42 protein-coding genes, 1 tRNA gene and 2 pseudogenes (2 of these 45 running past the window's edge) are annotated in these 57,671 nt (G+C 65.7%); 17 read left to right on the top strand and 28 right to left on the bottom strand.

From position 1 onward, the window contains the following. Positions 1-127, top strand: partial view of a DUF2274 domain-containing protein gene (locus tag L0966_RS10785; protein ID WP_234051889.1) — the 3' portion only. It extends 113 nt beyond the left edge of the window; 127 of the gene's 240 nt are visible here — the last part of the coding sequence; its start codon lies beyond the left edge, outside the window; it ends in the stop codon at positions 125-127. On the opposite strand, the gene L0966_RS10780 is transcribed toward L0966_RS10785, so the two are convergent. From L0966_RS10780 to L0966_RS10750, 7 genes are all read right to left on the bottom strand, one after another. Beyond that, complete coding sequence (locus L0966_RS10780) at positions 60-1,019, bottom strand: LysR family transcriptional regulator (protein WP_234051888.1); 960 nt, start codon at positions 1,017-1,019, stop codon at positions 60-62. The two genes, L0966_RS10785 and L0966_RS10780, sit on opposite strands and share 68 nt — an antisense overlap. A gap of 310 nt (positions 1,020-1,329) precedes the next feature. After that, positions 1,330-1,962: a response regulator transcription factor gene (locus L0966_RS10775; RefSeq protein WP_234051887.1), complete on the bottom strand. Its 633-nt coding sequence runs from the start codon at positions 1,960-1,962 to the stop codon at positions 1,330-1,332. Further along, positions 1,962-3,026, bottom strand: a complete 1,065-nt coding sequence (locus tag L0966_RS10770; RefSeq protein ID WP_234051886.1) for a sensor histidine kinase — start codon at positions 3,024-3,026, stop codon at positions 1,962-1,964. Before L0966_RS10770 ends, L0966_RS10775 begins: the two co-directional genes overlap by 1 nt. A gap of 90 nt (positions 3,027-3,116) precedes the next feature. Next, on the bottom strand, positions 3,117-3,815 hold the full coding sequence (locus tag L0966_RS10765) for an MgtC/SapB family protein (RefSeq protein WP_234051885.1): 699 nt from the start codon (positions 3,813-3,815) through the stop codon (positions 3,117-3,119). A gap of 87 nt (positions 3,816-3,902) precedes the next feature. Further along, positions 3,903-6,062 (bottom strand): carbohydrate porin, encoded by a 2,160-nt coding sequence (locus tag L0966_RS10760; RefSeq protein ID WP_370640705.1) that lies wholly within the window; start codon positions 6,060-6,062, stop codon positions 3,903-3,905. A gap of 561 nt (positions 6,063-6,623) precedes the next feature. After that, positions 6,624-9,338: a magnesium-translocating P-type ATPase gene (gene mgtA / locus L0966_RS10755; RefSeq protein ID WP_234051884.1), complete on the bottom strand. Its 2,715-nt coding sequence runs from the start codon at positions 9,336-9,338 to the stop codon at positions 6,624-6,626. Positions 9,339-9,641: 303 nt separating this feature from the next. Continuing rightward, positions 9,642-9,938: a hypothetical protein gene (locus L0966_RS10750; RefSeq protein WP_234051883.1), complete on the bottom strand. Its 297-nt coding sequence runs from the start codon at positions 9,936-9,938 to the stop codon at positions 9,642-9,644. A gap of 380 nt (positions 9,939-10,318) precedes the next feature. Between L0966_RS10750 and L0966_RS10745 the strand changes: the two genes are divergently transcribed. Together L0966_RS10745 and L0966_RS22505 are read left to right on the top strand one after the other, a co-directional pair. Beyond that, on the top strand, positions 10,319-10,783 hold the full coding sequence (locus L0966_RS10745) for a hypothetical protein (protein ID WP_234051882.1): 465 nt from the start codon (positions 10,319-10,321) through the stop codon (positions 10,781-10,783). 136 nt (positions 10,784-10,919) lie between these two features. Continuing rightward, on the top strand, positions 10,920-11,174 hold the full coding sequence (locus L0966_RS22505; protein ID WP_370640704.1) for a PilZ domain-containing protein: 255 nt from the start codon (positions 10,920-10,922) through the stop codon (positions 11,172-11,174). Between the two features lie 166 nt (positions 11,175-11,340). Here the strand turns inward: L0966_RS22505 and L0966_RS10740 are convergent. The 3 genes from L0966_RS10740 to L0966_RS10730 all read right to left on the bottom strand — a co-directional run bounded on the left by L0966_RS10740 (position 11,341) and on the right by L0966_RS10730 (position 14,102). Beyond that, positions 11,341-11,417, bottom strand: a tRNA-Arg gene (locus L0966_RS10740). Positions 11,418-11,849: 432 nt separating this feature from the next. Then, entirely contained in the window at positions 11,850-13,487 is a 1,638-nt protein-coding gene (locus L0966_RS10735) for a GMC family oxidoreductase (protein ID WP_234051881.1), read from the bottom strand. A 135-nt stretch (positions 13,488-13,622) separates the two neighbouring features. After that, positions 13,623-14,102 carry a superoxide dismutase family protein gene (locus L0966_RS10730; RefSeq protein WP_234051880.1) on the bottom strand — a complete coding sequence of 160 codons (480 nt, stop codon included), beginning with the start codon at positions 14,100-14,102 and terminating at the stop codon, positions 13,623-13,625. Between the two features lie 301 nt (positions 14,103-14,403). Between L0966_RS10730 and L0966_RS10725 the strand changes: the two genes are divergently transcribed. Together L0966_RS10725 and L0966_RS10720 are read left to right on the top strand one after the other, a co-directional pair. Next, positions 14,404-15,774: a malonyl-CoA decarboxylase gene (locus L0966_RS10725; RefSeq protein ID WP_234051879.1), complete on the top strand. Its 1,371-nt coding sequence runs from the start codon at positions 14,404-14,406 to the stop codon at positions 15,772-15,774. 22 nt (positions 15,775-15,796) lie between these two features. Beyond that, a complete protein-coding gene (locus L0966_RS10720; RefSeq protein WP_304945437.1) occupies positions 15,797-17,329 on the top strand; it encodes a malonyl-CoA synthase in 1,533 nt (510 codons plus the stop codon). 78 nt (positions 17,330-17,407) lie between these two features. On the opposite strand, the gene L0966_RS10715 is transcribed toward L0966_RS10720, so the two are convergent. The 5 genes from L0966_RS10715 to L0966_RS10695 all read right to left on the bottom strand — a co-directional run bounded on the left by L0966_RS10715 (position 17,408) and on the right by L0966_RS10695 (position 29,548). After that, complete coding sequence (locus tag L0966_RS10715) at positions 17,408-18,292, bottom strand: transglutaminase family protein (RefSeq protein ID WP_234051878.1); 885 nt, start codon at positions 18,290-18,292, stop codon at positions 17,408-17,410. A 6-nt stretch (positions 18,293-18,298) separates the two neighbouring features. Further along, positions 18,299-20,803 (bottom strand): circularly permuted type 2 ATP-grasp protein, encoded by a 2,505-nt coding sequence (locus L0966_RS10710; RefSeq protein WP_370640702.1) that lies wholly within the window; start codon positions 20,801-20,803, stop codon positions 18,299-18,301. Between the two features lie 757 nt (positions 20,804-21,560). After that, a complete protein-coding gene (locus tag L0966_RS10705; RefSeq protein WP_234051877.1) occupies positions 21,561-24,935 on the bottom strand; it encodes a DUF2126 domain-containing protein in 3,375 nt (1,124 codons plus the stop codon). 154 nt (positions 24,936-25,089) lie between these two features. Then, entirely contained in the window at positions 25,090-28,281 is a 3,192-nt protein-coding gene (locus L0966_RS10700) for an efflux RND transporter permease subunit (RefSeq protein WP_234051876.1), read from the bottom strand. Between the two features lie 31 nt (positions 28,282-28,312). Continuing rightward, positions 28,313-29,548, bottom strand: a complete 1,236-nt coding sequence (locus L0966_RS10695; protein WP_234051875.1) for an efflux RND transporter periplasmic adaptor subunit — start codon at positions 29,546-29,548, stop codon at positions 28,313-28,315. Between the two features lie 412 nt (positions 29,549-29,960). Here L0966_RS10695 and secA point away from each other — a divergent pair, with 412 nt between their 5' ends. After that, on the top strand, positions 29,961-32,738 hold the full coding sequence (secA, locus tag L0966_RS10690) for a preprotein translocase subunit SecA (RefSeq protein WP_234051874.1): 2,778 nt from the start codon (positions 29,961-29,963) through the stop codon (positions 32,736-32,738). A gap of 369 nt (positions 32,739-33,107) precedes the next feature. On the opposite strand, the gene L0966_RS10685 is transcribed toward secA, so the two are convergent. From L0966_RS10685 to L0966_RS10675, 3 genes are all read right to left on the bottom strand, one after another. After that, complete coding sequence (locus L0966_RS10685; RefSeq protein WP_234051873.1) at positions 33,108-33,578, bottom strand: hypothetical protein; 471 nt, start codon at positions 33,576-33,578, stop codon at positions 33,108-33,110. A gap of 443 nt (positions 33,579-34,021) precedes the next feature. Continuing rightward, complete coding sequence (locus L0966_RS10680) at positions 34,022-35,320, bottom strand: hypothetical protein (RefSeq protein ID WP_370640701.1); 1,299 nt, start codon at positions 35,318-35,320, stop codon at positions 34,022-34,024. Between the two features lie 238 nt (positions 35,321-35,558). After that, positions 35,559-36,509, bottom strand: coding sequence for an acetyl-CoA carboxylase carboxyltransferase subunit alpha (locus tag L0966_RS10675; RefSeq protein WP_234051872.1), 951 nt, complete (start codon positions 36,507-36,509; stop codon positions 35,559-35,561). Between the two features lie 213 nt (positions 36,510-36,722). Between L0966_RS10675 and L0966_RS10670 the strand changes: the two genes are divergently transcribed. Both L0966_RS10670 and L0966_RS10665 read left to right on the top strand, forming a co-directional pair. Next, positions 36,723-37,013: a YggT family protein gene (locus tag L0966_RS10670; protein ID WP_234051871.1), complete on the top strand. Its 291-nt coding sequence runs from the start codon at positions 36,723-36,725 to the stop codon at positions 37,011-37,013. A gap of 4 nt (positions 37,014-37,017) precedes the next feature. After that, positions 37,018-37,308, top strand: a pseudogene (locus L0966_RS10665) (DUF167 family protein); the annotation flags it as partial. A 422-nt stretch (positions 37,309-37,730) separates the two neighbouring features. Here L0966_RS10665 and L0966_RS10660 read toward each other — a convergent pair. Beyond that, complete coding sequence (locus L0966_RS10660; protein WP_234051870.1) at positions 37,731-38,171, bottom strand: hypothetical protein; 441 nt, start codon at positions 38,169-38,171, stop codon at positions 37,731-37,733. Positions 38,172-38,537: 366 nt separating this feature from the next. Here L0966_RS10660 and L0966_RS10655 point away from each other — a divergent pair, with 366 nt between their 5' ends. The 5 genes from L0966_RS10655 to L0966_RS10635 all read left to right on the top strand — a co-directional run bounded on the left by L0966_RS10655 (position 38,538) and on the right by L0966_RS10635 (position 43,331). Beyond that, entirely contained in the window at positions 38,538-39,095 is a 558-nt protein-coding gene (locus tag L0966_RS10655) for a manganese efflux pump MntP family protein (RefSeq protein ID WP_234051869.1), read from the top strand. A 610-nt stretch (positions 39,096-39,705) separates the two neighbouring features. Continuing rightward, complete coding sequence (locus L0966_RS10650) at positions 39,706-40,011, top strand: hypothetical protein (protein ID WP_234051868.1); 306 nt, start codon at positions 39,706-39,708, stop codon at positions 40,009-40,011. Positions 40,012-40,090: 79 nt separating this feature from the next. Then, positions 40,091-40,576 (top strand): hypothetical protein, encoded by a 486-nt coding sequence (locus L0966_RS22370; protein WP_304945436.1) that lies wholly within the window; start codon positions 40,091-40,093, stop codon positions 40,574-40,576. A 48-nt stretch (positions 40,577-40,624) separates the two neighbouring features. Further along, positions 40,625-41,260 carry a hypothetical protein gene (locus L0966_RS10640; protein ID WP_234051867.1) on the top strand — a complete coding sequence of 212 codons (636 nt, stop codon included), beginning with the start codon at positions 40,625-40,627 and terminating at the stop codon, positions 41,258-41,260. Between the two features lie 7 nt (positions 41,261-41,267). Beyond that, a complete protein-coding gene (locus L0966_RS10635; RefSeq protein WP_234051866.1) occupies positions 41,268-43,331 on the top strand; it encodes a heavy metal translocating P-type ATPase in 2,064 nt (687 codons plus the stop codon). Between the two features lie 90 nt (positions 43,332-43,421). Here L0966_RS10635 and L0966_RS10630 read toward each other — a convergent pair whose 3' ends face one another. From L0966_RS10630 to cysS, 4 genes are all read right to left on the bottom strand, one after another. Beyond that, positions 43,422-43,823 carry a DoxX family protein gene (locus tag L0966_RS10630; RefSeq protein ID WP_234051865.1) on the bottom strand — a complete coding sequence of 134 codons (402 nt, stop codon included), beginning with the start codon at positions 43,821-43,823 and terminating at the stop codon, positions 43,422-43,424. 360 nt (positions 43,824-44,183) lie between these two features. Then, positions 44,184-45,779, bottom strand: a complete 1,596-nt coding sequence (cimA, locus tag L0966_RS10625) for a citramalate synthase (RefSeq protein WP_234051864.1) — start codon at positions 45,777-45,779, stop codon at positions 44,184-44,186. After that, positions 45,776-46,270, bottom strand: a complete 495-nt coding sequence (locus L0966_RS10620) for a GNAT family N-acetyltransferase (protein ID WP_234051863.1) — start codon at positions 46,268-46,270, stop codon at positions 45,776-45,778. The genes cimA and L0966_RS10620 overlap by 4 nt, the downstream gene beginning before the upstream one ends. Further along, entirely contained in the window at positions 46,267-47,655 is a 1,389-nt protein-coding gene (cysS, locus tag L0966_RS10615) for a cysteine--tRNA ligase (protein WP_234051862.1), read from the bottom strand. The genes L0966_RS10620 and cysS overlap by 4 nt, the downstream gene beginning before the upstream one ends. A 454-nt stretch (positions 47,656-48,109) precedes the next feature. Between cysS and L0966_RS10610 the strand changes: the two genes are divergently transcribed. After that, the gene (locus L0966_RS10610; RefSeq protein ID WP_234051861.1) at positions 48,110-48,415 is read left to right on the top strand and encodes a hypothetical protein; all 306 of its coding nucleotides are present in this window, start codon (positions 48,110-48,112) and stop codon (positions 48,413-48,415) included. Positions 48,416-48,433: 18 nt separating this feature from the next. On the opposite strand, the gene L0966_RS10605 is transcribed toward L0966_RS10610, so the two are convergent. Continuing rightward, entirely contained in the window at positions 48,434-48,940 is a 507-nt protein-coding gene (locus L0966_RS10605; protein ID WP_234051860.1) for a CreA family protein, read from the bottom strand. A 264-nt stretch (positions 48,941-49,204) separates the two neighbouring features. On the opposite strand from L0966_RS10605, the gene L0966_RS10600 reads away from it, so the two are divergent. Together L0966_RS10600 and L0966_RS10595 are read left to right on the top strand one after the other, a co-directional pair. Continuing rightward, on the top strand, positions 49,205-50,293 hold the full coding sequence (locus tag L0966_RS10600; protein ID WP_234051930.1) for a TRAP transporter substrate-binding protein: 1,089 nt from the start codon (positions 49,205-49,207) through the stop codon (positions 50,291-50,293). Between the two features lie 202 nt (positions 50,294-50,495). Further along, complete coding sequence (locus L0966_RS10595; RefSeq protein WP_234051859.1) at positions 50,496-51,632, top strand: DUF2865 domain-containing protein; 1,137 nt, start codon at positions 50,496-50,498, stop codon at positions 51,630-51,632. A 334-nt stretch (positions 51,633-51,966) separates the two neighbouring features. Here L0966_RS10595 and L0966_RS10590 read toward each other — a convergent pair whose 3' ends face one another. From L0966_RS10590 to L0966_RS10570, 4 genes and pseudogenes are all read right to left on the bottom strand, one after another. Continuing rightward, positions 51,967-53,373 carry a glutamate--tRNA ligase gene (locus L0966_RS10590; RefSeq protein WP_234051858.1) on the bottom strand — a complete coding sequence of 469 codons (1,407 nt, stop codon included), beginning with the start codon at positions 53,371-53,373 and terminating at the stop codon, positions 51,967-51,969. A gap of 127 nt (positions 53,374-53,500) precedes the next feature. Next, on the bottom strand, positions 53,501-53,845 hold the full coding sequence (locus L0966_RS10585) for a hypothetical protein (RefSeq protein ID WP_234051935.1): 345 nt from the start codon (positions 53,843-53,845) through the stop codon (positions 53,501-53,503). Positions 53,846-55,192: 1,347 nt separating this feature from the next. Beyond that, positions 55,193-55,408, bottom strand: a pseudogene (locus L0966_RS22500) (SH3 domain-containing protein); the annotation flags it as partial. Between the two features lie 230 nt (positions 55,409-55,638). Continuing rightward, complete coding sequence (locus tag L0966_RS10570; protein WP_234051857.1) at positions 55,639-57,063, bottom strand: short-chain fatty acyl-CoA regulator family protein; 1,425 nt, start codon at positions 57,061-57,063, stop codon at positions 55,639-55,641. A gap of 223 nt (positions 57,064-57,286) precedes the next feature. On the opposite strand from L0966_RS10570, the gene L0966_RS10565 reads away from it, so the two are divergent. Further along, positions 57,287-57,671, top strand: the 5' portion of a protein-coding gene (locus L0966_RS10565) for an acyl-CoA carboxylase subunit beta (protein WP_234051856.1). 1,148 nt of this gene lie beyond the right edge of the window; 385 of the gene's 1,533 nt are visible here — the first part of the coding sequence; it begins with the start codon at positions 57,287-57,289; the stop codon falls past the right edge of the window.

Genomic DNA, 57,671 nt, shown 5'->3' with positions numbered 1-57,671 from the left:
CGAAGCGAGGCAACCGCCGGCCGATCCCGTTCGCCTCATCGCTCCGATGCTGGAGCGGTTCATAGCCACGGATCGGGGATTTGCGAAAGCGAGGAAGTCAAAAGAACTGCCGAAACCGTCTGCATGATTGTGGCGGCAGCCGAGCGCGACATTGAACGCGCAAGACTGAGGAGGCGGCGCCAGGCCGGGTTATCATTCCGCGGCGACCACACCGCGCAGAACGGCAGAACCTCGCCGGCAAGCTGCCGATAGGCAGTTCCCGGAAACTGAGCCGCCGTCCCGGCCTCGCTCATGACCGTGACGCCTTGGCCGATCGCCACAAGCGACAGGAGATTGTCCCTCCCGACGTATTGGGTATCGATTTCGGGGTGACGCCCAAGATCGGCGAGGCGTTGAACCAAATAGTCGTGAATTTCCGATCCAGGGGCAACGTCACTTACAATGAATCTCTCGTCCACAAGATCACGCCAGCCAAGCTCCGATTTCTCAGAGAGAGGATGATCGCTGGGAAGTACGGCGAATACTCGCTCGGACCAAAGTTGCTCTGTTTCACAGTCCGACCACCGTGTGGTTCCCGTAATAAAAGCCACATCGAGTTGAAGTCGCCGGATCGAGGCAACGTGATCCGCAGGATCGCCGTCAAAAAATTCGACCCGTACACTTGCATGCTCCTTGCCGTAGGCTCCCAGCAGATCGGACAGGAATCCAGACGCGAGCGACGAAAAGATGCCGACCTTAATATGCCCCCGCTCGGAGCGACCTATGGCGGCCACATCCTTCGCGCCGCAGTCGATCTGTTGAAGTGCTTTGCGTGCTCGACGCACAAACTGCTGTCCTGCCAAAGTCAGGCAGACGCCGCCGTTGTGCCTCTGAAATAGGGAAGCGCCGAGTTCGTCTTCGAGATCGCGAACGCGACGGCTGATCGCCGATTCCTGTATTCCCAAGGCCGAGGCCGCCTTTCGGAAGCTGCCATATTCGGCCGCCGCAAGAAAATACCGGATCTGGCGGAATTCAAGCATCGGTCAATTGCGACCGAGATCTATTCGAAATGATTCCTGGCCTCGCGGCGGTCCATCGTCCGCTCGTTGCGAGCATCGCTCTGTAAGCACCATCTACCACGACCATCGCGCCCCGACCGCAGCTAAGGCAAGACCTCCCGATTCTCACCCTAGAATAGACGGATACAGACGCTCATGGGCCGATGATCTTATATAGCTTCGATATACCAACATATCTTCGAAATATACCGTGTTCTGAAAGGGTGGGTTGGCATGCCCGCGCAGATCGCGCACCAGTTCGCGGTGCAGGGGCTCTCCTCTCAGTCGGGATTCAAACGCTCAAACTGTCCGACATTCTAACAAGGTCAATAATCGTCTTGGCCTGCATCTTCTGCATGAGATGGCTACGGCGAACCTTCACCGTGATCTCGCTAACATTCAGGTCGGCGGCGATTTGTTTATTGAGGAGGCCCTTTACAACGAGCTTGAAAACGTCTCGTTCGCCGGGCGTCAATGTCTCCCAACGCGCTTTCAAATCCAGCGAACGCGCTTCGCTCTCGCGCCTTCGCCGGTCTTTTTCGATCGCTTGTTGGATAGCATCCAGCAGGTCTTGGTCGCGAAACGGCTTGGTCAAGAACTCGAAGGCGCCATTCTTGATGGCGTTCACGCCCATCGTGATGTCCCCATGCCCCGTGATGAATATCGTCGGCAGATGAATGCCGTATTCAGGCATTTGCCGATGAAAATCGGTCCCGCTTTGTCCGGGCATTCTCACATCGAGCAGCAGGCAGCCGGGCGCGTCCGGCATGGAGCTTTCCAGAAATTCGGCAACCGAGCTATACGAGCGCACCTGTAGCCCAACGGATGCGAGCAAATCTTCGAGCGCGGCGCGAACGGACCGATCGTCATCGATGACATAGACGATGGGCTGCGGCCGCGAATCCGCCGTCGGTTCGTTTTTCATCAGGCTGCCTCCATGTGGCGCGGCAGGCGCACCTCAAATACGGTCCCCCCTCCAGGGACTGGAGCCGCGGAAATCTGTCCGCCATTCGCTTCAACGATCGTCTGACTGATGGTAAGGCCAAGACCCATGCCTCCCTCTTTCGTCGTCCAGAAGGCGTCAAAGAGGTGCTCACGAGCTCCCGGCGCCAGACCGGTGCCGGAATCGGCCACCGCGAGAACGATCGCATCCCGTCCATCCTGCGAGGCGGCAATTCGCAGACGACGCTCGGGCAATGCGCGGTCCGACATCGCCTCGGTCGCATTGAGGACGAGATTGCTGATGACCTGCTGGATCTGGACCCGATCGGCAAAAACACGAGGTAGGCCGTCATGCAGGTCCAGTTGCAAGGCGACGCCGCCACGCTCGATCTCGCCGCGCGACAAGGTCGCGATTTCCATGACAGCTTCCCTGAGGTCGAATGGTTGTCGGCACGGCGCCTCGCCCTTCGAAAGGGCGCGAATGCGCGCGATGACCTGGCTTGCCCGGTTGGCATCGCTGACGATGCGGTCGAGCGCGAGGCGGGCCTTGTCGAGATTTGGCGGCTCCTGGGCAAGCCATCGGGTGCACGCGCCGCCGCTGGCGACGACGGCAGCCAGGGGCTGGTTGACTTCGTGCGCGATCGACGCCGACAGTTGACCGAGCGTCGTGACCCGCGCAATTCGCAAAAGCCGATCGCGCGCCTCCAGCGCCTCGGCCTTCGCAGCCACCATCCTTAAACTGAGATAGGTTGTAACGCCGATGGCAACGATACTAATCCCGGTATTGACGATGCCGACCTCATACGCACCGGAGTGGGTCAAGAAAAAACTGATCAGGGTCAGCGCGACACAAATGCAAGCGAGGGCCACTACAGCCGTACCAGACAAGATGCGTGTCGCAACGAGAATGACCGCTGTGTAGAATACGGCCGCTGCGATGGCGTAGTCCGTGACCGTATCGGCGATGAAAATGCCGGCCATCGCAACGCCCATCGCGATCAACGTTAGCGCCGATCCGGGACGTATATCATTAGCGATCTTGAGCATTGTTCACCTTCTCGATCAACTTACCTACTTTCAATATTCTTCCCTGAAGAATCTACTCCGCCGTGTACCTAGATAACTATTGCTTCTCGGTCACTCGCCTGGCTCGAACCGCCACCGAGCAGATGTTACCAGCGGCTCCAGACTGAGACGACCGATAATCTGTTCCAAAAGGCGATCCTGCCGAGTGTCGGCTCGCACTGTCGCGCTCACCTGGACTCGGTTTGTGTCCTCGATATTCGTGCTTTCGAGGTCGCGGATGTGCAGCGCACCGGCGAGATCGCGAAGGAGAAGCGCCCGAACATGCGCCTCAGCCTCTCCATGGCAGATGATGCTGATCGCATATGCGCTGTCCAACGGGCTTGCGGCGAATGACTGGCGCTCAACGAGGCGAACGAGCGGGCGCAGAACTCCGTTGACGGCGATGACGAACGTCGTCGCAATCAATGCATGAAAGAAAAATCCGGCCCCACACAGCGCGCCGATCGCGGCGGAGCACCACAGCGTCGCGGCGGTGTTGAGCCCGCGCACATTCAACCCTTCCTTGAAGATGATGCCGGCGCCCATAAAGCCGATGCCGGAAACAATCTGGGCCGCAACGCGCGTCGGGCTCGCGTCGCCGGGGAACAGCCCGGCAAAGAGGACGAAGATGGCCGCGCCGAGCGCGACGAGGGTATTGGTTCGTAGCCCGGCCAGGCGCTGGCGCCATTGCCGCTCGAAGCCGATCAAGCCGCCAAGAAGGAATGCGCCCCCGAGCGTGAGTGCGGTGTGGCCAAGGCTTTGCCAATCCATCTGAATGTGTTCCCATCTCGTTGTGTCGGTCGCGTCCTCCCGACGCGCAAGCCCGCGCTATTGCTGGAATTGCCACTCCACTCGCTGTCAGAATTCGGCGTGGGCGCGAAGCGACAGAATCGAGGCTGGTCCGCGGTCGGCGTTGTAGGCGGGGTTTGCAACAAACTGATAGTCGAAGGTGACGGTGCTCCAGCCGTTGACCCGCAAGGCGTAATACGCCTCGACGATCGACTCGTGGCCGTAGCGCAGTCGCCCATCACCGATCAGCAACCCCGTGCCTCCGGCGGCGAGGAAGTTACGATGTGCACTTGAGAGGCCGTTGACCGCAGCACCGACCCCGATCGTGTCCGTGGGTCGTCCCCATGCAGAACCCTTTAGGGAGAAACCACCGGAAATGCTGCGGTCGATGTCCGTGAAGGAGAGGATTTCGGTGCGGCCGTCGTTCCAGCTTGCACGGGCGAAAAGCCCGAGGTCAGCTGTTAAAGCCTGTTCGATATTTCCATAAAAGCCATACTTATTCTGATTGCGACGCAGGGCCGTCATCGCATCGTTGATATCTGTTTGAGGGCTCGCTTGCGCGAGGTTGATAGCGTCGCGATACGCGCCGGTGTAACCACGGTTGATGAAAGCGCCGATCCGAACCTTACCCGGCTGCCCGAACAGGCTGTGCCGTTCCTCGAACTCGACGGCGCCACCGCCGCCCCCATTGAAGACCAAAACATCACTGTTCGGCTCCCTGGGCACTTGGAAGGCCCCGGCTCGCACAGCCCAATCCTTACGGTTCAGCTCGATGACCGCACCGCGCGTCATACCGGGAAGGTCGGCGGGGAAGTCATAGGCCCCCGACGACCAGATGGCCCAATTCATGAAATCCGCGCGCGGATCCTTGGCATAGGCATTCGCGTCGAAGAAATCGCCAACCGCGAAACGACCAACCGTGACAGTGACGCGATCGATGTCGCGTCGCCCCGCCAGTTGCAGGGGGCCGTCTGCGACATCCTCCTGCTCGCCACCAAGACCGAATGTCTGCTGAAGATAGTAGCGCTGTGGCCGAAATTTCGGAAATTCCGCGCCGCCTTTTTGCGCTTCTCCATTTGGAAAGCCTGCGAGTCCGAGCGTCCCGTTCAGCCCGAAGCCTTGGGCTAGCTCGGGATTGAAATAGAACGCACCACCGTCCCAAAGCCGCACGCCAAGAAATGCGTCCGCGGTCCACGTCTCACGAATTTGCCCACCACCGGGCAGGCTGGCGCTGGAAGCGTAGGGGGAACGAATCGCGGGATAGCCTTGGGCGATGAATGTGGTCTGGCCATGAATATTCCAGTCCGGCGACATTTCGACAGTTGCCGGTGGTCTTGGGAGTGTCGAGGTCACATCGCCCAGTCGGTAGTTCAGGCCAAGCGTGAACCTCTGGGTTCGGGGGTGGACGGACACATCGCGCAGTCCGGCACCATCGAGTCGATAGGTCGAGGAAGCCAGATCGAGGTAGTCGTACTGGACGCGTGCCGTCCATGGTCCGCCCAAGGCCATTTCGACACCTGCGCCTGCCGTCCACCCAGCGTGCCAGCGCCCCAGTTTTGACAAAACGCTGCCGTCATCGCCATTGATGTCGACGTTCGTTCGTGCCCAAGCGAGGCCTCCCGTTGCATAGGGGAGGAATGGGCCAAAAGCATAGCCGATCCTGCCACGCACCGTCCCCACGACATCCAGGGATGTGTTGAAGGGAGCCGGTATCCGTCGCGTCTCATCGGGCGGGCTCACAAAAGTGACATCGGCTTCCGCGCCGAGCACCCAACGATCGCTGGCCTGAAAGTTGTAGCCTCCCTGAAAGCCGCCGATCATTCCTGTCACCGTAGGCGGCAGGCCAACGGACTGATTCAAGACCGGGTTCGTTCCCGGGCCAAGGCTGCCAGCCCCGAAACCGGTGTGTCCGCCAAAGTAGACGCCCGACCAGTCGGGCCCGCCCGATTCCATCTTATTGTCACGCGAGGCCCCCGGTGCCTTCGTTGGCATCGCCAGGATGGGTTGCGGTCCACTAGTGTTGAGCCGTGCCGCATCCGGATGGCCGGGAGTCGTTTGAAGTTCTTGCGCGTGCGCTTTGGTTACCTGAAGAACCGCTACAAGACCGAGCGCCAGCAAGTAGAAAGCGATCACCATCAGTCGGCAAAAAAGAACCCGACGACGCCTGAAAATCTTCAGTCCGGTGGTGATAGTGAAATTGGGAAGTCCGTGGGTCGTAAAATAAGTCATGGGCTACTCCTGGCGTCGGGTTGCGAGAGCGCCCGGCGCCAATAGCCGCGAGCTGCCCTCCTAGTTTTCTCGTGAATTCAAACGGCGTGAGTTGTTGGTCGCGCCGCGGCTAGATGGGTCGTCCATTTGAAGCTCCTTGCTGATCGAAGTCCGGTTCAGGTCCGGGCCTCGTGCTTTGTTTCCATGCAAGCGGTCGTTTTGCGCTTGTGTGGCTCACCAGCGGCAACGCCGCATTCGCGATATCGCCGCTCTGTTCAACCGTGCGCTGCAACGCAGCAGGAATCTGAGCTTGGAACCGTCCAGCAGACGGCGACGAGCAAGGTGAACGGCCGCATGCGTCACGAACATCGCCAAGACCGCCAAAGCCCAACACAAACGTCTGTCCAACCGATTCCGAAGCGACGACCTGGCATCGCCCGGCTCGCGATTGTGGGGCGGACGCGGCGCTTGTCGCCTCGGCGGTGGCGGCCCTTGTCGGGGGCAGTCTCCAGCCTGCGGCGGCGCAAATCTCAGGATCAACGGTGATGTGGACATGATCAGGACCTCTCATGCGCTTGGCCGTCAGAACCATTGTCCGAACCGGCGGATGTAGACGGTCTTCATCAGTTGAGCGACGAGGCAGTAGCAGAGCAGCGTTCCGGCCAGCCACGGGAAGTAAGCGATAGGCAGGGGCTGCAATCCGATGGCTGCTCCCAGCGGAGAGAACGGCAAATAGATCCCCAGTACGCAGATGACGCTCGACATCAGCAAGACCGGCAAAGCCGCTGTGCTGTTGACGAAGGGAATCTTCTGGGTACGCAGCATGTGGACCACGAGCGTTTGAGAAAGCAGGCCCTCGATGAACCAGCCCGACTGAAAGAGCGATTGATGCTCCGGGCTATTGGCGGCAAAGACGAACCACATCAGAGCGAACGTCGTGATGTCGAAGATCGAGGACGTCGGCCCGATCCAGATCATGAAACGGCCGACATTCTTGGCATCCCACTTCCGCGGTTTGCTGAGAAACTCTTTGTCCATGTGATCCCAAGGCAGCGCCAATTGGGAAATGTCGTACATCAGGTTTTGAACGAGTAAATGGATCGACAGCATCGGCAGGAACGGAATGAATGCGCTCGCCACCAGCACCGAAAACACGTTTCCGAAGTTGGAGCTGGCGGTCATGTTGAGGTATTTCATGATGTTGCCGAAGGTTTCGCGCCCCTTCAGCACACCCTCCTCAAGAACCATCAGGCTCTTCTCGAGCAGGATGATATCGGCCGACTCCTTCGCAATATCGGCGCCGCTATCGACGGAAATGCCGACATCGGCATCGCGCAGCGCCGGGGCGTCATTGATGCCGTCACCGAGAAATCCGACGGTATGACCGTTCGCCTGAAGCGCCTGCAATACACGCGACTTCTGGAGCGGAGTGAGCTTCGCGAAGATCGTCCGCTCCTCGACCAAAACGCGAAGCGCGGTGTCGTCCAATTTTTCTATGTCGCGCCCGAGTACGGCTTGGCCCGGTTCAAGCCCTACTTCACGGCAGATCTTGGCACTCACGACCGCATTGTCGCCCGTAAGAACCTTGACCTTGACGCCATGCTCCGCGAGCGCAGCGATTGCTGGTCCCGCCGTCTCCTTTGGCGGGTCGAAAAAAGTAAGGAACCCCTGAATCGTGAGATCGGCTTCGTCCGCGATGGCATAATGCGTCTTGGCCTCGGACGCCACAAACCCTCGGGTGGCGACGACCAGCACACGGAATCCGTCCTCGTTGTACGCCCGAGCTATCGCAGCCAGATTCTTGCGCTCAACGTCACCAAGGCGGATCAGATCTTTGCCACTTCTGACGTGCGTAGAGATCGACAGCATCTCCTCAACCGCGCCCTTGCAGATGAGCAAGTGATCTCCGTCCTCGCCCTCGACGACCACTGAGAGTCGGCGGCGCACGAAGTCGAACGGAAGTTCATCGACTTTTCGGTAGCTCGCGACCGTGTTCGTGATGGCTGGCTCCGCCCCGGCGAATCGCACGACGGCCTGATCCATCAGGTTCTTCACGCCGCTCTGGTGGTAGCTGTTCAACCAGCCCAACCGGAGAACGTCAGCGTTGGGTTGCCCGGTAACGTCGACGTGGTGCTCCAGAATGATCTTGTCCTGAGTCAGCGTGCCGGTCTTGTCCGTGCAGAGAACATCCATCGCGCCGAAGTTCTGAATGGCGTTGAGTCGCTTCACGACGACTTTGCGCCGCGCCATCGCAACGGCGCCCTTCGCGAGGTTCGAGGAAACGATCATCGGCAACATTTCGGGGGTAAGTCCGACGGCGACGGCAAGGCCGAACAACAGCGCTTCCACCCAGTCGCCTTTGGTCAGGCCGTTGATGACAAAGACGACAGGAACCATGACGAGCATGAAGCGGATGAGCAGCCAGCTCACACTGTTGATGCCGCGATCGAACGCCGTTTGAGCGCGCGATCCGACGATCGCCTTGGCTAACGATCCGAAATAGGTGCGAGCACCCGTGGCAACGACAAGCGCGGTCGCCGTGCCGCTCACGACGTTGGTGCCCATGAAGCAGACGTTGGGCATGTCGAGCGCGTTCATTTCGCTGGACGCTACGCTCGCCGCGGACTTCTCGGCGACAGACCCGAGCGTGTCATACTTCTCAACGGGGATGGCCTCACCGGTGAGCACTGCCTGGCTCACAAACAGATCGCGGGATTCGATCAGCCTCACGTCTGCCGGGATCATATCCCCTGCTGAAAGACGCACGATGTCGCCGGCGACGATCTCTCGCATCGGGATTTCGAATGCTTCGGGATTTGACGTTGCCGATCCTCGACGAAGAACCGTCGCCGTCGTGCGGACCATCGCCTTCAGAGCTTCGGCCGCAGCGCTCGATCGGTACTCCTGAATGAAGCGCATCAAGGCGCTGGCAAGCACCATCACGATGATGATGGTGACTTTTGTTGGATCCGCATCCTCGCCATGTTGAAGCGGAAGCCAGATGTCCGTTACGGCGCTGATCCCAGCCAGGATCAGCAGCACTGCAATGAACGGATTCTTGAAAGCGCCAAAAAATTGAACAACCGCTGGCGGGCGTCGCTCTTGCGCAACCTCATTGGGGCCGTCTTTTGCCAGCCGTTCGATCGCATCTCGGGCAATCAGGCCGTTGCGGTCGCCTTTGACGTTTTCGAAGGTGTCGTCCAACCCATTCTGGGCTTCACGGACCGCCTTCATCGACAGCTTGCGTTCGTCTTTTCCGCGCGGCTTGAGAGCCGCCTTGAGGATGGGGGCATTCATTGGATGAATCTCCTGCCGCAAGCGCCAAGACCATGCCCCTCTCGGCACGGTCTTCGGCGCTTGGGGTCTTGGTCGGCTGAGGGGGTAATGACACCGATGCGTCTTCACGACGCTCGGCATTCGGACCGCGCTTGAGCAGCGCAGCCGCTCTTCACCAGGGAGGGTCCGCACCTTCGCGCGACCGGGCGATTCTGCGCGAGTACGGATCGCCGCCCCGGCGGGGGTGAAGCCCGTCCAGACCGGCGGACACCAGAACCATCGCCGTGCTGGCCTTATGCAGCGTGAGGGAATGCATCACGCGCCTCACGCCGCAAAGCGACCATGCTGGTAAACTGCAAGCAGGAGTCCGGCGCGCTCGATCAATCGGCGCAACCCGCCGCCCGTGTCTAGTTCGGCGTCAAGCATCCAGATGCATTCGAGCCGACCGGTCTCGCCATTGACACGCCACGCCGCGACCAGTCGAGTCCGGTTCGTGCGGGGAGACTTCGTGAAAGGACGGTCACGCTCGCATCGCGGGTCGGCGAATGCGGGATTGCGTTTCGGCGAGGCGATCCGCGAAACGCGGAGCGAAGCCGGCAGAGTAAAAAATTGGAGAGTCATGTCTCACCTCCGTGACGAGCCGCTCGGCCGTCACAGGCGAGACTGATGATTCAGACTCGCGAGAACGACCTGAGCGGCACGCTTGCTCGACTACTGTCGCTTGGCATTGCTCGTTGATCCTCATGCGTCGGCAGCGGGTTGGAGCCGCTTGATGACATTGGCTGGATATCACCGTCATTCCTCGAGTGACAGTGTCTTGCGGGGTTGGTCCGATATACAAAACAATATCCGAGATATACCATCGTATATCGTAAAGTCTTCGGCGATAACTACCTGCGCAATATCAGGCCGCTTAGACTTACCGGACACGGGCGCGTCGACTTCAATAGCGATGTGATCGCTCTGATTTTTTCGATCCGAGGTCTGGTGTGGGTATCGATATGGTTCTTATCGAGCGCATCGTCGCGCGAAGCCCTCGTCTTCGGCGATTGCTCTATTCGTTGTCCTTAACCTTTCTGAAAGCGGCGTTTCGGTTTCGCCGCACGGGCTTGGATGCCTTTGCCCGACCGACATTGCGTTTATCGCAGTGTCTCTTTCGTACTGCCTCTTCGCGGATACGACGTCGTTATGCAGCCGAGCCGAAAATGACGTCGGACTCGCGCTTTGTGCTCCGTCGCCTTTCTCTCAAACTTTTGATCATGCTGATCTTTGCCGGTGCTCAAAGCCCGCTGCCCTGGGGATTCGGGAAAGCGCTTACGATGATGCTGTTTATGAGCGCGGCGATCAGTTGTGCCTTGGCCCTCCTGAACCACCAACGATTCAGATTGGGAGTCTTGAGCTACTGGGACGAATCTTTGGCCTTTGTCCTGCTCGGCCAAACCGCGCGGATGGTGTTTCTACGTTGAAGTATTGCGAGTGCGCTATGTCGGGGGCTCTCGTCTTCAAAATACTCGCCAATAACCTGCCACGCGACACGGGAATCGCGAAGATGGCCGTCGAGTCGAGACGCGGGGCAGCGACAACCGCTTGCGGCGTCGTTTGGTGTTGGTTATTACGGAGCGTCGCACCACTCGCCGTCGCCGCACGCTGTTGACGGGGAAGATCATTCTCAATCAGCGATCGTCCGTGATAAGTTGCGTTGTCCGAAACTTGTCGGACACAGGCGCCTGCCTCGAAGTTCCTGCTGCCCTGAACCTTCCGGATGCCTTCGAGCTGAAAATAGAACCTGGCGGCGCTTGCTCGCAGTGTCGAATAGTCTGGCGGAGCGCTACGCGCATCGGCGTGGCGTTCGATTGACACAAAGTTAGAACGCGCCTTCACTTTCAAGGGCGAGTGTAAAGGCGCTGGCCCAAGATACTGCCGCGCGCACGGCGCTGCAGGCGTGACGACTGATATGGCCGGACGGCGGGCTACAAAAATAACAAGGACAATGTGGGGGAAAGAGCCAATCTCACAAGGAGAATGGCGCGCCCGACACGATTCGAACGTGTGGCCTCCACCTTCGGAGGGTGGCGCTCTATCCAGCTGAGCTACGGGCGCATCGATATTCAGATAGTGTCCGAGATCGACCACGGTCAATCGCGAATGCTAGAATCGACATGGCTCAAACGACGCGGGCTAAAGCCTCGCCGATCATCGCCATTCGTACTCCACAACCTCCTTTCGGTTTGCTTCCGTGGTGCTTCCGCCACCTCGAATGCGATTTTCGTGCTTCCTTCGAGTTTCGCCAATCGCTTGGTTTCACTCGTTTTTTACGACACCCTCGACCATCAGAAAGAGCTTGCGTTTGCCTTCGGAGGGCGGCGCTCTATCCAGCTGAGCTACGGGTGCAGCAACGCAGGGCGCTGACACCGGCTTTCATAATCCATGCTTGAGCGTCCGGCAACTCCATGCCGGATGTTTCGCACAGATGCCTCGCACCTCGGCCCTGATGGGCCGGCCGGGGACGCGGAGGACGCCCCCGGCCGATCTTCAGCCCCGGGCCGCGTCTTCCCGGATCATCTGGGCCCCCTTCTCGGCGATCATGATCGTCGGGGAGTTGGTGTTGCCGGAGGTGATCGTCGGCATCACGGAGGCATCCACCACACGCAGCCCAGCCAGCCCCATCACCCTAAGCCTGGCGTCCACCACGGCTTCTGGATCGGAGGGAAGGCCCATCCGAGCTGTGCCCACGGGGTGGAAGATGGTGGTGCCCACATCACCCGCCGCGCGCCGCAGCGTTGCTTCATCATTGCTCGCCGCCGCCGCTCCGGGCACCAGCTCGGCGGGCGCGAACGGTGCCAGCGCGGGGCGGGCCACGATGCGCCGCGCCACGCGGATGGATTGGGCCGCCACCCTCAGGTCCTCTTCCGTGGAGAGGTAATTGGGCCTGATAGCGGGCGCGTCGGCCGCTTCGGAACTCTTGAGGCGGATGCTCCCGCGCGAGGTGGGGCGCAGGTTGCACACGCTCATGGTGAAAGCCGGGAAGCGGTGCAGCGGCTCGCCGAACTTGTCCAGCGAGAGGGGCTGCACATGAAACTCCAGGTCCGCCGTCTCTTTCTGCGGAAACGATCGGGTGAACAGGCCGAGCTGAGAGGGCGCCATGGTCAGCGGCCCGCGCCGGCGTAAGGCGAAGTCGAGCGCCATGCCCAGCTTGCCGAACAGCGAATGGTAGCGCTCGTTCAGCGTGCCGATGCCCGCCACCCTGAACACCGTGCGCAGCTGCAGGTGATCCTGCAGATTTGAGCCCACCCCCGGGGCATGGTGCGCCACCGGGATGCCGAGTTCCGACAAATGGTGCCCCGGCCCGATGCCGGACAGCATCAGCAATTGCGGGGAGCCGACCGCCCCCGCGGCGAGCACCACCTCGCGCCGGGCGCGCACGGTGCGCCGCTCGCCATCCTTGCCGCGCATCACCACGCCGGTGGCGCGCCCCTCTTCCACGCACACGCGCTCCACATGGCCAGCAGTGACGAGATCCAGATTGGGCCGGGAGAGCACGGGCTTCAGAAAGCCGCGCGCCGAGCTCCAGCGCAGGCCGCGCTTCTGGTTCACATGGAAATAGCAGGAGCCGGCATTGTCGCCGGTGTTGAAATCATCAATGGGCGGAATGCCGTCCTCGGCGGCGGCGCGGCGCACGGCATCCAGCAGCGGCCACGTGACCCGCGGAAACTCAACATGCCACTCCCCTCCCCGCGCATGGTCGCGGTTGGGGCCCATGAAATGGTCCTCGTGGCGCCGGAAAAGGGGCAGCACATCGTCCCAGCCCCAGCCTTCCAGGCCCAGCTCGCGCCAATGGTCGTAATCCGCCGCCTGGCCGCGCATGTAGATCATGGCGTTGATGGCCGAAGAGCCGCCGATCACCTTGCCACGCGGATAGGAGAGCGCCCGCCCGTTGAGCCCCGGCTCCGGCTCGGTCTTGAAGCACCAGTCGGAACGCGGATTGCCGATGGCGAACAGATAGCCCACTGGAATGTGGAACCACACCCAGTCGTCGTTCCCGCCCGCCTCGATCAGGCAGACCCGCACCGCAGGGTCCGAGGACAGGCGATTGGCCAGCACGCAGCCGGCCGAACCCGCCCCCACGATCACATAGTCATACGGCTGCGACACGTCGGCCGTGTGCGCCATGGGCTCCTCCCGCATTTCATTTTTATTGCGGGGGAGATTGGGGGGAACGTGGCGGGAAGGCAAGCCGCCGCAGCGGCAGGATAGGGGCAGGATGCGGGCCCGCCGCCGGCCCCATCGCCCGGCGGCGGGGCGTTTTCAGTGCAGGGCCGCGCAGGCGATGCGCGCGCCCGCGCCGCCGATGGGCTGGGTGGTGTAGTCGTCGGGATTGGCGTGGATCACCACCGCCGATCCGGAGGGGCCCAGCAGCGCCGGGCGGCCAGCCCCCGGCTGGAGCGCGACCAGCGTGGAATAGAGCTCCACCCGGGCGGTGCCGTCCGCGCCCACATAGATGTTGGGCAGGTCCCCATCATCATTGGCCTGCGGGTTGAGGAAGCCATGGACGACGGGCGTCGCCGCATGCACATGGGCGCCAGCCGCGGCAAAGCTCGGGGCATCGCAATCGCCCTTTTCGTGGAAATGCATGCCATGCCAGCCGGGCGGCAGGCCGGTGGCCTCCACCCGCAGCAGTACGCCCTTGGGGGCGGCAGTCACGGTCACGAGACCATGGGCGGCGCCGTCGGCACCGGTCAACGGCGCGGTGCGCACCTCCGCCCCCGCGGCGCCGAAGCTTGCCATGCCCAATCCGATGCCCGCGCAAAGCGCCATGCACATCCTCAACATGAGTTTCTCCCGTTTCCGACGGAGCCCGTCGCGCGGCGCCTTGAGCGCCACCGGGGGTATAAGGGCCCATCGCGCGCTTTGTTCCCGCAGCCTGACTGTTTCCAGTGCACGGCGTCGCGGCCCCTCCCCCATTGCGCTGGGGGATGGGGACAAAAGCCGGCCGTGCCCCCTTGCCATCGGCGCTCTGCCCTTGTCCCATGGGCGCAACCCGCTGGGGCGTGATCGGCCTCGGCGGACTCAAGGGGGATATGAGGCCATGAGTTCCAACACCTCCTTTTTCGGCGATCTTCTGGGCTCCATCGCGGAGCGGGGCCGCGCGCTGCTGGAGCGCAACGGCCGGGTCAGCGGCGCCACCAAGGCCGCGACCCTGGTGGAGCGCTGCGAGGAATTGCTGTCGGGGAAGGGCGAGGCATCGGGGGTGGCGCTCGCCACCGAGATCCTGCATCGCTATGGGCGCATGAAGACGGGCGAGCGCATCGCCTTCTTCGAGGCCCTGGCCGAAACCTTCGGCGTGGACCGCGCCCGGCTCGATGCCGCCATCGAAGCCTATGGCCGCACCGGTTCGGACGCCGCCACCTCCGAGCTGCACGCGGCCAGCGAGCCGCGCCGGCTGGAGCTGTTCCGCAGGTTCAACATGGCGCCGGGGGCCACCTTGTTCCTGGTCCGCATGCGCGAGCACCTGATGGACGCGCTGGTGCACCGGCGCGACCTTGGCGCCGTGGACCGTGATTTCGGCTATCTGTTCTCCACCTGGTTCAATCGAGGATTTCTGGTGCTGCGCCGCATCGACTGGTCCACGCCCGCCAACGTGCTGGAAAAGATCATCCGCTACGAGGCGGTGCACGAAATCCGCGACTGGAACGACCTGCGCGCCCGCGTCGACAGCCCGGACCGGCACTGCTACGCCTTCTTCCATCCGGCCCTGGTGGACGAGCCCCTGATCTTCGTCGAAGTGGCGCTGGAGAAGGACATTCCCGGCGCCATCGCGCCCATTCTCGACCAGAAGCGCGAGCATCTCGATCCCGCCAAGGCCACCACTGCGGTGTTCTATTCCATCTCCAACTGCCAGCGGGGGCTGTCGGGTGTGTCGTTCGGCAACTTCCTCATCAAGCAGGTGGTCGAAGAGATTTCCCGCGAGCTGCCCAATCTGACCACCTTCGTCACCCTCTCGCCCGTGCCCGCCTTCCACCGCTGGCTGGAGGGCGAGCGCACCAGCGGATCCTCCGCGGTGCTCTCGGCCACAGACATTCAGACGCTGAAGCTGCTCGACGACGCCGAATGGCCCCAGAAGGAGGAGGCGCGCGAGGCGCTCGCCCCCGTGCTCAAGGCCGCGGCAGCCTATTATTTCCTGGTGGCGCGCACGCCCAAGGGGCGGCCGGTGGATCCGGTGGCGCGCTTCCACCTGGGCAATGGCGCGCGGCTGGAGCGCATCAACGCCATGGGCGACCTTTCGCCAAAGGGCGTCGCCCAGGCCACCGGGCTGATGGTGAACTATCGCTACGTGCTCACCGACATCGAGAAGAACCACGAGGCCTTCTTCGGCAAGGGCGACGTGGTGGCCAGCAGCGCCGTGAAGAAGCTGCTGCGCGCGGAGCACACCGCCCGCGCCCTGGTGCCCACCAGCTGAACGAAAACAACAGGAAACGCCCATGGACCACAACAGCCCCAACCATCTGTTCGGCGCCGTCCACTCCGCCATGCCGGCGGCGGACAAGCCCCTGGCCCTGCATGCGGATGGCCGCGCCGAGACCTATGGCGACGCGCTCGCTCTGTCCGGCCGGCTAGCCAACCTGCTGGTGGCGCGGGGGGTGAAGCCGGGCGACCGGGTGGCGGTGCAGGTGGAAAAGTCCTGGCCCGCCCTCGTGCTCTATCTCGCGGCGGTGCGGGCGGGCGCAGTCTATCTGCCGCTCAACACCGCCTACACGCTGGCGGAGGTGGAGTATTTCCTTTCCGATGCGCAGCCCGCTTTGTTCGTCTGCCGGCCCGAGATCGTGGACGATGCGCGCACCCTCGCGGCAAAGGTGGGCGTGCCGGTGGTGGAAACACTGGGGGCCGACGGCACCGGCTCCCTGACCCAGGCGGCGGACGGCCAGCCGGAAGCCTTCCAGGACGTGCCCCGCGGGCCGGACGACCTTGCCGCCATCCTCTACACCTCGGGCACCACAGGCCGCTCGAAGGGCGCGATGCTGAGCCACGACAACCTGCTCTCCAACGCCTTGACCCTGCGGAGCGCATGGCGCTTCACCGACCGCGACGTGCTGATCCACGCCCTGCCCATTTTCCACACCCACGGCCTGTTCGTGGCCTCCAACACCATTTTGATGGCCGGCGCGTCCATGATCTTCCTGCCGAAGTTCGACGCCGCCGAAGTGCTGGGCCTGATGCCCAAGGCCACCTGCCTCATGGGGGTGCCCACCTTCTATACGCGCCTCCTCGATCTGCCCGGCCTCACCCGCGCGGCGTGCGCGAACATGCGTCTGTTCGTCTCCGGCTCCGCGCCGCTGCTGGCGGAGACCCATCGCGCCTTCCGCGACCGCACCGGCCACGCCATCCTCGAGCGCTATGGCATGACCGAAACCAACATGAACACCTCCAACCCCTATGACGGCGAGCGCATCGCCGGCACGGTGGGGCTGCCCTTGCCCGGCGTCAGCGTGCGCGTGAGCGACCCCGAGAGCGGCCGCGAGCTCGCCCGCGACGAGATCGGCATGATCGAGGTGAAGGGCCCCAACGTGTTCAAGGGCTATTGGCGCATGCCGGAAAAGACGGCCAGCGAGTTCCGCGACGGTTTCTTCATCACCGGCGACCTCGGCAAGATCGACCAGGCCGGCTATGTGACCATCGTCGGTCGCGGCAAGGATCTCGTGATCACCGGCGGCTTCAACGTCTATCCCAAGGAGGTCGAGACCGAGATCGACGCCATTCCCGGCGTGCTGGAAAGCGCCGTCATCGGCGTGCCCCATCCCGATTTCGGAGAGGGCGTCACCGCCGTCATCGTCCTGAAGAAGGGCGCCAGCCTGACCGATGGCGACGTGCACGCGGCGCTCGCGGACCGGCTCGCCAAGTTCAAGCAGCCGAAGAAGGTGTTCTTCGTGGAGGAGCTGCCGCGCAACACCATGGGCAAAGTGCAGAAGAACGTGCTGCGCGAGGCCTATCGCGACATCTATCGCGGCGCCGCCTGAGCGGATCGAGCCCTCCGCTGCGCTGGGACCGGGCGGCGGAGGGCTTCGCGCTCCGCTGGCTAGCGCCCGGCTGAAGCCCTACCGCTCGACGGGGATCACATCCACGCCCACGGCCAGCATGTGGTCCCCCGATGAGACGATGACGCCATCCACCGGCGCCACATCCGCGTAATCGCGGCCGACGGCGAGGATGATGTGGTCGTCACCCGCCGGAATGGCATTGGTGGGGTCGAGGCCGATCCAGCCCACCTCCGGGCCGCACCAGATCTCCGCCCACGCATGGGTCGCGTCCGCCCCCTCCAGCCGCGGCTGGCCCTCGGGCGGGACGGTGCGCAGATAGCCGGATACGTAGCGCGCCGGCAGGCCCAACCCGCGCAGCCCGGCAATCATCACCTGGGCGAAATCCTGGCACACGCCGCGCCGCGCCACGAACGCCTCATGGGGGGGCGTGGTGACCATGGTCGAGCCCGGCTCGTAGACGAACTCGTCCTTGATGCGGTGCATGAGCTCCAGCCCCGCCTCCAGGATCGGCCGGTCGCCGGGGCAGCTCAGCGCCGTCCATTCGGTGATGGCGGCGTCGACCGGAATGGCCCGGCTTGGAAACAGGCCATGCACGGGCGAGCCGGGGCCGAGATCGAAACCGCCCGCGGCGGTCGTCCGCACATCATCCACGCTCGCCGTGGACTTTGGATCCGGCAGCGGGTCGGCACGCACATCCACCCGGCTGCGGGTGGAAATTTCCAGATAGTCGTGGGGCTGATCAAGGGTCAGCCAGGTGAGGCCATTGCCGAAGAAATCCGTGCCCCGCTCCAGCTCCGCCGCCTCGGGCGACAGGTCGAGCACATGGGCGATGACATGCTGGTGGCCGGGCCGGTCCACCGGCGTCATGCGCAGCACCTGCCGGGCCACGCGCACCGGCACGGCATAGGAATAGGAGGTGGTCTGGCGGATGTCGTAGAGCATGCCGCCTCACATGGCCAAGGTCATGGTCATTTCCTGGGAGTGACCCTGCAGGAAATAGTGGGCGGCAACCTCGTCGGAAAGCCGCATGAGGGTCTTTTCCATCTCGTCGAACCAGGCCCCATCGAAGCTCTCGGCGGTGGCGGCGGCCAGCTCCGCCCGCATGCGCGCCACGAGGCGTTCCCACAGCGGCGGCGGGGCGTCGTGGTCGCGGCCCGGCAGCACGCGCAGGTGGTCCGCCATCCGCTCCACCTGGAACGCCACGGAGCGCGGATTGTCCGGGTCCAGCAGCACCAGATCCAGCACCGGCCCGCGCGCCTCCATCATCACATAGCGGCTGCGATAGGTGATGAGGCTGTCGGCCACCTGGAGCAGCGCGTCCAGGGAGCCCGGCACGCCCTGCTCACCGAATGTGCGCGCGAAGCGCAGGGTGCTGATGGCGCGCTCGGTGCGGCGCCCCAGCTCCAGGAAACGCCAGCCGGTGAGGCGGTTCATATTCTCGCTGGCAAGGCCCGAAAAGGCGGCGATGATGCGCAGCGCCGCATCCGCCCGCTCATGGGCATCAGCTTCCGAGGGCGCCGAATTGATCGGCGCCAGCACGCACGATTCCAGATCCACCAGCGCCTTCCAGGCATCCGGTGAGAACCGGTCGCGGATGACGGAGGCCGCGGCCCGCGCCGCCAGCACCAGCTGCGGCAGTGCACCGGGCACATCCCGCCGGGTGAGTACCGCCACCGCATAGCGCGCCGGCGTCGCCTTCGCCAGATCACGCGGCATGGCGCCCCACGCGCCCAGCAGCCCCAGCAGGCGCGACACCAGCGGGCTGGTGCCCGTTTCCCCGGTTTCCGCCAGCCGGCTCACCAGCACACGGGAAAGGCGCAGCGTCGCCTCCGCCCGCTCCACATAGCGGCCAAGCCAGAACAGATTGTCCGCCGCCCGGCTCGGCAGGGTGCCGGACGAGCGGCGCACCTTCACATTTTCCGGGTTCGGCAGCAGCGTGGTGTCCGGCACCGCCTGCTCCGCCAGCACCCACACATCGGCCGAGCGGTCGCCCTTCTGCAGGGAAATGGCGCGGGCGTCCGGTGTGGAGGAGATGCGGCAGAAGCCGCCCGGCATCACCTGCCAGCCGCTGTCCGTGGCCGCCAGGAAAACGCGCAGCATGAAGGGACGCGGCGTCAGCCTGTCGCCGGTCCAGACCGGAGTGGTGGACAGGCGCGCAATGTCCTGGCCCACCAGTTCCACACCGCGCCGCGCCAGCAACGTGGACAGGCGCCGGCGTTCCGCCGCCGAGAGGTCGGCGCCGAGCACGGAGCCACCCGAGGGCAGCACCGGCACCGGCCGGCCGAAGGCCGATCCGATCACCAGTTCGTCGAGATGCTCCATCACCTGCGCGCGCTCGGCATCCTGTCCGCACCACCAGGTGCCCACATGGGGCAGCTTCAGCGGCGCGCCCAGAATGCGCATGGCGATGCGCGGCAGGAAGGCCAGCAGAGCCGGGGCTTCCACAAGCCCGCTCCCCAGCGCATTGGCAAAAGCGACCCCACCTTCGCGCAGCGCCTGCACCAGCCCCGGGACGCCCAGGCGCGAGCCCGCGTTCAGCTCCAGCGGATCAGCGAAATCGGCATCGAGCCGGCGCAGCAGCACGTCAATGCGCTTCAGCCCCGCCACCGTGCGCACGTGCAGCCGATCACCGCGCACGGTGAGATCCTCGCCTTCCACCAGCAGGAAGCCGAGATAGCGCGCGAGCAGCGCATGCTCGAAATAGGTCTCGTTCATGGGACCGGGCGTGAGCAGGCCGATGCGCCCCTCCCCCGTCCCGTCCAACTTCATCAGCGACGTGCGCAGCGCCTGGAAGAAGCCCGCCACACGCTGCATGTGCAGCGCGCGCGACACGTCCGGCAAAGCGCGCGTCATGGCCAGACGGTTTTCCAGTGCGTATCCGGTTCCGGAAGGCGCCTGGGCGCGATCCGCCAGCACCCACCAGCGCCCATCTGGGCCACGGCCCACATCAGCCGCATAAAGGCGCAGATAGCGCCCGCCCACGGGCTTCACCCCCACCAGCGGGCGCAGGAATTCGTTGCTGCCGGCCGCCGCCGCCGCCGGCAAATCGCCGTCGCTCACCAGCCGCCCGGGGCCGTAGAGATCCTGAAGCACCGCCTCCAGCAGCTCGGCACGCTGAATGAGGCCGGCCGAGAGAGCCGCCCAGTCCGAGCGCTCGATCAGCAGCGGCACATGGCTCAGCGACCAAGGCCGTTCGCCCCCGCCCACATCGTCATAGACCCGGTAGAAGACCCCGGAATCACGCAGATAGCGGTCAGCTGAACCGAAACGGCGCCGCAGTTCGTCCGGCCCCATTTCCGCCAGAGCGGCCAGGAAGGGAATCCAATGGGCCCGCGGGCGGCCGTCCGCGTCCAGCATCTCGTCGCGGACGCCGGGCAGTGTGCGGTAGCCGCCGAGCAGGCTCTCCGCCGCAGCTCTCTCGAATGCTTCGCTGCGCTGTTCCGCCCCCGACACGAAAAACCCTTTCCCCGCGGTGGTACATTCACCGGGTTTTCCATTATGACAGACTCGCAGCGCGATGCATCATCTGCGCCACAGCCGCCCAAAGCTGTGGATAGACCCCGGTCAGCGGGGCCGATCCGGCACCTCTTTCATCGCCGAGGCGGCTTGAAGGCAATGGCCTCGAGCCGCCCTCCGGTGCGCCACGGCGCAGCCAACCGGCAAGCCCCAGGCCTCACCGTCACCAGTCGGCTTGCCCGGCCCCTCAGGTGATGCCCTGTTCGCCGTGCGAGAGATGGCCATCCCGTTGCGGGAACGCCTAGCCTCGCGGCCCGACGCCCACTTCGCCTGAAACCGCAGCGGTGCCGCCCCTCCCCACGCCCCATGCCGTCCCTCTCCCGCATCGTGCGCGGAGTTCGGAATTCAAACCTCGGCCCTTATCGCACCCCTCAGCAGCACATCTTCCGCCGGAACAGGCGCGGACACGGACCATCTCCGCTCACCATGGACTCGCGGGAACGCCCTAGCGCATTGAATTTCAGAGATTTTTCACGGCGGTCGCCAGCCACTTCACGGGGATACCCGCCACAGTAATGTCACCGAGCGTCGCCACGGATGCAACGGCGCCGAGGATGCGAGACGAAAGCGGCCGGGCTGAGGGCCCGGCCGAATTGAGGCCGCCAGCGCGTACCAGCCCTCCCGGGAGCAACAGCCGCGCCGCAGAGCGGCACAGCCATCGCCCGGAAGACAGGACGGTGCGACAACCACGCACTCACAGGCCGATGGGTCGGCGCAGGTCAAGCGTGGTGGGGAATTCGTCCGGCGCCGTCTCGGCGGGGACGTGGGTGACGCCGGGCGTGTGCCCATAATCCTGGAAGCGCGCCAAGCGCCGCGCCTCGGCCTCGTAGGAATTCACGGGGAACGTGTCGTAGTTCCGACCGCCGGGATGGGACACGTAGTAGACGCAGCCGCCGCGCGAACGTTGGCTCCACGTATCCACCACATCGAACGTCAGCGGCGAGTGCACCGGGATCGTCGGATGCAGGCCCGACCAAGGCTGCCACGCCTTATAGCGCACGCCCGCCACGAAAGTGCCGTTGCGGCCGGTGGGCGCCAGCGGCACCCGGCGCCCGTTGCAGGTGAGGATGTGGCGCGAGGGATTGAAGCCCTCCACCTTCACCTGCAGGCGCTCCACGGAGCTGTCCACATAGCGGGCGGTGCCGCCGATGACACCTTCCTCACCCAGCACGTTCCAGCATTCGAGCGCCTGGCGCACTTCCACGTCGACGCCCGCCCGCTGCACCTTGCCGAAGGCCGGGAAGCGGAATTCGTACTGCGCCTTGAACCACTCGGGATCGAAAACGTAGCCGTGGTCGCCGAGATCCTCCAGCACGTCCATGAAGTCCTGCCACACATAATGCGGCAGCATGAAACGGTCGTTGAGGATGGTGCCCCAGCGGGCGCAGTTGCCCTGGATGGGGGCGCGCCACAGGCGGGCGACGAGGGCCCGCAGCAGCAGCTGCTGCGCCAGGCTCATGCGCCAATCCGGCGGCATCTCGAAGCAGCGGAACTCCACCAGACCCAGCCGGCCCGTGGGGCCGTCCGGCGAATAGAACTTGTCGATGGAAATCTCGGTGCGATGGGTGTTGCCGGTGACATCCACCAGGATGTTGCGCAGCAGTCGATCCACCAGCCACGGCGGCGGCGGCAGCTCGCCGCCCGGCAGCGGGATCTTCGACAGCGCAATCTCGAACTCATACAGGCTGTCATGCCGCGCCTCATCGATGCGCGGGTGCTGCGAGGTCGGACCGATGAAGAGGCCCGAGAACATGTAGGACAGCGAGGGATGCCGCTGCCAGAACAGCAGCAGGCTCTTCAGCAGGTCCGGCCGGCGCAGGAACGGGCTGTCCGCCGGGGTGGTGCCGCCCACCACGACGTGGTTGCCGCCCCCGGTTCCCGTGTGGCGGCCGTCCACCATGAACTTCTCGGTGCCAAGCCGCGCCAGCCGCGCCTCTTCATAGAGGATGCGGGTGACATCAACGCAGCCTTCCCAGGTCGAAGACGGGTGAATATTCACCTCGAGCACGCCCGGGTCAGGCGACAGGCGGATAAGGTTCAGCCGGTAGTCGAAGGGCGGGGGATAGCCCTCCAGATGAACCGGCATGTTGAGCTCGATCGCGGCCTGTTCGACAGCGGCGATGAGGTCCACATAGTCCTCAAGGGTGTCGACCGGCGGCAGGAAGATGCACAGGCGGCCGCCGCGGGGCTCGACGCACAAGGCGGTGCGCGTGTCGGTCGTTCCGATCTGCTGGTCATGCTTCAGCAGATATTCCTGCACCAGCGCCTGCGCACGCTCGCCGACGCCGTAAGCCTCGGTGCGGGGGGCAACAGAATAACGCTCGCGGCCATCGGCCCCGGTTCCGCGATAACGCGCGGACAGCTCCTCCGCATCCGGCAGAGGTCCGCGCGGCTCGAAGGGGTCCATGGGCGCCGTGTGCGGGTAGCGCGTCGGCGCCAGATAAAAGAGCGAATCCAGGGGCAGACGGTAGCCCATGGGACTTTCGCCGGGGATCAGGAACAGGAACTCCCGCCGGAAGGTCCAGGCCTCGGACGCCCAGGCCGCACCTTGCGGCGTCCACACGCGGCGCAGGGGAAGCACCGAGCCGGTGGGATTGGCAAGGCCCTGGTTGAAGGTGCGCGCCAGCATGCGGCGCTCCACCTCGTCCGCCAGCCGCTCGTCGCCGGGCGCAAGATTCTCGGGAAGGCACTGCTCCTTCCACATGTAATAGATGTTGTCCTCGAACGCAGACTGCACGAACTGCGAACCGACCTTCAGCTTTTCCGCCAGGAGCTTCGCGAAACGGTCCGCATCGGCCGGGCCCACGCCATAGTCGCGGGTCTCATCGGCGATGAGGTCCTCCCGCCGCCACATGGGCTGGCCATCCTTGCGCCAGAACAGGTCGAAGGACCAACGCGGCAGCGTCTCGCCGGGGTACCACTTGCCCTGGCCGTAATGGAGCACGCCTTCCGCCGAGAAGCGGCGGCGCAGGCGGCGGATTAGGTCATCAGCGCGCACGCGCTTCTGCGGGCCCAGCGCCTCGGTGTTCCATTCGGCCGCCTGATAGTCGTCGATGGAAACGAAGGTGGGCTCGCCGCCCATCGTCAGGCGCACATCCCCGGCGGCGAGGTCAGCGTCCACCTTCTCGCCCAGCGCGTCCAGCGAGGCCCAGGTTTCATCCGAGAAGGGATAGGTCACGCGGGGCGCCTCGGCCACGCGGGTCACGCTCATGTCGAAGCCGAACTCGGCCTCCGCCTTCTCCATCAGATAGCCGGTGATCGGCGCCGCGGAGCGATAATGAGGCGTCGCCGCGAGGGGAATATGCCCCTCGCCGCACAGCAGGCCCGAGGTGGGGTCGAGGCCGATCCAGCCCGCGCCTGGCACATAGACCTCACACCAGGCATGAAGGTCGGTGAAGTCCACGTCGGTGCCTGACGGGCCGTCCAGCGACTTCACGTCCGGCTTGAGCTGGATCAGGTAGCCCGATACGAAGCGCGCAGCGAGGCCCAGGTGGCGCAGCAGCTGGACCAGCAGCCAGCCGGTGTCACGGCAGGAGCCGAGCTTGCGGCTCAGGGTCTGGTCCGGCGTCTGCACGCCGGGTTCCATGCGGATCACATAGCCGATCTCCTGCTGGAGACGCTGATTGATCTCCACGAGGAAGTCGACGATGCGGCGCTTGTCGCGCGGGATCGACGCCAGGAAGGAATCGAACAGGCCGCCCTCGTGCTCCAGCTCCAGATAGGGAGCGAGCTCAGCCTTCAGCTCAGGCGCATAAGTAAAGGGGAAATGCTCGGCATATTCCTCGACGAAGAAGTCGAAGGGATTGATCACATCAAGCTTGGCGAGGAGGTCGACCTCGACCTTGAATTCCTCCACCTTTTCGGGAAAAACGATACGCGCCAGCCAATTGCCGAACGGATCCTGCTGCCAGTTGATGAAATGCTCGGCCGGCGAGATCTTCAGGGCGTAGGCCGGAATCTCAGTCCGGCTATGGGGCGCGGGACGCAGCCGGATCGTCTGCGGGCCGAGCGCGACAGGCCGCTCGTAACGATAGCTCGTGACGTGATGCAAGCTCGCGAGGATGGACATTCAGAAACACCTGGTCCGGCGGGTCAATTCGACCCTGGTGTGGATGGGACAAGGTTAGACAAGGCTGCGCCGAGGCGGAAGCGCGACTTTACGGCGGTACCCGCCCTCATTTGAGGCAGATGCCGCCGTAATACGCATAATCGCGGCCCCGATCTCAGGCAGATGCGGGTTCGCTGGGCGGCGCCGGCTCTTCCGGCGGCCGCTGGGGCGCGGTCTTCTTTTTCTTCCCGCGCTCCTCGAAGCGCTGCAGCACCGTGAAGAAGGACGGAACGAACAGCACCGCGAGGCAGGTCGACGCCAGCATGCCCGAGACCACGGCGATGCCAATGGACTTGCGCGAATTGGCGCCCGCGCCGGTCGCGAACACCAGCGGCAGAACGCCGAGGATGAAGGCGAACGACGTCATCAGAATGGGGCGGAACCGCAGGCGCGCGGCTTCCACCGCAGCATCCATGATCTCCATGCCCTCGGCCCGTTTCTCGCGGGCGTACTCGACGATCAGAATGGCGTTCTTCGACGCCAGGGCGATCAGGAGCACGAGCCCGATCTGGGTGTAGAGATTGTTCGGAACCCCAAGCCCCAGCAGCGCACCCACGGTGCCGAGCAGCGCCAGAGGCACCGCCAGGATGACCGACATGGGCTGGATCCAGCTTTCATACTGGCCCGCCAGCACGAAGTAGACCAGCAGCACCGCCAGACCGAACACATAGTAGATCTGATTGCCGACCACCTTCTCCTGGTACGACATGGCCGTCCATTCGAAGCCCGTCCCCGGCGGCAGCGTCGACGCCGCGATCTGCTCCATGAGGTCCATCGCCTGGCCCGACGAGAAGCCCGCGGCATTGGAGCCCACGATCGTGGCCGACGGATAGAGGTTGTAGAGCGAGATCAGGGGCGGGCCCTGCACCGTCTTCACCTCGGCCAGGGAGCCGACAGGCACCATCTTGCCCTCGGGCGTGCGCACCTTGAGGCCGAGCAGGTCGGCGGGTGTCACCCGGAAGCGCGATTCGGCCTGCACATAGACCTGGAACACATTACCGAAGCGCGTGATCTGGTTGACGTAGGTGGAGCCGAGGTAAGACGAGATGGTCTCGAACACCTGCCCCACCGTCACCCCCAGCGTCTCCGCCATGGTGCGGTTCACGGTCACCTCAAGCTGAGGAGCGCCGGTGCGGAACGACGTTGCCACATGGGACAGCGCCGACTGCGCCTTCGCCTTCTCCACCATGGAATCGGTGATCTGCTCCAGCAGCCGGTAGTCGAAATTACCGTTGCGCAGCTGTGGCTGCATGGTGAAGCCAGCGGCGTTGCCGATGCCCTGAATGGCCGGCGGCACGAGGATCAGCACCGAAGCTTCCTGGACGTCCGCCACGGCCTTGTTGAGATTCTCGTACAGCGAGAGCAGATCCTCGCCCTTCACCTTGCTGGAATAGCGCTCATCCCAGGGGGTCAGGGTCACGTAGATGACGCCGGCATTGGCGAGGGTGGACGAGTTGTCCATCACCGAGATGCCGGAAATGGCCAGCGCCGTCTGAACGCCGGGCACCTTCCGCACGCGCTCCGACACTTCACCCATCACCTGCTTCGTGCGGTTCAGGTTGGAGCCGTCGGGTAGCTGCACCGCCACCAGGAAGTAGCCCTGGTCCTCGATGGGCAGGAACGAGGTCGGCACCTTCGTGATGCCGTAGCCGGCGATACCGATGAGGCCGAGAGCGATGATCACCATCAGCTTGGAATGGTGAACCATGCGCGACATGAGATTGGCGTACCAATGCTCGGCCTTGCCGTAGATCGCATTGAAGCCGCGGAAGATGAAGTTGCGCTTTTCAGGCGGCACCGGCTTGCGCAGCCACAGGGCGCACTGGGTAGGCTTCAGCGTCGCGGCGTTGATGGCCGAAATGAAGGCTGTGGCGGCGATGACGAGCGCGAATTGCTTGAACATCTGCCCCGATAGGCCCGGTATGAAGGATGCCGGCAAGAACACCGACATCAGCACCAGGGTGATGCCCACCACGGGGCCGAACAGCTCATCCATGGCCTTTTCGGCCGCCGGCTGCCCCTCCATGCCCTCTTCAATATGCCGCGACACGCCTTCGACGATGACGATGGCGTCATCCACCACGATGCCGATCGCCAGGATGATCGCGAACAGCGTCGAGATGTTGATGGTGAATCCCATCGCGTCCATGGCGGCGAAGGCGCCAATGATGGTCACCGGCACCGTGGTCGCCGGCACCAGCGTGGCGCGCCAATCCTGAAGGAACAGCAGGATCACCACCAGGACCAGCAGCGCCGCCTCGTAAAGGGTCTTGTAGACCTCCGAGATGGACGCAGTGACGAACCAAGTGGTGTTGAACGGGATGGAATATTCGAGCCCTTCGGGGAAATCCTTCTTCAACTCCTCCATCTTCGCGGCGACGAGATTGGACACGTCGAGCGCGTTGGCGGCGGGAAGCTGGAAGATGCCGATGCCGGCGGCCGGCTTGCCATCCTGCGTGAAGTCGCGGGAATAGCTCTGGGCGCCGAGCTCCACCCGCGCCACGTCGCGGATGCGGACGATGCGGCCACCGTCCTTGTTGTCCACCTTCACGATGAGGTTCTCGTAGTCCCCCACATCGTTGAGGCGACCCTTGATGTTCACCGTATACTGGAACGCGGCATTGGACGGCGCCGGCGGGATGCCCAGCTGGCCGGGCGTCACGAGCTGGCTCTGCTTCTGGATGGCGCTCGACACGTCGCCCGGCACGAGGCCGAAGGCCTGCATCTTGTCCGGATCCATCCACACCCGCAGCGCATAGGTGCCGGTGCCGAAGATGGCGACGTTGCCGACGCCGTTGAGACGGGCCAGCTCGTTCTGGATGTTGATGATGCCGTAATTGTTCAGATAGAGGCCGTCATAGCGGCCATCCGGCGAGGTGAGGGTCACGAACTCCAGGATGGAGGTGCCCTTCTGCAGGATGGTCACACCCTGAGCCTGCACCGGCTGAGGCAGCGAGGCCAGCGCGATGTTGACCCGGTTCTGCACCAGCACCTGCGCCATGTTCGGATCGGTGCCGATGGCGAAGGTGACGACCAGCGTGTAGGTGCCGTCCGAGGCCGACCACGACTGCATGTAGAGCATGCCCTCGACGCCGTTCACCTGCTGCTCGATGGGCAGGGCGACAGTGTCGATGATGGTCTTGGCAGAGGCGCCGGGATAGCTGGTGGAGACCGACACCGTGGGCGGCACGATGTTCGGATACTGGGCCACCGGCAAGCGGATGAGCGACACGAGGCCGATCAGCACGAAAACCAGGGCCAGCACGTTCGAAAGAACCGGCCTCTCGATGAAAAAGCGCGAGATCATGGGCGCCGCTTCCTGGCGTTCGAGGGGCGGATCAGTTCTTCGGTGCCGCAGGCGCGGCGGGCGCGGGCGGCGTCTTGCCTTCGGCCGGCGTGGGCTGCACCGGCGCGGTAATCTTGCCCGCCTCCACCGTGACCTTGGAGCCCGGGACCGCGCGCTGGATACCATTGACGATCACGCGGTCACCCACTTTCAGGCCGCCCGAAACGGCCCGCAGCCCGTTGGGCTGGAGCTGGCCGAGCTGGATCTGCGCCTGGGAAACCTCGTTGTTTGCATTCACGACCAGCACATAGGAGCCCAGCTGATTCTCGCTGATGATCGAATCAGGCACGAGAATGGTGGGCAGCGCCTGGCCAAGCGGCAGCCGCACGCGGGCGAACAGGCCCGGCAGCAGCGAGAGATTCGAATTGTCGAAGATGCCGCGCACGGTCAGCGTGCCGAGGTTCGGATCCACCTGGGGCGCGATGTAGTCGAGCTTGCCCGCATGGGGGAAGCCGGTCTCCGTCTGCAGGCCGACCTCGACCGGAACCAGACCGGGATTCTCCCGCAGGGTCATCAGCTTGTGCCCCGCCTTCTGCATCCCCTCCTTGATGTTGAGCACCTGCTGCTCGCTCAAGGAGAACCAGACATAAATGGGGTTCACCTCGACGATGGTGGCCAGCTTGGTGGGGCCGGAATAGCCCACCAGCGCGCCCACATCCTGAAGATGGGCCGTCACCACGCCATCGAACGGCGCGCGAACCTCGGTGTAGCCGAGATTGATCTGCGCCAGCTCCAACGAGGCCTGGGCGTTCTGCACGTCGGCCACCGCGGCGTCCCGCTTGGCGCGGGCCTGATCGAGCACGGCCTGGGAGGCAAAGTCCTGCTTCGCGAGCTGATTCTGGCGGTTGAACTCGGCCTCGGCCTGCACCTGCGATGCCTGCTTGGCGGCCAGCGTCGCCTTGGCCTGGTCCACATCGGCCTTGTAGACGTCCTGTTCGATCACGAACAGGAGATCGCCCTTCTTCACCAGCTGGCCGTCGGCATAGTTGATGGAAGTGAGGAAGCCCTGCACGCGGGCGTTCAGGTCCACCGAATTGATGGAGGCGGTATTACCGGTCAACTCCAGATAGGTGGTCACCGGCTGCTCGATGACCTCGGCCACCGTGACGGTCGGGGGCGGCGGGGGAACATAGGTGTTCTTTTCCTCGCACGCCGCGAGAAGGAAGGCCGCGCAGCACATCAATCCTGTGCGCCGCACCAAAGCGGCCGCCCGGAAACCTCCCACCATGCCAAATCCCCCGTTCGCAAGTGGGCGGGATACTAAGCATCCGCCGGTGGCGTGTCCATGCGAGGAATTGGTTGCTTCCGTCACCTTATCATCATGCTACTCGCATTTTTGGCAGTTGTTGCCGCACGGCAGCACAGGCCCCTCACCCAAGGGAGGGCGCGCGGGAAGGAACCGGAAGGCCTCCGCTCGCATTGACATTGCCCCGACCCGTTCATAAGTGTCCGCATGGCATGCACCCCGCCGAAAGGCGGAGGGGTCGCGGCTGCGCGCTTCGTCGCAGCACCCGCTCAACGCCCCATCCGACTTGCTGACGCCCCATTGCGGGGGTCCAAAGGCGCACCATTTCCCGGAGGGTCCGGCGGCCCGTCTCCGCCCTCCTTGAGACCCGACGGATCGGAACAGAGAACAACCCATGCTAGGTGGACTTGCCCGCAAGCTCTTCGGCTCCGCAAATGATCGCCGGGTGAAGGGGTATCGGCCCCGCGTCCAGGCCATCAACGCCATGGAGAAGGAAGTCGAAGCCCTCTCCGACGACGCCCTGCGCGCCCGCACCGAGGAGTTTCGCCAGCAGCTCGCCGCCGGCAAGTCCCTCGACGACCTCCTGGTTCCTGCCTTCGCCACCGTGCGCGAGGCAGCCAAGCGCGTTCTGGGCATGCGCCCGTTCGACGTGCAGCTGATCGGCGGCATGGTGCTGCACCAGGGCGGCATCGCCGAGATGAAGACCGGCGAGGGCAAGACCCTCATGGCCACGCTGCCGGTCTACCTCAACGCGCTCGCCGGCAAGGGCGTGCATGTGGTGACGGTGAACGACTACCTCGCCAAGCGCGACGCCGAATGGATGGCGCGGCTCTATGGCTTCCTGGGCCTCACCACGGGCATCATCGTCCACGGCCTGGACGATGCGGAGCGCCACGCCGCCTATCACAGCGACATCACCTACGCGACCAACAACGAGCTGGGCTTCGACTACCTGCGCGACAATATGAAGTATGAGCGCGCGCAGATGGTGCAGCGCCCGCACTTCTTCGCCATCGTGGACGAGGTGGATTCCATCCTCATCGACGAGGCGCGCACGCCGCTCATCATCTCCGGCCCGCTCGACGACCGCTCGGACTTCTACAACACCATCGACACCTACATGCCGCGCCTGGACAAGGACGACTACGAGGTGGACGAGAAGCAGCGCACCGTCACCATGACCGAGGCCGGCATGGAGAAGATGGAGCAGATGCTGAAGGAGGCCGGGCTGCTCAAGTCCGAGAGCCTCTACGACATCGACAACGTCTCCGTGGTCCACCACGTGAACCAGGCCTTGCGCGCGCACATGCTGTTCCAGCGCGACAAGGACTATATCGTGCGCAATGGCGAGGTCGTCATCATCGACGAGTTCACCGGCCGCATGATGCCGGGCCGGCGCTATTCGGAAGGCCTGCACCAGGCGCTGGAGGCCAAGGAGCACGTTCAGGTCCAGCCGGAAAACCAGACGCTCGCCTCCATCACCTTCCAGAACTATTTCCGGCTCTACGAGAAGCTCGCCGGCATGACCGGCACCGCCAACACCGAGGCGGCCGAGTTCGCCGATATCTACAAGCTCGACGTGGTGGAGATTCCCACCAACCTGCCCATCGCCCGCCAGGACGATGACGACGAGGTCTATCGCACCGCCGGTGAGAAATACGCGGCCATCATCGACCTCATCAAGGATTGCGGCGAGCGTGGCCAGCCGGTGCTGGTGGGCACCACCTCCATCGAGAAGTCCGAACTCATCGCCGACCTGCTCAAGAAGGCCGGCCTGAAGCAGAAGGACTATTCGGAGCCCACCGCGCTCACCAAGATCGATACCTCCGGCAAGACCTTCTCGGTGCTGAACGCCCGCTATCACGAGCAGGAGGCTTATATCGTCTCCCAGGCCGGCGTGCCGGGCGCCATCACCATCGCCACCAACATGGCGGGGCGCGGCACCGACATCAAGCTGGGCGGCTCGGCGGAGATGCGCATCGAGAATGAGCTGCGCGAGATGCCGGAAGGCCCCGAGCGGACCGCCGCCGAGCAGAAGATCAAGGCCGAGGTGGAGGAGCTGAAGAAGAAGGCCCTCGCCGCCGGCGGCCTGTTCGTGCTCGGCACCGAACGCCACGAGAGCCGGCGCATCGACAACCAGCTGCGTGGCCGCTCCGGCCGCCAGGGCGACCCCGGCCACTCCAAGTTCTTCCTTTCGCTGGAAGACGACCTGATGCGCATCTTCGGGTCGGACCGGCTGGACGGCATGCTGCAAAAGCTGGGCCTCAAGGAAGGCGAGGCCATCATCCACCCCTGGATCAACAAGGCCCTGGAAAAGGCCCAGCAGAAGGTGGAAGCCCGCAACTACGACATGCGCAAGAACGTCCTCAAGTATGACGACGTTCTCAACGACCAGCGCAAGGTGGTGTTCGAGCAGCGCCTGGAACTGATGAACGACGAGGACGTGGCCGGCACGGTGGAGGACATGCGCCATGCCCTCATCGCCGACACGGTGGCCAAGTTCATCCCCGAGAATGCCTATCCCGAGCAGTGGGACACGGCCGGGCTGCACCAGGCCCTGGTGGAGGCCCTGAACCTCGACCTGCCCGTGGAGGACTGGGCCAAGGAAGAGGGCATTGCCGGCCCCGAGGTGAGCGAGCGCATCACCCGCGCCGCCGACGAATGGATGGCCGCCAAGGCCGCCAAGTATGGCCCCGAGCTCATGCGCTATGTGGAGAAGTCCATCCTTCTCCAGACCCTCGACCATCTATGGCGCGAGCACATCGCCATGCTCGACCACCTGCGCCAGGTGGTGGGCCTGCGTGGCTATGCCCAGCGCGATCCGCTGAACGAGTACAAGTCCGAGGCCTTCAACCTGTTCTCCGCCATGCTGAACCGGCTGCGCGAAGTGGTCACCGCCCAGCTCATGCGGGTGGAGATCGTCACCCAGCCCCCGGCGGAAGAGCTGCCGATGATGGAGGCCCACCACGAGGACCCGCTGACCGGCGAGGACGAGCTGGCGGAAGCCGCCGCCGCCATCGGCAGCCGGCCGGATCCGCAGCTGACCGGCGACATCGCGGTGGCCGAGCGCGACCCGAAGGACCCTTCCACCTGGGGCAAGGTGGGCCGCAACGAGGTCTGCCCCTGCGGATCGGGCAAGAAATACAAGCACTGCCACGGCCGCTTCGCCTGACAGCGCAACCCCTGAACACGCCTATGAACACGCCCCCTGCCGGCTACCGCCCGCAGGGGGCGTTTTCGTTTGGGGCGCCCGGGCCCGCCCAATACGCCGCTAACCCCAACGCGTGCCCGCCCGGTGCGGGTTGAGCCGCGCCCGCCGCAGACCTGAACGCCCTCGCTCGAGGGTGCCGGTCCGCCCGGCCGCGACGACGGCACGGCGGTTCGCCCATCGCGAGATCGCGCAGCCACGCCGCCCCTGAACGCGAAAAGGCCGCCAGCCCTGCCCGCGAGCATTCCCGCGAGCCGGCTGGCGGCCTCTTCCGTAGAGCCTTCGGGTGCCCCCCGCATGCGAGACAGCCCGAAGGCGAAGAGCGTCCTGACCTTACTTGGTCACGGCGATGGCGACGGACTGATTGAAGGTCACCTGCACCAGGTCACCAACCTTCAGGCCCTTCACCTTCTCCTTGTGCTCCGGCTTCTTGGCCTGCACCTCATAGAGACGGCCTTCCGGGCCCTTCAGGGTGAGGGTGGCGTCATCCGGGTCCATGCGCACAATCTCGGCGGTCAGGCGGATGGTGTCCACCACGGCGCCCGACGGCTTGGTGCTCTTCGGATCGCTGAGGACCGCCTGCGACACCTGAATGCCCGGCGCGGCGCCGGCCTCGGGCTTGGCGATATCGATGATGGCCGCGTCGGTCTCCGTGATGGTCACGGTGTCGCCGACCTTGATCTCGTCGAACTTCTTGATGGCCGGGCCGGCCTTGACGGTGAAGAGATTGCCCTCGGGCCCCTTCAGCACGACCTGGCGCGTGTCGGCATCCACGGCGATCACCGAGACCTTGACCTGGCTCACATCAACTTCGCCCTCAGCCGCGATCGGCTGAGCGAAAGCCGACACCGCGCCAAGGACAGCAGCGCCGGCAACCATGGAAAGACGGGCCGCCATTTTCTTGAATGCCCTAGTCTAAGTCTCCTTGTTCCCAATCCCGGCCGGCCGCGGGCGCCCCGACAAGAAATGCCGGGCTTCACCTCATCGCAGAAGCGAAGCCCCCGACCAGCCGACGTGACCTTAGCCGTAGCTTTGCGAACGAGGCGTTACACGTCAAAATTTCACACGACAAAAATGGGCCCTATCGCGCGCCCGCTTGTCGCAGCCCGCGCGTATGCTCCCCGCCCCGAGGTGAGCGAGGCTATGAAACGAGGCGGCGAAGGGAAGCGGGGGGCCATAACACCACTACGCCCGGCATTTCGCCGGGCGCACAAAATCGGTGAAGCCAGCACCCCAGAAGGCGTTTCTCAGCGCGCGAAGCTTGAGGTTTCCACCACGTCGGAAGCGCCGGAGAGCGTATCCGAAGGCCCCACATTGGCCGGCCGACCCGCCACCACCAAGGAGGGCTTCGGCAGCTGCGTGGCAGACGCCTGCGGCTTGGGCGCCGGCGCGGGCACGTTGCTGGCCCCCGTTGCCGGCTGCACAGGGCTCGGCGGCGGCAGGGGCGCGGCCGTAGCCGGCGCGGCATTGGGCACCGCGGTGTCGGAAGCCTCGCTCACGGAAGCCGCAAGGCTGCTGAGGGCAACACTTTCATCCACCCGAGGCGGGCGCGTGGTTTCAGGAATGGTGCCCGGCGCCTGGGGCGCGAAGGCGAACTTGCCGTCGCCTTCCTTGCGCTTGATCTCCGCCAGGAAAACCGGATGCATGCCGCCATCGGCCCCGGTCTTCACAGGGGCGAGGGGCGAGCTCTGCGAAAGGGCCGCAATCTGCGCGTCGTCAGCGCGGCTCTTCGAAGCCACCGCATTCGCCACCGACGGCGCCACCTGATAGGGCGGGCACGCGGCATCGGCATCGAAGCGCGTGCCGGGAGCGGGCTGGGCGTCGAACACGTAGCGGCGCCCGCACACGCTCACCTTGGGCTCTTCGCGGGTCACCAGGAAGTGGTCGTTGCCTTCCTTCAGGTTGCGCCAGAAAGCCATGTTCGGATTGTTGCGATGACGCGCCATGTTCTTCGGCGTCATGCGGAAGGGATAGGCCTGCACCTGGAACGAGCGCTGACCGCCCGCAAAGCTCTCACGCGCCAGCGAGAAGATTTCCGAAATTTGCTCGTCGGTCATGGCATAGCAGCCCGCGGACGAGCAGTCGCCATGCACCATCAGGAACTCACCGGTGCGGCCATACGACTTGTCGAAGGCGTTCGGGAAGCCCAGGTTGAACGAGAGATAATAGCTGGAATTCGGGTTCATCTGGCCGGGCGTGATGGCATAGAAGCCCTCCGGCGCCTGCCGGTCGCCCATCTTCACCTTGGGCCCGAGCTCGCCGGACCAGCGGCAGATGGGATAGGTCTTCAGCAGCGCATAGCTGCCAGACGCATTCTCCTTCCACACCTCCAGCTCCGCTTCTTCCTTAAAGATGCGAACGAGGATGGGGGACGCCGGCGTCATGTTCTTCTCGCCGATCAGCGAGACCATCTGCGGCGACAGGGGTTTGTTCGCCTTGCGCGCGACCTCGTCGGTCTGGTTGCAGGCGGCAAGGGCGAGCGCCGCCGTGGCGGCCAACGCCGCCATGCGGACGCGGGACGAAATCTTCGTCAGCGGACGGCTCAACGCGGAACTCCTGATACCTGTCCGGGCACCGTAGCGGCCATCCTCAGCCCCTGCCTCTTAACGAAGCCTTAACAAGAGGAGCACCGTCTTGGCGCCCATCCGCAAGGCTTCCTGCAGTTTTTACAAGAGAAGCCAATTGCGGCTAAGATGAGATTGTTCCCGCACGCAGAACGGCCGGACGGCGCGGGAACGCCGCCCGACATATCCGCATCACCCTTGAACGCGGCAGGACGCCGGCTCAGAGCCCGCGTCCGATGGCGAGGAATTTTTCCCGCCGCGCCTTGCGCAGGGCCGGCCCCTCAAGGTCCGACAGGGAGCCGAGAGCCTCGGCGATGGCGTCGCCCGCCGCCGCGATAGCGGTATCTGGATCACGATGGGCGCCGCCCACCGGTTCCTTCACGATGCTGTCGATCACCCCGAACTTGAGCAGGTCCTGGGCGGTGATCTTCATGTTGGTGGCGGCATCCTGCGCCTTGGCGGTGTCGCGCCACAGGATGGAGGCCGCGCCTTCCGGCGAGATCACGGAGTAGATGGCATGTTCCATCATCAGAACGCGGTTGGCGGTGGCGAGCGCGATGGCCCCGCCCGAGCCGCCCTCGCCGATGATGATGGACACGTTGGGCACGCTGAGACCCAGGCAAGCGTCGGTGGACCGGGCGATGGCCTCCGCCTGGCCGCGCTCCTCGGCGCCGATGCCGGGATAGGCACCGGCGGTGTCCACGAGGGAGATCACCGGAATGCCAAAGCTGTCGGCCAGCTCCATCAGGCGCACCGCCTTGCGGTAGCCCTCCGGACGCGCCATGCCGAAATTGTGACGAATGCGGGTCTCGGTGGTGGAGCCCTTCTCGTGGCCCAGCACGCAGACGCTCTCGCCGCGGAAGCGGGCGAATCCGCCGATGATGGCCTCATCCTCACCAAACTTGCGATCGCCGGCGAGGGGGGTGAACTCCTCGAACAGCCGCTCGGCGAACGCGCCGAAATGCGGCCTCAGCGGATGGCGGGCGACAAGGGTCTTCTGCCAGGGGGAAAGATTGGCGTAGAGGGCGACGAGCGCGTCATGGGCCTTGGCCTCCAGGCGCTGCACCTCGTCGCCGATAGCGACGCCATTGGACGCCGAAAGCGCCCGAAGCTCTTCCACCTTGGCCTCGAGTTCGGCGACCGGCTTCTCGAAGTCCAGATAGCTGCGCATGCTTGTCCGTGGGGTTGGAAAGGACTGATCGGTGCCCCTCCGATGGGCCGGGAAGCTGCCCGTGCGGGGCCGCCAAGTCAAGGGCGGGACTTTACGGGGGGTTGCCACAGCTTTAACGCGGGCGTGACATCCCGCACCGCGCAACGGCCTTGTTCCCGCCCCCGCGGAGAGGCTATTGCTTCTCTCGCGAACTGCCGAGGAAGCTTCACCCACATGCGCGCGCTGCTCGACGTCATCCTGGTCGTCCTGAACCTTTATGTGTGGCTGCTGATCGCCGCCGCCGTCCTGTCCTGGCTCGTCGCCTTCAACGTGGTGAACCCCTACAACAAGTTCGTCCACAATATCGGCGAGTTCCTGTTCCGCATCACCGAGCCGGTGCTGGCCCCCATCCGCTCCGTGATCCCCGCCCTCGGCGGCATCGACCTTTCGCCGATGGTGCTGATCCTGATCATCTTCTTCCTTCAGCGGGTGATCGGCCTCTACATCTATCCGAACGTGTTCTGATCCCTTGAGCGTCTTCCGCCCCACGGACGAGGGCATCGAGCTTCACGTGCGCGCCACCCCCAAGGGGGGGCGCGATGCGCTCGATGGCGTCGCTCAGCTCTCCGATGGGCGCAGCGTTCTGAAGGTGCGGGTGCGCGCCGCGCCGGAGGATGGCGCGGCCACTGCCGCCGTGGCAAAGGTGATCGCCGACGCCCTTGGCGTCTCGGCCTCGCGCGTCACCCTGGCATCGGGCGCCACGGCGCGGCTGAAAACCTTCCGCGTGGAGGGCGACCCTCAAGCCCTCGCCGCCGCCCTCCTGCGCAGTGTACCGGAGGCCTTGCCACCGGCAGTGGCCGTTCCGGCACCACCCACCGGCCCCGCACCTGCCACCGGCGGAAACGCGCGTAAGCGCCGCCGCTAGAGTGCCTTCGCATTTCACCGAATTGCAGAGCGGCTCCGCATCATTGCCTTAACGTGCCGTCTTCCCGCGAGCGCGTATCCGCTTCGCGCGCTCGCGGGCAAAGTCCCATCATCCATCCCATACCGCTCGCCGCCGCGGCGCGAAAATAGATCGCGCGCGACATGCACGGCCCGATCCGGTCGCGAGGCCGCAGGCTGGGCGCGGACCCGCCAGGGCGGCCCGCGTCACCCCCTGGGAGTGCGACAGGCACGGCCGCGGGTTCAGCGCAACGGTCGCGCTCCGCCCCCGCCGCCCGAAGCCGCCGCCGAGCTCGCGCCTTATTTGCCGCCGTCGTTATTGGACGTGCCGCAGGTGTAGCCGACGAAGCATTGCGGATTGTCAGGCATGGGCAGCCAGGCCGGCTTGGCGCTCTGGCCCTCGGCGCAATAGGAATCATCCAGCACATAGCGCTGGGCATTGCCATTGCCCGTCGGCACAAGCAGGGCGCCCTGCTGCTTCACAGCCGCGGCCAGTCCGGCGCAGGTGCTGGGCGGCACCGGAATGGCCATCATGCCGGCGGGTGGGTTGTTGTTGCCGAGGATGGCCGTGCCGTCTCCCGGCACCGGCACGCCGGACGCGCCCAGATCGGGCGGCGGCGTCAGCGCATCGGTCTGGGCGACCGCCGGCAGGGTCAGAAGCGCGCCGGCCAGCGCAAGAGCCATCGCCGCGCCACGGCCCGCGCGCATCTCACGGCGCAGCCGATCCATCGTCCATCCCATTGGAAACCCTCCCCCATGCCGTCGCGAAAACCGCGACGCCCCATTTCGCTCTAGAGCATTTTGATGACGCGCGGAATGAGCAAAGGGTCGGGCCGCGAACGCGCCGGGGGGATGCGGCAACGCACAATTTCCACCTCCCGAGGGTTTGACACCGGCGGCGGTTACCTTTATCAGCCCGGCCATCGGGGAGTAGCCACCGCCACTGAGCGGGGCCGCGTCAACACACTCGCACCTGCGCCGCGGATTGGCGTCGGGCGTGGCGCGACCAGCCGAAGTCCTCGGCCCGGCAAGACCGTCGTGATCCGCGCACCCTATCGGACGAGGTGCGCCGGCACGCGGTCACAGCCGTCCGATGGACCTTGATTCATGTCTCCTTTCGCCATTGCCGCGCTGGCCTTCAGCATGTCCGTGGACGCCTTCGTCGTTTCCGTGGGGCGCGGCGCCGCCCTTGGGCGGCCGCGTTATTCCGAAGCCCTGCGCACCGGTGCGGTGTTCGGCATGGTGGAGGCGCTGACCCCCGTCGTCGGCTGGGCCGCGGGCGTGGCGGCCAGCAGCCTGGTGGAGGCGGTGGATCACTGGATCGCCTTCGGCCTGCTGGGCCTGGTGGGGCTGCACATGATGTGGGCCGCCATGCGCCGGGAGGAAGAGGCCGAGCCGCCGAAGGCTTCACTGCCCGTGCTCATCGCCACGGCCATCGGCACCAGCCTCGATGCCATGGCGGTCGGCGTCTCCCTCGCCTTCTTCGATGTGAATATCCTGGTCATCGCGCTCGCCATCGGCCTCGCGACCTTCCTCATGTCCTCCGGCGGCATGCTGATGGGGCGGCTTATTTCCGAGCGCTGGGGCCGGATCGCCGAAGTGCTGGCGGGCGTGACGCTGATCGGCATCGGCGCCTCCATCCTGCTGCGCCACCTCTACAGCTGACCTCACTGCCCCGCACGAAATGAGCCCCCGCCCTGCCCGGGCGGGCTTGATGGCGCGCGCCCGTTGGCCAGCGCCATCAAGAGCCCCTGTGCACCGCGCATTCACCCCCCCAAAGCAGTCATCCTGTTATTTTTTGATTATACTAATTCCAATCTTTGATTTCATCGAACATTTTCAGCGCGACACTCGATTCCGGTGACATATGTCAAAGTATATGTTCTGTTTTCGCGACAAACGTGGCAGGACTATAGGATAGGTCGTCACGCCGGCACGCACCTGCGCGCGACAGATCGACGGAGTCAGAGCCGATGACGCATCTGAGACTGTTCGACGCGATGCGCGCGACTGCGCTCGCCGGCTCATCGCACGGCCCAGACAGCTCCTGGAATGGCTCTAAGTCGGCCCACCTTCGCCCGAATACGCAGAAGGTTGGCGGCATTTTCTCGATGAATGAGAAACCCCGGCGTGGGGCACGGCGGCGCCCCGCCGCGCCATCCGAAAGGCCCGGCGCCCGTGCACCCCTTGGCCAGGCGCAGCGGCGCCATGGTGCCAGCATCGGCGCAAGGCCGGAAACTCCCAATCGGGCGGGTGACGAGGACAAGACGGTTCGATGATTCCAGACCTTTCCCCTTTCCTGCACCTGCGTCGGTTCGTTTCCATCGCCCACCACGTGCCCGGCCGCATCCGGCTGAAGCTGGATCTGGCCGCCCTCATGCACCTGCCAAAGGTGGATCCGGAGCCATTCGTCATGCTGGTGGGCCGCATCCGGGGCGTGAAGACGACTCGGCTGAACGCGGCGGCCCTGACCGTCGTGGTGGAATACGACCCCCATCTCATCCCCCCCGCGCTCTGGCCGCGCCTGCTGGTGGCGGACGCCGAGGAGGTCGAGCGGGCGCTTGCGGCCCACGTGGTTTGAAACCGACGCCCGGCGCGCCGCGCAGGAAAGCCAGGTCCCGCCATTTCACTTTTCGCATTTTGATTCGAGGACGAAGCCGATGTCGAAGAAGTACCCGCAATGGGACAACCAGCAGTCCGGCACGACCCAGGGCGGCCCGCAGGCGTCCGGCCAGTGGTCTTCTTATGGCGGCTGGAATGCCGGCGCCGGCCCGCAAGGCGGCTATGGCCAGCAGTCCGGCTACGGACCCCAGCAGGGCTATGGCGCGCAGAGCGGCTTTGGCGCCCAGCCGGGCTACGGACCGCAGGGTGGGTACGGGCCGCAAGCCGGTGGCCCGCAGGGCGCGGGCGGCCCGCCGCGCATTGATGCTCTGGATGTCCTGGAGGGGGTGCTGAAGGATGGATTCAGCCTGTCCAACCTCACCCGCATCGCGCGGGCGAGCGGCTCCAATTTCTGGATCGGGACGGCCATTGGGGTCGGTGTCGTGGTGCTGTTGAACCGGCCCGACGTGCGCTCCGTCTTCTCCTCCGTCTTCAGCAAGGCCGCCGCGTCGCCGGATTCCTCGGAGGTTCCCCCCAAGGCGTGACCGCGCGCCGAACCCCCATCCGCGAACAGAAATTCAGGAGTTTCCATCATGTCCGACGACCACGGCTCCAGCCAGGGCGTGCACTACCACTATCATTTCTATGGCTACGGCCCCGGCGAGGGCTTCGCCCCCCAGGGCGGCGATAATGGGATGGGCGGAACCACGTCCGAAGCCGGTGCCCAGGACGGCGGGCAGGACGGCGCCCAGCGTCGGGGCGGCCGTGGCATGGGCGGCGCCCAGGGGGGCCAGGGTGCGGGCGGTCCAGCGGCAGGTGCTCACGGTTCGCACGGCCACAATGCCGGGGCCGGCGCGGTCCCGCCCGGCTTTCCTCCGCCCGGATTCCCGTTTGCTCCCGGCGGCGCCACGGGCGCGAATGGCGCCCAGGGCCCGCAAGGCACGCAGGCTGGCACCGGTTTCAACTGGCACCAGCACCCGGCAGCCGATTCGCTCATCAAGGGCCTGGTGGTCGGCGCCGGCGCGGCCTACCTGCTCACCAATGAATCGGCCCAGCGCACCATTCTGCGCACCGCGGTGCAGGTGTGGAGCTTCCTTCAAGGCAGTGTCGAGGAGCTGAAGGAGCGCCTGCACGACGCCGAGGCGGAGGTGGCCGCCGCCACCGCGCCCGCCGCCCCCGTGGAGCCCGCGGACGTGGTGCCCGCTGCCTCGCCCGCCAGCGAGAGCTGAGAGCGTCGTGAGCGTCCGCATCGTTCACGAAGTCCCGGGCCGCATGCGCTTGCGGCTCGGCGGCGACGTTTCCCGGCTGGCGCGGGCGGCCACTGCCGTGCGCGATGTGCGCGGCGTCAAGGCCGTGCGCATGAATGCCGGCTGCCATGGCCTGATCGTCAGCTATGACGGCAGCGCCGATGCCCGGGCGCGGATCCTCGCCCGGGCCGCCAATCCCCCCGCCAACGCCCCGCCTCTGGTGCAGGGCGAGGCCTCCGATGCCGCGCCGCTGGTGTTGTCGGCGGCGACCCTGGTGGCCGCCCGGCTGCTGCCGCGGCCGGCGGCCGCGGCGCTCACCTACGCGAACATTGCGCCAACCATCGTTCGTGGCATCGCCGCCGCCATTCAGCACGGCCTGAAGGTGGAAGTGCTCGACGCCATCGCCATGGGCCTGCCCACCGCGCGCGGCGAGTTCACCACCGCGAACTTCACGCGCCTTCTGGTCGAGCTGGCGGAATATATCGAATCCACCACCATCGAGCGCTCGGACGAACTCCTGCGCTCCCTGCTCCACCGCTCGCCCGACGATGTCTGGATCGAGGCCGGGCAGGGCGAGATGCTCCAGGTGCCGTTCGACAGCCTGACCGGCGGTGAGCATGTGGTGGTCGGCCTCGGCGAAACCATTCCAGTGGACGGCACAGTGGTGGCGGGCGACGCCTATGTGGACCAGTCCGCCGTCACCGGCGAGAGCCTGCCCATCCCCCGCGCGCCGGGCGGCACGGCTCTGGCGGGTGGCATCGTCACCGACGGCCGGCTCGTCATCCGCGCCGAGCGGGTGGGCCAGGCCACCACCACCGGCCGCATCGCCCGCTATATCCAGGATGCGCTGGAGCGGCCGGCGGAGATCCAGTCGGTTTCGGATGCGCTGGCGGACCGGCGGGTGGGCATCACCCTCGGCTCGGCCGCCGGCGTGTTCGCGCTGACGCGGGACTGGAAGCGCATGGAATCGGTGTTCATGGTGGACTATTCGTGCACCGTGAAGCTCGGCACCCCCATCGCGCTCAAGACCGCCATGTTCCAGGCGGCCAAGCAGGGTTGCCTCGTGAAGAGCGGCCAGGCCATTGAGCTGCTGGCCGATGTGGACACCCTGGTGTTCGACAAGACCGGCACCCTCACCCACAACACGCTGCAGGTGACGGACGTCTGCCCCCTCCACCCCCATGTGGACGAGGAAGAGGCGCTGGCCCTGGTGGCCTCTCTGGGCGAGCACACCAACCACCCCATCGCCCGCGCCGTAGTGAAGCTCGCCCGCCAGCGCAAGCTGGCCCATGTGCCCCATGAAGAGGTGAACTTCATCGTGGGCCACGGCGTGGAAGCGGAAGTGGATGGCGACATGATCCGCTTCGGCAGCCGCCATTACCTGGAGGATGACGAGAACATCTCCTTCGCCCGCCAGCGCGCGCAGGTGGCGAGCTTCCAGGAAGAGGGCAAGTCGCTGCTCTATGCGGCCCGCAACCAGAAGCCACTGGCCATGTTCGCCCTGCGCGACCGGGTGCGCGAGGAAACCCCCGCCACTCTGGCCCGCCTGCGCGAGCTGGGCATCAAGCGCATCGTGATGATCACCGGTGACGCCAAGGCCAAGGCACTGGCGCTGGGCGAGGCGCTGGGGCTCGACGACGTGTTCTACGAGCAGCAGCCCGAGGACAAGGCCCGCATCGTCGCGGAGCTGAAGGCCTCGGGAGCCAAGGTGGCCTTCGTGGGCGACGGGGTGAATGACGGCCCGGCGCTGATGACGGCGCATGTGGGCGTGGCCATGCCCCGCGCCGCCGATATCGCCCGCGCCACGGCCGATATCGTGCTCACCGACGACCGGCTCGATTCGCTCGCGGACATGGTGGAGATTTCGCAGGCCACCATGCGGCTCATCCGCTCGAACTTCAACGTGGCGGTGGGAGCGAACTCGGCCATCCTGGCGGGCGCGGTGCTGGGCTATCTCTCGCCTATCGCCACAGCAGCCCTGCATAACGGAACCACCATCGCCGTGCTCATCCGCTCTCTGCTCGCGGGGCGCGGCAAGCACGCGGCGGCCTGAGGCCGCCAGCGGCAAGGCACAGGACGAACAAAGAAAACGGCCCCGAAGCACCCGCTCCGGGGCCTTTTCGTCAAAAGCGCCCAGCGCCGCTCAGGAAACCTTCTCCCGGCGCAGCGGCCAGGCGAAGAAGCCGAAGAAGCCGGGGTTCTTGTTCCAGGCGTCGAGGGCCACCGCGAGCGAGGCCACCCCCCAGAACACCAGATATTCCACACCGTGCCCGGCCCAGAACCAGCTGAGGCCGTGAACGCGCGCAGTGGCATAGCCCGCCACCAGCATCAGGCCGGCGGAGAGGATGCCGAGATACTTGGGAAACAGGCCAAGGGTGAGACCGATGGCACTGGTGAGCTCCATGATTACCGAGAGCACCACAAAGCCCTCAGGCGGATAGAAGCCCGCCCGCGTGAAAAAGCCCACCGTGCCGGTGAAGCCGACGATCTTTGAGATCGAATGCGGAAAATAAAACAAACCGCAGATGACCCGAATAACCACCATAGGCTCTGTGAAATCAAATCTTCCAGATGCGGCGGGCATGATGACACATTCCTATTCTTGCATCCGCGTGAGATCAGGATGACCACGACGTGGCTGCCAATGTCCTCCAATTCATTGGGGCAACATTGACATGACGCAAGCTTGGGCTTGCCACAACGCACTGCGTTTTTGCATTTTTGAAAAGCAGACTTCCTTTACCGGACGCAAGCGCCCCGGCCGCTCGCGCAAGTGGAAGCCAGATGAGATACAGTCAAATGCTGAGCCACCGCGCCACGCAGGCGGAGATTCAGGACACATCCGGCGACCGCCGCCCGGGCCTGCGGAATGGGCTGACCCGGGCGGGGGACCTGATCTCGCGCCTCAGGCGGTGGCGCCTTCCTGGATCAGCTTCCAGGTGATGGAATCGAGCAGGGCCTCGAAGGACGCATCAATGATGTTCGGCGACACGCCCACGGTGGTCCAGCGCTCGCCCTTTTCGTCGGCGCACTCCACCAGAACGCGGGTGACCGCCTCGGTGCCGCCATTCAGCACGCGCACCCGGTAGTCGGTGAGGCGAAGGCCCGAGATCAGCGGCTGGTACTTGCCCAGATCCTTGCGCAGGGCGACATCCAGGGCGTTCACCGGGCCGTTGCCCTCGGCGGCGGAGATGAACACCTCGCCCCCCACGTTCACCTTCACGATGGCCTCGGCCACGGTGGTGAGCTCGCCTTTGGCGTTGTAGCGGCGCTCCACATTCACGCTGAAACGCTCCACCGTGAAGAAGTCCGGCGCCGAGCCGAGCGCCCGCCGCGCCAGCAGCGCGAAGGAGGCATCGGCCGCCTCATAGGAATAGCCCAGCGCCTCGCGGGTCTTCACCTCGTCCAAGAGGCGCGACAGGCGCGGGTCGCCCTTGTCCACCGCCACGCCCAGCCGCTCCAGCTCGGCGATGACGTTGGACTTGCCCGCCTGATCCGACACCAGAAGCTTGCGGCGATTGCCCACCGCTTCCGGCGGCACATGCTCATAGGTGGCCGGGTCCTTCAGGATGGCGGAAGCGTGGATGCCGGCCTTGGTGGCAAAGGCGCTCTCGCCCACATAGGGCGCATGGCGGTTCGGCGCTCGGTTCAGCATCTCGTCCAGGGCGCGGGAGACATGAACCATGTCCGCCAGCCCTTCCGGCGACACGCCGATGTCGAAGCGCTCGGAGTAATCGGTCTTGAGCATCAAGGTGGGGATGATGGAGCACAGGTTCGCATTGCCGCAGCGCTCGCCCAGGCCATTGAGCGTGCCCTGGATCTGCCGCGCCCCGCCGCGCACGGCGGCCAGCGAATTGGCCACCGCCTGCTCGGTGTCGTTATGGGCGTGGATGCCCAGATGATCGCCCGGAACCACCTTCGCCACCGCGGCGACAATGGCCTCCACTTCCTCGGGAAGGGTGCCGCCATTGGTATCGCACAGCACCACCCAGCGCGCGCCGGCCTCAAAGGCGGTGCGAGCGCAGGAAAGGGCGAATTCAGGGTCTTCCTTGTAGCCGTCGAAGAAGTGCTCGCAATCCACCAGCGCCTCGCGGCCAGCGGCCACGGCCGCCTGAACGCTGTCACGGATGGAGACAAGGTTCTCCTCTTTGGTGGTCTCCAGCGCCACCCGCACCTGATAGGCGGAGGACTTGGCCACGAAGCAGATGGCATCGGCCTTCGCATCCAAGAGCGCGGCGATGCCGGGATCGTTGGAGGCGGAGCGGCCCGGCCGCTTGGTCATGCCGAAGGCAGTCACGCGCGCGCTGGCCGGGTGGACCTCTGAGAACAGCTGGGTGTCGGTGGGATTGGCGCCGGGATAGCCGGCTTCCACATAGTCCACCCCCAGCCGGTCCAGCAGGCCCAGAACCTTCAGCTTGTCCGCCAGCGTGAAGTCGACGCCATTGGTCTGCGCACCATCGCGCAAGGTGGTGTCGAAGAGATAAAGGCGCTCGCGGGTCATTGCAGGCGGCCTCCTTCGCCCAGGGATTTGCGCAGGGTGGTGTTGCTCAGCCACTCGCCGCCCAGAGACACCGTATTGCGGCGCTCCGGCTGGTAGCCGCGCTGCTGGAAGAAGCCCAGGGCGGTGTCGCTGGCATCCACCGTCAGCGCCTTGGAGCCGCGCCCGCGCGCCAGCGTCTCGGCGGCATCGCACAAGGCGGTGCCGACGCCGCTTTCCGCCGCCTGGGGCAGCACATAGAGCAGGTCGATATGGCTGTCGTCCTTCAGCGCCACGAAGCCCACCGGTGCGCCGGCGCGCAGGGCCACCAGCGTCAGCAGGCTGGACAGGCGGGCGCCGAACGCCTCCTCGTCATCGGCGGCGGCGGCCCAGGCTTCCTGCTGGTCCTCGTCATAATCGTCGCCGGTCAGCTCCTCGATGGAGGCGCGGAACAAGGCCGCCAGCGCCGGCGTGTCGGCCGGCAGGAAAGGGCGCAGGGACACACGCTCGCTCATCGCGCCACCTCCCAGCTGGTGGTGCCGTCCTTATTGTCCATGAGCACGATGCCCTTGGCGGCCAGCTCCTCGCGGATCTGGTCGGCGCGCTTGAAGTCCTTGGACTTGCGGGCGGCCAGACGCTCGGCGATGAGCGCGCCGATGGTGGCCTCGTCCAGGGCGACCGACTCCTTCGCCCGCGCGCGCCAGGCGCTCTCGGTTTCGGTGAGCAGGCCCATGAGGTTGGCCGCGCCCTTGAAGCGGCGGCGCAAGGCGGAGGAGGCCTCCTCATGCTCCGCCACATCGGCGAGATGGTGCAGGTGGGAGATGGCGGACGGGGTGTTGAGATCGTCCGACAGCCGCTCGGCAATCTCGTGCTCGAAGGGATTGTCCGCCCCGCTCTCGGCCTCCACGTCGCCGATGACGCGATACCATTTGTCCAGCGTCTTGGCGGCGAAGCCCAGGCCCTGGCGGGTCCAGTTGATGGGCTGGCGATAATGGGTGGACAGCATGGTGAGGCGCAGCACCTCCCCCGGCCACTCCTCCAGCAGCTCGCGGATGGTGACGAAGTTGCCGAGCGACTTCGACATCTTCTCGCCTTCCAGCATCAGGAAGCCGTTATGGAGCCACATCTGCGCCATCACGCCCGTATGGAAGGCGCAGCGCGACTGGGCGATCTCGTTTTCATGATGGGGGAAGATGAGGTCGATGCCGCCGCCATGGATGTCGAAGGTCTCGCCCAGATGGCGCCACGACATGGCCGAGCATTCGATATGCCAGCCCGGCCGGCCGGGGGTCTTGATGCCGCAGGGCGAATCCCAGCCCGGAACGCCCATGTCGGAGGGCTTCCACAGCACGAAGTCCATGGGGTCGCGCTTATAGGGCGCCACATCCACCCTGGCCCCGGCAATCATCTCGTCGAGGGGGCGGCGGGAGAGCTGGCCGTAATCGGGCATGGAGGGCACGTTGAACAGCACGTGCTCCTGCTCCACATAAGCGTGCCCGGCCGCCACCAGCCGTTCGATGAGGGTGCGCATCTCGGCGATGTGCTCGGTGGCGCGCGGCTCCACGGTGGGGGGCAGGCAGCCCAGCGCCGCCGTGTCCTCCCGGAACCAGCGATAGGTCTCCTCGGTCAGCTCGCGGATGGAGATGCCGCGATCGGCCGCGCGGGCGTTGATCTTGTCGTCCACGTCCGTGATGTTGCGCACATATTTCACGTGCTCGGCGCCATAAAGACGGCGCAGCAGGCGGAACAGCACGTCGAACACGATCACCGGGCGGGCATTGCCGATGTGGGCATGGTCGTAGACCGTGGGCCCGCACACATACATGCGCACGTTCAGGGGATCGAGCGGACGCAGCGCGTCCCTCGACCGGGTCAGGGTATTGTGAAGCCGCAGCTCCATGGATCGCTCCGCTTCCCGTAAAGGCGCGACAGGCGCGCTCGCCTCGAAACGCGCGCGAACGCGCGTGCCGGTCCGCCGGCCGGGGCGTCCAGGTCCTTAAAGGGCTTTAAGGGTGCAGCAAGGGACGGCCGCGGCCAGCTTCTCGGGCTAACCGCAAATAATCGGCAGACGAATGCCGAAGATGGAAAAAGGGCCGTTCATGGCGGCGGACAATGGTCGGGCGCGGCCCATCCGTCAAGGATTTTCGCTTCACCGGAGCCTTGCGCGGCGGCCGTCGGCCCGGCCCCCGCCCTGCCCCCGGCGCGACGCTGCAGTGCGACATTCGCAGATTGACCGCCCCCGCCCGACGCAGCTATGCCGGCGGCATCGAACGAGCGGGCGGCAGGCCCAGAGGCGCACCACGCCGCAGTGGAGCCGGCCGCCGTGGCTTCAACCGGAAGCGATACCTCTGCCCATGTCCATCCTTCGCGTGCTGGCCCTTGCCGGCGCCTGCCTTCTCTCGACCGCCGCGCTGGCGGATACGCGCATCTTCATCATCGACAATTCCGACGGCTATGGGGTCGACGGATGCCTGGCCTCGGGCGCGCCCTGCGGCGAGCGGGTGGCCACCGCCTGGTGCCGCACCCATGACTATTCCCGCGCCCTCGATTTCGGCCGGGTAGAGAACGAGCCCCTGGCACCGGCCCCTTCCCCGGCCACCCACGCAAGTTGCGCCGGCCCCGCGTGCGCGAGCTCCGTCGCCATCACCTGCTCGCGCTGAAGACGCTGGCGCCGGGCCTCATTTCAGGTAATCGGCGCAGCGCGGCACCTCACCCGTGCCGCCCCACGGCATGATGGGCACGGTGGAGGTGGAGTTCTTCGGGCTGCCATCAATGAGCTTGTCAGAATAGACGAGATAGACCAGCACATTGCGCTTGGTGTCGCAGCCGCGGACGATCTGCATCTTCTTGAAGAAGAAGGAGCGTCCTTCGCGGAACACCACATCGCCCTGGTCGAACTTGCCCTTGAAGGAGATGGGGCCCACTTGGCGACAGGCCAGGGAGATGTCCGACAGCTCCTCGGCCACGCCGAGCATGCCGGAAACGCCGCCCTTCTCCGGGGTGGTGTAGTGGCAGGCCACGCCCTCCACCAGCGGATCGTCGATGCCGTAGACCGCCAGCTTGTCGTCAGGGGTCAGGAACTTCCAGACGGTGGATTTCTTGAAGATGAGATCGGGCTCGGCGGCCAGCGCGCCACCGGCGGACAGAAGAAGGCCCGCCAGAGCGAGCATTGCGGCGCGCCGCATAAAAGTCCCGTTTGCCATCATAAAGCCCCTCGGACCACGCATGGCCCCCATATGGGATGCCACGGGCGAAAGCGGAAGCGGCGCATTCCGATTGACGGCGGCCGCGGCCCGTGACACCCCTGCCTTCCCGCCACCGCAGGACGCCCGCGAGCCCAGCCGGTTCACCCGGCCCGAGGGCCACCCCTCGCCCAGGCGCCGGAAGGGATAAAGACGCAACCGGAGCGCGGACCGCCGCGCGCCGGCCGAAGGAGATTGTTGATGGACATGAAGCGCCGCCAATTCATGGGCGCCACGGCAGCCGTCGCCGCCAGCACGGCGGTGGCCGCGCCGGCCGTGGCCCAGAGCGCCCCCGAAGTGAAATGGCGCCTGACCTCGTCCTTTCCGCGCTCCCTCGACACCATTTACGGCACCGCCCAGATCCTCGCCCAGTATGTGTCCGAGGCGACGGACGGCAAGTTCCAGATCCAGACCTTTCCCGCCGGCGAGATCGTGCCGGGGCTCCAGGCGCTGGACGCAGTTTCCACCGGCTCCGTGGAATGCGCGCACACGGCCACCTATTTCTATACGGGCAAGAACACCGCCCTGGCATTCGGCACCGGCGTGCCGTTCGGCTTCAATTCGCGCCAGCAGCACTCCTGGTGGCACTTCGGCGGCGGCGCGGAGCTGACCAATCGCATTCTTGCCGATTACAACGTCACCGCCTTTGCCGCCGGCAATTCGGGCTGCCAGATGGGCGGCTTCTTCCGCAAGGAACTCACCTCCCTCGACGACCTGAAGGGCCTCAAGTTCCGCATCGGCGGCCTTGGGGGGCAGGTGTTGGCCAAGCTGGGCGTGGTGCCCCAGCAGATCGCGCCCGGCGACGTCTATCCGGCCCTGGAGCGCGGCTCCATCGACGCCACCGAGTTCGTCGGCCCTTATGACGACGAGAAGCTCGGTCTCGTGAAGGTGGCGAAATACTACTATTACCCCGGTTGGTGGGAAGGTGGGGCCATGCTCCACCTGATCGTCAACAATGAGCGCTGGGCGGCGCTGCCCAAACACTACCAGTCCATCGTGAAGCTCGCCTGCGAGGCGGCCAATTCGTGGATGCTGGCCAAGTACGATTCGGTGAACCCGCCCGCCTTGCGCCGCCTGGTGCAGCAGGGCGCGGAGCTGCGCCCCTTCCCGCCCGCCATCATGGATGCCGGGCACAAGGCGGCGCTGGAACTCTACAAGGAGCTGGCGGCTTCCAACCCCGCCTTCAAGGAGGCGCTCGATTCCATGAACGCCATCCGCACCGACCAGCTGGTGTGGTGGCAGATCGCGGAATATGCCTTCGACAGCTTCAACATCCGCAACCGCGGCAAGAGCTGACGCGGCGCTCAAACCGGCGTGAAGGCCGCGTCGCCTGCGAGCCCCCGACCCAGGGGCGCCAGGGCGTTGCACGAAACGCGCGCGGATGCGTGCCGGGGGCGGATTCCACAGTTTGGTCACCATTTGAAACGCGCCGCGGGCTATAGACGGACCATCAGGCGGCTTACGCCCGCGGCATCGACTGACCTTGAGAAGGCTGAGGATGGGATTTTCGCGACGCTTGGGCGCCATCGCCCGTGGGCTTCTGGTGGCGGCGGCCCTGCCAGCCGGCGCGGCGGGCGCGTGGGCGCAGCAAAGCTCCACCTGCGCCCAGCTCGAGGCCTCCCTCTCCTCCCTTGACCGGGGCGCCGATTCCTGGGCCTCCCGGCAGGCCCAGGCGTCCAAGCTCCGCAGCGACCTGGAGCGCTACACCGCCCAGGCCCGCAACATGGGATGCGACGCCCCCCGCGGCTTCCTCATCTTCCAGAATCCCGGCCGTCCGCCCCAGTGCGACCAGATCGACGACCAGATCTCGCGGCTGCGGTCCTCCATCGCCGGGCTCGAGCGCGGCGGCAGCTCCGATCAGGCCGGCCAGCGCCGCGCGCTCATTCTCGCGCTCGCCCAGAACAATTGCGGCTCGCAATACACCGCCGCCGTGCGCTCGGCGTCGCCGTCCCAGCAGCCCCAACGCCCCCGCAACTTCCTCGAGGCCATTTTCGGCGCGCCGGTGCAGAGCGATTCCGACGAGGGCGCGCCGGATGTGGACCTGAACGCGGTGGCCCCGGCCAGCAAGTCCACTGGCGGCGGCTCGCGCACCGTGTGCGTGCGCATGTGCGACGGCTATTATTTCCCGTTGTCGCGCTCCTCCAACTCCAACCGCTATGCGTCCGAGGACGCGCTCTGCAAGCGGCTGTGCCCCAACGCGGATGCCCAGCTCTTCACCCTTTCGGGTGACGACATCCGCAACGCATACAGCGTTTCCGGCCAGTCCTACATGTCCACGCCGAACGCCCTGCGCTACCGCAAGGAGCTGGTTTCCTCCTGCACCTGCCGGGCGCCGGGTCAGTCCTGGGCGCAGGCGCTCGCGGGCATCGAGGACGAGACCACCCTTCAGAAGGGCGACATCCTGGTGACCGAAGAGCAGGCCCGCGAGATGTCGCAGCCCAAGCCAGTGGACTCAGCTCCCGGCGCGAAGGGCAAGAGCGCCAGCACCGCGCCGGCCACAGCCACCGATGCCGGCCCCGCCGGCAGCACGGCGGCCAACGTCTCGGCGCCCATGGCCCCCGCCTCTGAGCAGCCCGGCCAGCGGCCCGTCCGCATCATTCCCCTGCCCCGCTCGCAGAACGCGCAGCAGCAGTAGGCGGCGGGCCCCTCCGGCCCGCATGATTCTCGCAGCGGGGCCAGGGATGCGGAGCGCTCTGGAGGCCGACGGCTTCCGGCACTCTGGCTCCAGCGCGACCCGCGCGCGCACTGGCTCTCGGCGGGGTGGCGATGGGGCGTCGGGCCCTCAACAGTGCCGGCCCACGACACGACCTGCTTCCGCGCGGTGTCCCCCTCAGGCCGCAGATGCGCGCGCCACGGCATCGGCGACGCGCGCCGTGCGGCCGATGCTCTCAAGGTCGCGCGAGCCCTCGCCCCTGCCCTCTTTTCCGCCCCTCTGCCCGCCCACGGAGCGGCCGTCTTCCGCGCCGCGGTCAGCCGGCCTGCCCATTCAGGCGCGCGGCCACGCGCTCACGCCCCATGAGCGGCAGCAGGCTCGCCAGCTCGGGGCCGGTGTCGCGGCCCGTCAGGGCGCGGCGGATGGGGTGGAACAGCGCCTTCCCGGCACGCCCGCTCTGCGCCTTCACCGATTTGATCCACGCGCCATAGGTGGCACCATCCCAAGGCTCCGGCGGCAGCAGGGCGGCCGCGGCGGCTAGGAATGTCTGATCGTCAGGCTCGACGGCGGCCTCCTGCGGCAGCGAACACACCGCCCACCAGGCCGCCGCATCGGCAAAAGTGGAGAGGTTTCCGCGCACCGCCAGCCAGAACGCCTCGCCGCCCTCGATGCCTGCCGCAGCGAGCCGCGACGCGACGGCCTCATAAGGCAAACCATGAAGAGTGCGGGCGGTGAGGCTGGTCACGTCATGGGGGTCGAACCGCGCCGGCGCGCGGGAAATGTGAGCGAGATCCACCATGCCCGCCAGCTCGTCCAGGCTCCCCACCGGCTGCAGAGCATGGGAGGTGCCCACCAGCACCGCCGCGGCGGCCACAGCCAGGGCCTCCTCCCCCGCCTCGCGCAAGGCCCTCAGCGAGAGATGGCCGAGCCGCTTCGACAGCCCCTCCCCGCTGGGCAGGGTCAGGAGATTGTGGTGGGCGAAACAGGGCGCGCGGCCGCCCAGGGCTTCCATGATCTCGATCTGCACCGCGGTGTTGGTCACATGGTCCTCGCCGCGCACCACCATCGTGACACCCATGGCGAGGTCGTCCACCACCGAAGGCAGGGTGTAAAGGAAGCTACTATCTGCTCGCACCAGGACGGGATCCGAAAGGCTCGCCGTGTCCACCTGCTGGGGCCCGCGCACGGCATCGTCCCACGACACGGTGCGGTGATCGAGACGGAAGCGCCAATGGGGCCTGCGCCCCTGTGCCTCCAGCTCGGCGCGCTGGACCTCAGTCAGCGCAAGGGCCGCGCGGTCATAGACGGGTGGCAGGCCGCGCGCACGCTGCAGGCGGCGTTTCAGCTCCAGTTCGTCCTCGGTTTCATAGGCCGGGTAGAGCCGGCCGGCGGCCCTTAGGCGCGCGGCCGCGCTCTCATACAACGCGAGGCGCTCGGACTGGCGATAGAGCGCATCCGGCTCGATGCCCAGCCACGTGAGATCCTCGCCGATGGCATCCGCGAACTCGACGCGCGAGCGCGCGCTATCGGTGTCGTCCAGGCGAAGGATGAACGTGCCGTGGCCGCGACGGGCCAGCAGGGCATTGAGCAGCGCGGTGCGGGCATTGCCCACATGCAGCAGCCCGGTGGGGGAAGGCGCGAAGCGCAACACGGGCTGAGCCGGCTCTGCAGCCGAGGGGGAAGCGGCAGGCACCGCAATGTCGGAAGGGGCGCGATCGGACATGGGCAGGGGCATAGACCGATGCGCACGCTCCGTCGATGCCCACGATTACGCTTTTCAACGCGGCGCCGATCAATGGCGCGAAAAGAGGAGGAACCGGGCGGCCGAAGCCGCCCGGTTCCCTCAGCAATCACGGACGCTGCGGCGGGCAATTGGGCCCGTTGCACTGAGGCTTGTTGCCCCGCTGCTGCTGCGGCTGTTGCTGGCGTTGCTGCTGACGCTGCTGTTGCTGCATCTGCTGTTGCTGACGCTGCTGTTGCTGCATCTGCTGTTGCTGGCGCTGCTGTTGTTGCATTTGCTGCTGCTGACGCTGCTGCTGCTGCATCTGCTGTTGCTGACGCTGTTGCTGCTGCATCTGCTGTTGCTGACGCTGCTGCTGCTGCATCTGCTGTTGCTGACGCTGTTGCTGCTGCATCTGCTGTTGCTGACGCTGCTGTTGCTGCATCTGCGGCTGCTGACGTTGTTGCTGCTGCATCTGCTGTTGCGGCGGACGTTGAGCGCCAGGCTGCGTGCCAGGAGCACCCGGTGCCGGACGCCCGGGAGCACCAGGCTGAGCCCCCGGTGCGCCGGGAGCCGGACGCCCGGGAGCACCAGGCTGAGCCCCCGGTGCGCCGGGAGCCGGACGCCCAGGAGCGCCAGGCTGAACGCCAGGGGCCCCGGGAGCCGGACGCCCAGGAGCACCAGGCTGAACGCCAGGGGCCCCGGGAGCCGGACGCCCAGGAGCGCCAGGCTGAACGCCAGGAGCGCCGGGAGCCGGACGCCCAGGAGCGCCAGGCTGAACGCCCGGGGCGCCGGGAGCCGGACGCACGGGAGCGCCAGGCTGAACGCCAGGAGCGCCGGGAGCCGGACGCACGGGAGCGCCAGGCTGAACGCCCGGAGCGCCGGGAGCCGGACGCACGGGAGCACCAGGCTGAACGCCCGGAGCGCCGGGAGCCGGACGCACGGGAGCACCAGGCTGAACGCCAGGAGCGCCGGGAGCCGGACGCACGGGAGCACCAGGCTGAACGCCAGGAGCGCCGGGAGCCGGACGCACGGGAGCACCAGGCTGAACGCCCGGGGCGCCGGGAGCCGGACGCACGGGAGCGCCAGGCTGAACGCCCGGGGCACCGGGGACAACCGGCTGCACACCGGGAGCGCCCGGCACAGGCCGCACGGGTGCCCCCGGGGCAACGATAGGCCCACCGGGAGGCGGCGGCACGGCCGGCACCTTGATCGGACCACCCGGAGCCACGGGCGTGACCGAATTCAGCGGCGCACCCGGCACCGGCGGAACCACCTTCACCGGCGCCACTCCGGGCGGAGGCGTGATGACCTTGACCGGAGCCACTCCCGGCGGGGGCGTGATCACCTTCACCGGCGCACCGGGGACGACGCCAGGCATCGGCGCAGGGCCCGGCATCACGCCCGGACCAGGCATCACACCGGGACCCGGCATCGGACGGGGCATGGGGCCCGGTCCCGGCGGCGGGAGCGGAGGCGGCGGGGGACGGTGCCACACACCGGGAGGCGGCGGCGGCGGCATGTTCGGCGGCGGCACGTAATTGCTGCGCCACCAGCCCGGCGGACGCGGCCCGGGCGGCGGCGGACGCCAGCCCGGACGGGGCGGCGGAGCATAGGCCTCCCAGCGATAGCGATCATTGTACCAGGGCTGGTTCACATAATACGGCCGATTGACGTAGTTGCGATTCCAGTAATCGGCAGCGGCGAACGCCACGATTGGAATGCCGATGGCGGCCAATCCCAGGTCCGGCACCACCTCGACCCGGCGCTCGGCCACGGGCACGCCCACTGCGGCGGGCGCCTCATAACCGAGATATTCGCTGTAAACCCAGCCGCGATAGCCATTCCAATCCACATCGCACCAGGATTCATCCTGCAGGCAGCCCTCGATCTCGACGGGCGAACCTTCGGGGATGACACCCAGGGACGGAAACTGCGTGTCAGGGCCGGTGCGGATATTCACATTCGCCGTGGAGAATCCCGGCGCGGCCGCCTTTGCCACCCCCCCGATGCCCGCCACTGCCAAGCCGGCGACCATGCCGGCAAGTCTCAGCATCTTCATGGAGCACTCCCTTGAGCGCCTTCGGGTACGGCAAGGCCGGACGGAGGGCGCCAGACTCAATCATTTGGAGCAGCCCGCGTGATCCCGCGTGAAGGCGGTGCCACCGGCGACTCGGTCCAGTCGACGCACGCACTGTAAACGCCCCGTCATGGCGTTTCATGTGCGAAGGCGAGGCGTTTCACGAGCGAGAGCGCGGCCGAATTGCGTCACGAGATGGTGAACGGAATGATATCGCGCACATTCTCATCAATGCGGATGTCCCGGTCGAGGGGCGGAAACGCGCGCAGCTCGCAATCCGGCCGCGGGCAGATGCGGCACGAAACGCCCAGCGGCGCCACCGGTGCCGCCTTCAGGTCCAGACCGTCCGCATACACCATGTCATGGGCGAAAGAGACCTCGCAGCCGAGCCCCAGGGCAAAGGCGCGCACCGGCCCGCCATGGCGCAGCGGCGGCGCATTCACCGCCCGGGCCAGACAGATGTAGCGCACGCCATCCGGCATTTCCCCCAGCTGAACGAGGGTGCGGCCCGGCATCTCGAAGGCCTCATGCACGTTCCAGGCGGCGCAGGCCCCGCCATGGCGCGCGAACTGGAAGCGGGTCGCGGAGTGGCGTTTGGTGATGTTGCCCGCCCGATCCACCTTGGCGAAATAGAAGGGCACGCCCTTCGCGCCCGGCCGCTGCAGGGTGGACAGGCGGTGGCACACCTGCTCCAGGCTCGCGCCCGTCTCCAGAACCAGCCGGTCGAGATCGTGCCGCAGCGAGCGAGCGAGATCGAGGAAGCGGCGATAGGGCAGCATCATCGCCCCCGCGAAATAATTGAACAGCGCGAGACGGCAGATTTCGGCCGCCGTCTGGCTGCGAAAACGGGCGGAAGCCACCGTTTCCGCCACCAGATCCGCATGTTCGAGCTGGGCGATGGTGGCGGCCATGCGGAACGCGCGCGCGGGCATGGACAGCACGCCCGAAAGGGTCAGCCGGCGCAGGCGCGGGTCATATTGGGAGATCGGAGCGGCCGGGTCCGCGTGGCCCAGCTCCACCGTCACCCCATGGCGATGGGCCAGGTGGCCGGCAAAGGCGCCCGCCGGGTCGGCCCGATCGAGCACGCCCAGGGCCAGCGCCGTCACCTCCGCGGCCCGGTCCAGGCTGTCCACGTAATTGTCGATGTAATGGAAAAAGTCGCGCACTTCCTCATAGGGAATGAGCTTCGCCTCGTCGGCCCGAGGGGGAACGCCGGCGGTCAGCATATCGTCCAGCGAGGCCCGCCACTCAGCCGTGCGCCGCAGCGCCACATGCATGCGCAGGAAGGCATGGGCGAAGGCCGGGGAAAGATTGGCCACCGCCTTCACATCCTGAAGGCCCAGGCCCAGGTCACTGAACAAGGGGTCGGCCGTCACCTCGCGCAGGTCCGCCACCAGCCGGTCCAGGTCCTCGGCCCCGAAAGTGGTGATGTCCACCGCGAAAGTGCGCGAAATGGCGATGAGCACGGAGGCCGTGAGCGGGCGCTGGTTGCTCTCGATCTGATTCACATAAGAGGGGGAAACCCCCAGCCGCTGGGCGAGCTCGCTCTGCTTGAGCCCAAGCTTTTCGCGCAGGCGGCGAACCGCATGGCCGGCATAAACCTTCTGACGCAACCGACCCCTCCCCCGCGCGGCGTTCGACACATCGCATTTGTGAAGCCTTCACAAATCACAACACAAAACTTTTACACATTCAAATCCCTTGAGAGTGCTGTTAGCCACCTGAGCGGCACACGCCGGTCAGGGCATCGAAGGAAGGCGCGGAAACCGTGCTTTTCTTCGCGCCGGCCGCCGTTACACTTCAGTCCTATACAAACCCGCTAAAGGGGGGCGTCGCATGAAGGAAATCCTTGAAGAGCTGGAAAGCCGGCGTGAAATCGCCCGCCTGGGTGGCGGCGAGCGTCGCATCAAGGCCCAGCACGCCCGCGGCAAGCTCACCGCCCGCGAGCGCATCGAGCTCTTGCTCGATCGTGGCACGTTCGAGGAATACGACACCTTCGTTCAGCATCGCTGCGTCGATTTCGGCATGGAGGACCAGAAGGTCCCCGGCGACGGCGTGGTGACCGGCTGGGGCACCGTGAACGGCCGCAAGGTGTTCGTGTTCGCCAAGGACTTCACGGTGTTCGGCGGCTCGCTCTCCGAGGAGCATGCCCGCAAGATCACCAAGATCCAGGACATGGCGCTGAAGACCCGCGCCCCCATCATCGGCCTGTTCGATGCCG

The organism is Xanthobacter sp. NM-59 (genome assembly GCF_021401125.1).
In the GTDB taxonomy this organism is placed as follows: domain Bacteria; phylum Pseudomonadota; class Alphaproteobacteria; order Rhizobiales; family Xanthobacteraceae; genus Xanthobacter.
Note: the sequence above shows the minus strand (reverse complement) of the source record. Positions and strands in the feature narration are given on the sequence as shown.

What these genes read in the sequence shown, in the direction of transcription:
- L0966_RS10640 (WP_234051867.1), top strand. Translation starts at nt 40,625, where the DNA reads ATGTCCGACGACCACGGCTCCAGCCAGGGCGTGCACTACCACTATCAT.
- L0966_RS10590 (WP_234051858.1), bottom strand. Translation starts at nt 53,373, where the DNA reads ATGTCCGATCGCGCCCCTTCCGACATTGCGGTGCCTGCCGCTTCCCCC.
- L0966_RS10670 (WP_234051871.1), top strand. Translation starts at nt 36,723, where the DNA reads ATGCGCGCGCTGCTCGACGTCATCCTGGTCGTCCTGAACCTTTATGTG.
- L0966_RS10745 (WP_234051882.1), top strand. Translation starts at nt 10,319, where the DNA reads ATGGTTCTTATCGAGCGCATCGTCGCGCGAAGCCCTCGTCTTCGGCGA.
- L0966_RS10695 (WP_234051875.1), bottom strand. Translation starts at nt 29,548, where the DNA reads ATGGTGGGAGGTTTCCGGGCGGCCGCTTTGGTGCGGCGCACAGGATTG.
- L0966_RS10750 (WP_234051883.1), bottom strand. Translation starts at nt 9,938, where the DNA reads ATGACTCTCCAATTTTTTACTCTGCCGGCTTCGCTCCGCGTTTCGCGG.
- secA (WP_234051874.1), top strand. Translation starts at nt 29,961, where the DNA reads ATGCTAGGTGGACTTGCCCGCAAGCTCTTCGGCTCCGCAAATGATCGC.
- L0966_RS10770 (WP_234051886.1), bottom strand. Translation starts at nt 3,026, where the DNA reads ATGCTCAAGATCGCTAATGATATACGTCCCGGATCGGCGCTAACGTTG.
- cimA (WP_234051864.1), bottom strand. Translation starts at nt 45,779, where the DNA reads ATGACCCGCGAGCGCCTTTATCTCTTCGACACCACCTTGCGCGATGGT.
- L0966_RS10660 (WP_234051870.1), bottom strand. Translation starts at nt 38,171, where the DNA reads ATGGGATGGACGATGGATCGGCTGCGCCGTGAGATGCGCGCGGGCCGT.
- L0966_RS10630 (WP_234051865.1), bottom strand. Translation starts at nt 43,823, where the DNA reads ATGGTGGTTATTCGGGTCATCTGCGGTTTGTTTTATTTTCCGCATTCG.
- L0966_RS10705 (WP_234051877.1), bottom strand. Translation starts at nt 24,935, where the DNA reads ATGTCCATCCTCGCGAGCTTGCATCACGTCACGAGCTATCGTTACGAG.
- L0966_RS10605 (WP_234051860.1), bottom strand. Translation starts at nt 48,940, where the DNA reads ATGCGGCGCGCCGCAATGCTCGCTCTGGCGGGCCTTCTTCTGTCCGCC.
- L0966_RS10700 (WP_234051876.1), bottom strand. Translation starts at nt 28,281, where the DNA reads ATGATCTCGCGCTTTTTCATCGAGAGGCCGGTTCTTTCGAACGTGCTG.
- L0966_RS10760 (WP_370640705.1), bottom strand. Translation starts at nt 6,062, where the DNA reads ATGACTTATTTTACGACCCACGGACTTCCCAATTTCACTATCACCACC.
- L0966_RS10600 (WP_234051930.1), top strand. Translation starts at nt 49,205, where the DNA reads ATGAAGCGCCGCCAATTCATGGGCGCCACGGCAGCCGTCGCCGCCAGC.
- L0966_RS10585 (WP_234051935.1), bottom strand. Translation starts at nt 53,845, where the DNA reads ATGCAGCAGCAACAACGTCAGCAGCCGCAGATGCAGCAACAGCAGCGT.
- L0966_RS10730 (WP_234051880.1), bottom strand. Translation starts at nt 14,102, where the DNA reads ATGGCAAGCTTCGGCGCCGCGGGGGCGGAGGTGCGCACCGCGCCGTTG.
- mgtA (WP_234051884.1), bottom strand. Translation starts at nt 9,338, where the DNA reads ATGAATGCCCCCATCCTCAAGGCGGCTCTCAAGCCGCGCGGAAAAGAC.
- L0966_RS10650 (WP_234051868.1), top strand. Translation starts at nt 39,706, where the DNA reads ATGATTCCAGACCTTTCCCCTTTCCTGCACCTGCGTCGGTTCGTTTCC.
- L0966_RS10725 (WP_234051879.1), top strand. Translation starts at nt 14,404, where the DNA reads ATGAGTTCCAACACCTCCTTTTTCGGCGATCTTCTGGGCTCCATCGCG.
- cysS (WP_234051862.1), bottom strand. Translation starts at nt 47,655, where the DNA reads ATGGAGCTGCGGCTTCACAATACCCTGACCCGGTCGAGGGACGCGCTG.
- L0966_RS10765 (WP_234051885.1), bottom strand. Translation starts at nt 3,815, where the DNA reads ATGGATTGGCAAAGCCTTGGCCACACCGCACTCACGCTCGGGGGCGCA.
- L0966_RS10720 (WP_304945437.1), top strand. Translation starts at nt 15,797, where the DNA reads ATGGACCACAACAGCCCCAACCATCTGTTCGGCGCCGTCCACTCCGCC.
- L0966_RS10655 (WP_234051869.1), top strand. Translation starts at nt 38,538, where the DNA reads ATGTCTCCTTTCGCCATTGCCGCGCTGGCCTTCAGCATGTCCGTGGAC.
- L0966_RS10735 (WP_234051881.1), bottom strand. Translation starts at nt 13,487, where the DNA reads ATGGCGCACACGGCCGACGTGTCGCAGCCGTATGACTATGTGATCGTG.
- L0966_RS10775 (WP_234051887.1), bottom strand. Translation starts at nt 1,962, where the DNA reads ATGAAAAACGAACCGACGGCGGATTCGCGGCCGCAGCCCATCGTCTAT.
- L0966_RS10610 (WP_234051861.1), top strand. Translation starts at nt 48,110, where the DNA reads ATGTCCATCCTTCGCGTGCTGGCCCTTGCCGGCGCCTGCCTTCTCTCG.
- L0966_RS10595 (WP_234051859.1), top strand. Translation starts at nt 50,496, where the DNA reads ATGGGATTTTCGCGACGCTTGGGCGCCATCGCCCGTGGGCTTCTGGTG.
- L0966_RS10620 (WP_234051863.1), bottom strand. Translation starts at nt 46,270, where the DNA reads ATGAGCGAGCGTGTGTCCCTGCGCCCTTTCCTGCCGGCCGACACGCCG.
- L0966_RS10675 (WP_234051872.1), bottom strand. Translation starts at nt 36,509, where the DNA reads ATGCGCAGCTATCTGGACTTCGAGAAGCCGGTCGCCGAACTCGAGGCC.
- L0966_RS22370 (WP_304945436.1), top strand. Translation starts at nt 40,091, where the DNA reads ATGTCGAAGAAGTACCCGCAATGGGACAACCAGCAGTCCGGCACGACC.
- L0966_RS10780 (WP_234051888.1), bottom strand. Translation starts at nt 1,019, where the DNA reads ATGCTTGAATTCCGCCAGATCCGGTATTTTCTTGCGGCGGCCGAATAT.
- L0966_RS10715 (WP_234051878.1), bottom strand. Translation starts at nt 18,292, where the DNA reads ATGCTCTACGACATCCGCCAGACCACCTCCTATTCCTATGCCGTGCCG.